Below are 56630 nucleotides of genomic sequence, written 5' to 3'. Positions count from 1 at the left end.
TCGCGCCGTCGAATTTGCCGGCAAGTACAATGTCCCGCTGCGCGTGCTGTCCAGTTTCCAGGATGGCCCCGGCACCCTGATCGTTGCAGACTCTGACCAAGACGAGGATTCCATGGAAGAACCGCTGATCTCCGGTATCGCCTTCACCGCCAACGAAGCCAAGCTGACGCTGCTCAACACCCCCGACGTGCCGGGGGTGGCGTCGCGCATCCTGGGGCCGATCGCCGATGCCAACATCGAGGTCGACATGATCGTCCAGAACGTGGCGCCGGCCGGTGACTACACCGATTTCACCTTCACGGTAGCCAAGGGCGACTACAAGCAGACCATGAAGATTCTCCAGGAGCAGGTCATCCCTGACCTGGGCGGTGGCGAGCTGCGCGGCGACGACAATATCGCCAAGGTCTCGCTGGTGGGGGTCGGTATGCGCTCCCATGCCGGGGTGGCCTCAAAGTTCTTCCGCGTGCTCGCCGACGAGAACATCAACATCCGCATGGTTTCTACCTCCGAGATCAAGATTTCCGTGGTGATCGACGAGAAGCGCATGGAGCTGGCGGTCAAGGCGCTGCACAAGGCGTTTGGTCTCGACAAGAGCGATATCGAGGCCGAATAAGCCTCCCTCGGGGCGACGACACCTTCTACGCTTGTAGGGAAGGCCGCGACACCCGTGCCATAGCCCTTCCTTTCAACGTGGTGCGGGCGTCTCATGGGCGGCGAAATTGGTCAGGGACGGCGACTTGTCGCACAATGTCATTCCGTCGTCCCTGCCGGCGAGCATCCCGTAGCCATAAGTCTGAGAAGGAGATCAGTCATGCTCATCCTGACCCGCCGTGTCGGCGAAACCCTGATGATCGGTGACGACATCACCGTGACCGTCCTTGGCGTCAAGGGCAATCAGGTGCGCATCGGCGTCAATGCCCCCAAGGATGTCGCCGTGCATCGCGAGGAAATCTACCAGCGCATCCAGCGCGAGAAGGCCGATTCCGGCCTCGATCGCGATGAGTAGTCCGTGGCGTGTGGTTCAGCGGGAGCGCTCTCGCCGGGCGAAGGTGAAAAATTGCCGAGTCCGCTGGACAATGGCCTTCTAAAACGGTAGGATACGCACCGTGTCGATGAGGAGAGGTGGCCGAGTGGCTGAAGGCGCTCCCCTGCTAAGGGAGTAAGGGGTTTATAGCCTCTTCGAGGGTTCGAATCCCTCCCTCTCCGCCATTGTCGTCACGCGTAGATCAAGCGCCCGTAGCTCAGCTGGATAGAGTACCTGACTACGAATCAGGTGGTCGGAGGTTCGAATCCTCCCGGGCGCGCCATCTTCGTATTAGATGTTACTGTTAGCCATGCCTTACGGTTCGTCTCTGCAACAATCTCGCTTGTTGCCTTCCGCGCCCGTAGCTCAGCTGGATAGAGTACCTGACTACGAATCAGGTGGTCGGAGGTTCGAATCCTCCCGGGCGCGCCAGATCCCGACCCGTCCTCCTTGCGAGGGCGGGTCTTCTGCTTTGCGGGCCCTGACGTCGAGATACCATCGGTGTCACGGGCTTTAGTGTCCTGCTAGCCGGGTCGGCGGTAATCGCGTGCCGGCCCTGCGATCGTTTGAGGCGCCGTCGCTATGCGACGAGCGCCTCTTTTTTGCGTGTCCATCCGCCTGGCGGCGATCGGTCCCTCTTTCAGGCCATCTCTGCCCGATGATCGAGAGGAGCATGGCGACGGGGGTCGAGCCTTTCTAGCAGGTCGTCCAGGGTGCGTAAGCGTTTTACGGCTCGGAAGCGGCGGGCCGCCTCCTCGTCACGCTGGCGCATATGGTTGAGCCATTGCTTGATCAAGGCAGTGACGACACGCTCCGGAAGTGTGCTACGCTGCAATGCAGCAAAGTCGGCGAGGATCGTCGCTCGAGTCTGCCAGGATGTGTCGGGCAGTCGCTCCCCCGTCTTCTGCCAGTGGCGAATACGCGACGCCAGTCCCGGGTCAGCCAGGGCGCCGCGGCCGAGCATCACGTCTCGGCAGCCCGAGAGGGTGCGGGCCTTCCAGTAGTCCTCCAGGGTCCAGATGTCGCCATTGGCGACCACCGGGATCGAGAGGCGCTGACGGATGCGGCCGATCCACTCCCAGTGGGCGGGAGGTCGATAACCCTCGTCGCGGGTGCGGCCGTGAACCACCAGCTGGCAGGCACCGGCATTCTGGGCGGCCAGCGCGCAGGCCAGGGCCAGGCGGCGGTCCGAGAAGCCCAGGCGGACCTTGGCGGTGACCGGGATTGCATCCCCTACGGCCCGGGCGACCGCTGACACGGCGGCGTGGACCCGTCGCGGGTCGCGGAGTAGCGAGGCGCCGCCATCGTGACGGTTGACCAGCTTGGCCGGGCAGCCGAAATTGAGATCCAGGCCGGTGGCGCCCAGGTGCAGGGCCTGGCGGGCATTGGCGGCGAGGGCGTCGGGGTCGGAGCCCAGCAGCTGCAGCTGCACGGAAACCCCGCTCGGCGTGGTGACGCCGGGTCGCGCCAGTTCCGGGCAGTGGCGGTGGAACACGCGGGGTGGCAGGCTCGTGTCTATTACGCGCACGAACTCGGTGACCCCCCAGTCGAAGCCGGGGGTGCGGGTCAGGAGGTCGCGGGTCACCGCATCGATGACCCCTTCCATGGGCGCTAGGCCGATCCGCCCTTTATGTAGTAAATTAACAACGCTGACTTCCACCATGACGCCATTGCAATCTATCGGGGATGTGGCAGGTTATAGCATCCTAAAAAATGCGCAAGCCGGGTTTTCTCGTTAGATCGCGGCCAAGTATGCGCAAGAAACAGGAGAATTCGCATGCAGGATACGCAGCTGCTTAACGAGGGGCTTGCCCTGATGGGCCTCGGCATGGGCTTTGTCTTTGTTTTTCTTACCGTGCTGGTCATCGTCACCACGCTGATGTCCAAGACCATCGGTCGTTTCTTTCCCGAGCCGCCCGCCCCTGTCGCGACCGGCGCTCGTCGTCGGCCGCCGCCTGGTCAGGACGATGATGTGATGGTCGCCATCACCGCCGCGGTGCATCGCTATCGTCACCGCCACCGCCGCTGAGGTGGCCGCTCTCCGTTTTTCCCTTCATTACTCACGACAAGGTCACGACCATGACTGACAAGACACGCCCGCTTGGCATCACCGATGTCGTCCTGCGCGATGCCCACCAGTCGCTGTTTGCCACCCGCATGCGCCTTGACGACATGCTGCCCATCGCCGAGAAGCTCGATCGCGTCGGCTTCTGGTCGCTCGAATCGTGGGGCGGCGCCACCTTCGACGCCTGTATCCGCTACCTCGGCGAGGATCCGTGGGAGCGGATACGGGCGTTGAAGGCCGCCATGCCCAATACCCCCCAGCAGATGCTGCTGCGCGGTCAGAACCTGCTTGGCTACCGCCACTACGCCGATGACGTGGTGGACAAGTTCGTCGAGCGCGCCAGGACCAACGGTGTCGACGTCTTCCGCGTCTTCGACGCCATGAACGACCCGCGCAACCTGGAGCGTGCCATCCAGGCGGTACGCCAGGTCGAGGGCCATGCTCAGGGTACGCTCTCCTATACGGTGAGTTCGGTGCACACCCTGGACGGCTGGGTCGAGCTCGGCAAGACCATCGCCGACATGGGCGCCGACTCCCTGGCAATCAAGGACATGGCCGGTCTGCTCAAGCCTTACGATGCCTATGAGCTGGTCACCAAGCTCAAGAAGGCGGTGGATATCCCCATCCACATGCAGTGCCACGCCACTACCGGCATGTCGACCGCCACCGCCCTCAAGGCCGCCGAGGCCGGTATCGACAACGTCGATACCGCCATCTCCTCGATGTCCATGACCTATGGCCACAGTCCCACCGAGTCGGTGGTGGCCATTCTCCAGGGGACCGAGCGTGACACCGGCCTGGACCTCGAGCTGCTCGAGGAAATCGCCGCTTACTTCCGCGAAGTGCGCAAGAAGTATGCCGCTTTCGAGGGCTCGCTGAAGGGTATCGATTCGCGCATCCTGATCGCCCAGGTGCCGGGTGGCATGCTGACCAACATGGAAGGCCAGCTCAAGGAGCAGGGCGCGGGCGACAAGCTCGACGACGTCCTCCAGGAGATCCCGCGCGTGCGCGAGGACCTGGGCTTCATTCCGCTGGTGACGCCGACCTCGCAGATCGTCGGCACTCAGGCAGTGATGAACGTGATGATGGGCGAGCGCTACAAGTCGATCTCCAAGGAGGTCCAGGCGCTGCTCAAGGGCGAGTATGGCGCCGCCCCGGCGCCCTTCAACGAGGAACTGCAGGCGCGCGTGCTGGAGGGTGGCGAGCCGATCACCTGCCGCCCGGCGGACCGGCTCGAGCCGGAGGTGGAGCGGCTGAGCGCCGAACTCAAGGAGAAGGCCAAGGCCGAGGGCATCCGCCTGGCCGAGGGTGAGCGCGAGATCGACGACGTGCTGACTTATGCCCTCTTCCCGCAGATCGGCCTGAAGTTTCTCAAGAATCGCGACAACCCCGAGGCTTTCGAGCCCGCACCCCAGGCCCCCGACACCAGCGCCACGCTGCCGGCGAAGGCCGAGGCCAAGGCGCCGGCAGTTCAGGCCGCGGCGCCGGCCGGCCCCGAGACCTATACCGTCAAGGTCAACGGCAAGGCCTATGTGGTCGAGGTCGCCGAAGGCGGCGAGATCGGCGAGGTCAAGGAGCAGGGAGGTGGCGCCCAGCCGGCTCCCGCCGAGGCGGCACCGTCTAGCGGCGAAGCGATTACCGCGCCGCTCGCCGGCAACATCTTCAAGGTCAACGTGCGCGAAGGCGACAGCGTCGAGGAGGGCGATGTGGTGATCATCCTCGAGGCCATGAAGATGGAGACCGAAGTGCGCGCCAGCGGTGCCGGCACGGTCTCCGCCGTCAAGGTCAGCGAGGGCGACAGCGTCGCCGTCGGTGATACCCTCATCGAGCTCTAAGGACGATTCTCATGACGGAGAAGCTACTGACGCTCTGGTACGGCTCGGGGCTCTACAACCTGAGCCTCGGCCAGGCGGTTATGGTGCTGGTCGGCCTGGGGCTGCTCTACCTGGCCATCGCCAAGAAGTTCGAGCCGCTGTTGCTGGTGCCGATCGGTTTTGGCGGCATCCTGGCCAATATCCCCGAGGCCGGTCTGGCCTTGTCTGCGGCCGAGCAGGCGGCGCACCTGGCGCGGCCGGCGCTGCTCGAACAGATGGCTGCGACGCTGCAGCTCGGCCTCGACCCGGCCGCCGGTGTCGAGGCCTGGCGCCACACCGTGTCCGAGGCTCTGCATGGTGATCTCTCGCCGGCGCTGCTGCGGGCCGCCAACGACCTGGCCATGGATAGCGGCTTCGCCCACGGCATGCTCTATCAGTTCTATAGCGTTGCCATCGCCTCGGGCATTGCCCCGCTGGTGATCTTCATGGGCGTGGGGGCGATGACCGACTTTGGCCCGCTGCTGGCCAATCCGCGCACCCTGTTCCTGGGGGCGGCGGCGCAGTTCGGTATCTTCGCCACCCTGCTCGGCGCGGTGGGCATGTCGGCCATGGGCTGGATGGACTTCTCGCTCAACCAGGCCGCCGCCATCGGCATCATCGGCGGTGCCGACGGCCCCACCTCGATCTATGTGTCGAGCATCCTGGCGCCGGAGCTGCTGGGTGCCATCGCCGTGGCCTCCTACTCCTACATGGCGCTGGTGCCGCTGATCCAGCCGCCGATCATGAAGGCGCTGACCAGCAAACGGGAGCGCGAGATCACCATGACGCAGCTGCGTCCTGTGTCGAAGCTGGAGAAGATCGTCTTCCCGCTCAGCCTGCTGATCCTGGTGGTGCTCTTCCTGCCCGACGCAGCGCCGCTCCTGGGGATGTTCTGCTTCGGCAACCTGATGCGCGAGAGCGGCGTGGTGGAGCGGCTCTCCGACACCACCCAGAATGCCCTGATCAACATCGTGACCATCTTCCTGGGGCTGTCGGTGGGCTCCAAGCTGATCGCCGAGCGTTTCCTGGCGGTGGAGACGCTGGGCATCCTGGCGCTGGGCATGGTGGCCTTCGCCATCGGCACCGCCTGCGGCATCCTGATGGCCAAGCTGATGAATACGGTGAGTCGCATGCCGATCAATCCGCTGATCGGCTCCGCCGGCGTCTCGGCGGTGCCCATGGCGGCGCGGGTCTCCAACAAGGTGGGGCTCGAGTCCAACCCCCACAACTTCCTGCTGATGCACGCCATGGGGCCCAACGTGGCCGGGGTGATCGGCTCGGCGGTGGCCGCCGGGGTGATGATCAAGTACCTCGGCTAAGCTCGGGGCACGGCCATGAAAACGGAGCCTTCGGGCGCCGTTTTTCATGGTGGGTCGTCGGGCAGTGGGGCAGGGCGATCAGTTGTCCTGCAGCAGGGCGAGGCGGCCGCGCAGGCGTGTCTCGAGGGCGCTCAGGTTGGCGGGAACGTCGCTGGGCCAGCCCACTGTGAGGACCACCCCCTCGGCGCCATAGTCGGCCTGCGCGACCGGTACCTCCTGCTCGGCCAGCCAGGCGCGGGCCTCGGCCTCGCCGGCGAACTCGACCCGCAGGCGCAGCGGTGTGCGCTCGACCACCGTGCGGCGCGGTAGCGCCTCCAGGCCCTCGGCGACGGCGCGAGAGTAGGCGCGTGCCAGACCGCCGGTGCCGAGCTTGGTGCCGCCGAAGTAGCGCGTGACCACGCAGCCTACCTGGCCGAGGCCGGCGCCCTCCAGCACCTGAAACATGGGTCGCCCGGCGGTGCCGCCTGGCTCGCCGTCGTCGGAGAAGCCGATGGCGGTCTGCTCGCCGGGCGGGCCGGCGATGAAGGCGCTGCAGTGGTGGCTGGCGCCGGGATGAGTGCGGCGCGCCTCGGCCAGAATTGCCTCGAAGGCGGCGTTATCCGGCGCATGGCAGAGCCAGGTAATGAAGCGGCTCTTCTCCACCTCCAGGCTGCTCTCCTGCCAGCGGCCCGCAGGGATGTCAGGGACGTTATAGCGCATCAGGCGGCCAGTTCGGCCTGTCGCACCACGCCCATCACCAGGCCGATCACCTGGATGTCGTCGTTGCGCAGGTAGATGGGCGCCATGCGCTCGTTGGCCGGCTGCAGGCGTACGCCGGACTTCTCGATGTAGAGCTTCTTCAGGGTGACCTCCTGGTCGTTGATCATCACCACCGCGGTCTCGCCGTTCTCGGCACTCTCGCGACGCTCGATGATGATCACATCGCCGTCGAAGATGTTGCAATCGACCATGGAGTCGCCGCATACCCGCAGGGCATAGGTGTTGCGGCGCACCATGCGCGTGGGCACCTGAATGCTGCCCACCTCGGGACAGGCCTCGATAGGCATTCCCGCCGAGACGCGGCCGAGCAGCGGGATCTCGGTCAGGTCGTCGGCCGTGATGGGTTGCCAAGCCTGGGCCAGTGGCTGGTTGAGGCGGCGCTCCAGGTACTGCAGTGTGACGTTGGGCATGCGGTGTCTCCCCGGTCGTCGAGAACTGTCAATTCGTACAGTGTTTCACGAGCATAGCAGCGGGCCGGAATCTGGCAAGGGAAGACAGTCCACGCAGAGCTTGATCCAGGGCAACTGCGACCGGCGGACGCAGCCGGCTCGACTGGTAGCCAGGGCCCTTTCCGTGTAGAGTTCCGGGCGAAATTACCCATGCCGGGAGAGTGCCTTGAGCCTGCGTCTGCAAGCCCGAAAGCTGGCCTGTGAGCGGGATGATCGCTGGCTGTTCCGGGACCTTGACCTTGACATTCATGCCGGCGAGATCGTGCGTGTGGAAGGCCCCAACGGCAGCGGCAAGACCACCCTGCTGAAGATCCTTTCCGGGCAGCTGGCGGACTTCCAGGGCGAGCTCTACTGGAACGACCATCCCATGCGGCGCACGCGCCAGGACTTCCTGGCCAATCTGCTCTACCTGGGCCATGCGCCGGGGGTCAAGGCAGCGCTGACGCCGCTCGAGAATCTGGCCTGGTACCAGGCCCTCGCAGGCGAGCCCGATGACGAGCCCGCGCGCTTCGCCGCCCTGGCGTCCGTGGGGCTGGTTGGCTTCGAGGACCTGCCCGCCGGCCAGCTCTCCGCCGGCCAGCAGCGCCGGGTGGCCCTGGCCCGGCTGGAGCTGATCCCGCGTCCGCTTTGGGTGCTCGACGAGCCCTTCACCGCCATCGACCGCGACGGCGTGGCGGCCCTCGAAGGGCGCCTGGCGGCCCATGCCCGGCGCGGCGGCTGCGTGCTGGTCACCACCCACCACGAGCTGGCCGACTCTCCGGCACTGCGGCGCATCCGGTTGGGACAGGGGGGCGACGATGCCGCACTCTGACTCACGCCTGGCGCAGGAGCCGGAGGACATGCCGCTGTTCCGGGAACCCGAGGGCAGCGCCGGGGTCGCAATTCGTGCGACGCTCAAGCGTGACCTGGTGCTGATGATGCGCCGGCGCAGCGAGGTGCTCAATCCGCTGGTGTTCTTCGCTCTGGTAATCACCCTGTTTCCGATCGGCATCTCGCCGGACCCGGAGCTGCTGGCGGCCATTGCCCCGGGCCTGCTGTGGGTCGCGGCGCTGCTGGCGGCACTGCTCTCCCTGGACAGTCTGTTTCGCAGCGACTACGACGACGGCTCCCTGGAGCAGCTGCTGCTCTCGCCTCAGCCGCTGCCGGCACTGGCGCTGGCCAAGGTGGCGGTGCACTGGCTGTTGACCGGCCTGCCGCTGGCGCTGATGGCACCGCTGCTGGGCATCATGCTGTCGCTGCCGGCGGGCAGCTATGCGGTGTTGGCGCTATCGCTGGCGCTGGGCAGTGCCAGCCTGAGCCTGATCGGCGCCATCGGAGCAGCGTTGACCGTGGGGCTCTCGCGGGGTGGCGTGCTGCTGTCGCTGCTGGTGCTGCCCCTCTACATCCCGGTGCTGATTTTCGGTGCCGGGGCCGTGCAGGCAGCCATCCTCGGCGATGGCGTCTCCGCGCACCTGGCCATCCTCGGTGCGCTCCTGGCAGTGGCGCTGAGCCTCGCCCCCTGGGCGATCGCTGCATCGCTGCGCATCAGTATCAACGGTTGAGGACGACAATCGGCATGTGGGCCTTCATACATAAGCTCGGCTCCCCCAAATGGTTCTACGCCATCAGCGCGCGCCTGCAGCCCTGGTTCTGGGTGGCGGCGGCAGTGCTGATCGTGATTGGCAGCGCCTGGGGGCTGGCCTTTGCCCCGGCGGACTATCAGCAGGGCAACAGCTTCCGCATCATTTACGTGCATGTGCCGGCGGCCTTCCTGGCTCAGTCGATCTTCGTCAGCATGGCGGTGGCCGGTTTCATCTTCATGGTCTGGAAGATCAAGGTCGCCGACATGGCGGCGGCCATGATGGCTCCGCTGGGCGCTGCCATGACCTTCGTGGCGCTGTTCTCCGGCGCGGTGTGGGGCGTGCCGACCTGGGGCACCTGGTGGATGTGGGATGCTCGCCTCACCTCGATGCTCATCCTGCTGTTTCTCTACTTCGGCGTGATCGCGTTGCGCGGTGCCTTCACCAGTCGCGACAGCGCCTCCCGGGCCGCCTCGGTGCTGGCCATGGTCGGGGTGATCAACATCCCCATCATCAAGTACTCGGTGGACTGGTGGTACACCCTGCACCAGCCGGCGACCTTCAGCGTCACCTCGCGTCCGGCCATGCCGATGGAGATGTGGGCGCCGTTGCTGATCATGGTGCTGGGCTTCTACAGCTTCTTCATCGCACTGACCCTGATGCGTACCCGTAGCGAGATCCTGCGACGCGAAGCCAACAAGCGCTGGGTGCGTGAACTGGCCGGGGAGGTGAGCTGATGGCATTCGATTCCCTGTCGGCCTTCCTGGCCATGGGTGGCCACGGCGTCTACGTCTGGGCGGCCTGGGGCGTCACCGGGCTGCTGCTGGTGGGCACGGTCATTCATGCCCGTGCCGAGCGTCGCGCGCTGCTGCGCGACCTGCGTCGCCGGGCACGTCGTGCACAGCACCACGGCGCCTCAAGCGACGTCGCGACTTCGGTTTCACATCAAGAGGGCCATGCCCGTGAGAGCTAAACGCAAGCAGAAGCTGTTCGTGATTTTGGGGCTGGTCTCGCTGGCCGCCATCGCCGTGGGCCTGACCCTCTACGCCCTGCGCAGCAACATCAACCTCTTCTTCAGCCCGGTGCAGATCGCCGCCGGCGATGCCCCCCTGGAACGCCAGATTCGTGCCGGTGGCATGGTCAGGGAGGGCACGGTGAATCGCGACAAGGAGAGTCTCGAGGTGACCTTCACCGTCACCGACTATGCCGACGATGTCGAGGTGCGCTACAGCGGCATCCTGCCCGACCTGTTCCGCGAGGGGCAGGGCGTGGTGGTGGTCGGCCAGCTCCAGCAGGGCGGCTGGCTGCGGGCCGACCAGGTGCTGGCGCGTCACGACGAGAACTACATGCCCCCCGAGGTGGCTCAGGCCCTGGAGGAGGCCGGCTACTCGCCGGAGGACTACCAGGCCAAGGCCGCCGAGGTGGGCAAGCGGCTGGACGCCCAGGGCGACGCCACCAGCCAGAACTGATCCGGAGTGCCCATGCAGACCTTAATGATCCCCGAAATCGGCCACTATGCCCTGATCATTGCGCTGCTGATGGCGCTGGTCCAGGGAGTGATGCCGCTCGCCGGGGCGGCCACGCGCCGCCCGCTGTGGATGGCCTATGCACGCCCCATGGCCACCGGCCAGTTCCTCTTCCTGGCCATCGCCTATGCCTGCCTGACCGCCAGCTACCTGCTGGACGACTTCAGTGTGGCCAACGTGGCCAACAACTCCAACTCGATGCTGCCCTGGTACTACAAGGCCAGTGCCGTATGGGGCAACCACGAGGGGTCAGTGCTGCTGTGGAGCCTGATCCTGGCCGCCTGGGGCTTCGCGGTGAGCCGCTTCTCGCGGGAATTGCCCCGCGACATGCTGGCCCGGGTGATGGGCGTCATGGGACTGGTTAGCCTGGGCTTTTTGGCCTTCGTGCTGATTACCTCCAACCCCTTCGAACGGCTGCTGCCCAATGTTCCCCAGGATGGCGCCGACCTCAATCCGCTGCTCCAGGACTTCGGCCTGATCGTTCACCCGCCGATGCTCTACATGGGCTACGTGGGCTTCTCGGTGGTCTTTGCCTTTGCCATCGCCGCCCTGCTGGGCGGTCGTCTGGACGCGGCCTGGACACGCTGGGCCCGGCCCTGGACCAACATCGCCTGGGCCTTTCTCACCGTGGGCATCGCCCTGGGCAGCTGGTGGGCCTACTACGAGCTGGGCTGGGGCGGCTGGTGGTTCTGGGATCCGGTCGAGAACGCCTCGCTGCTGCCCTGGCTGGCCGGTACCGCGCTGATCCACTCCCTGGCGGTGACCGAGAAACGCGGTGCCTTCAAGAGCTGGACGGTGCTGCTGGCGATCTCCACCTTCTCGCTGTCGCTGATGGGCACCTTCTTGGTGCGCTCGGGCGTACTCACCTCGGTGCACGCCTTCGCCAACGACCCGTCCCGCGGGCTCTTCATCCTGGTGCTGCTGGGCATCACGGTGGGGCTGTCACTGCTGTTGTTCGCCCTGCGTGCGCCACGCGTCAGCAATCAAGTGGGCTTCAGCTGGCTGTCGCGTGATGCCCTGCTGCTGATCAACAACATCCTGCTGGTGATCATGACCGTCACGGTGCTGCTCGGCACGGTCTACCCGCTGCTGCTCGATGCCTTGAACCTGGGCAAGATCAGTGTGGGCCCGCCCTATTTTAATGCGCTCTTCGTGCCGCTCACCGTGATTCTCTGCCTGTTCATGGGGCTGGGCCCCCTGTCGCGCTGGAAGCATACCCCGGCCCGCGACCTCTTCCAGCGTAGCTGGCACGCCGGCCTGGCGGCCCTGGTGATCGGTGCCGTCGCACCGCTGCTCTACCGTGGCGAGTGGAACCTCAAGGTCAGTCTTGGGGTAGTGATCGCGCTGTGGATCGTGCTGCCCATGGCCCGCGACCTCTGGGTAAAGTCCCGCCACTCCGCTGGCCGCGTGGCCGGCCTCAGGCGCCTGTCGCTGGCCTACTGGGGGATGATCCTCGGCCACCTGGGGATCGCGGTGACCATCATCGGCGTCACCGTGGTCTCCAACTACGCCATCGAGCGCAACGTGCGCATGGGCGTGGGCGACAGTGTCGAGGTGGCCGGCTACACCTTCACCATGACCGAGCTGGCCAATCGCCGCGGGCCGAACTACCTGGCGGATGCCGCCGAGATCGAGGTGCAGCGCGGCGACAGCCGGCGCAGCTTTACCATGACCCCGGAGAAGCGCCTCTATATTGCCCGCGGCATGCCGATGACCCAGGTCGCCCTGCGTCCCGGCCTGTTCCGTGACCTCTATGTGGCGATGGGCGAGGACCTCGAGGACGGCAGCTGGGCCATGCGCATCCAGCACAAGCCGTTCGTGCGCTGGCTGTGGCTGGGGGCGCTGCTGATGGCCGCCGGCGGAGTGCTGGCCGTGGCGGATCGCCGCTATCGCCGCACCGTCACGGCGCGCGATCCTGAGCGCGCCGCGGCCGTCGAGCCTCGGGAGGCCACCGCATGACGCGTCGCCTGCTGCTGTTGCTGCCGCTGGTCGGCTTCCTGGTGCTCGGTGCTTTCCTGTTCATGGGGCTGTCGATCAACCCCTTCGAGCGCGACTCGGCGCTGATGGCCCGGGAGTTCCCGGCCTTTGAGCTCACTACCCTCGAGGACGCCGAGCGGGTGGTGGACGCGTCGCTGCTCGAGGGCGAGGTCACCCTGGTCAACGTCTGGGGCGAATGGTGCCCGACCTGCAAGCAGGAGATGCCCCAGCTGCTGGATCTTGCCGAGCGCGGCGTGCGCCTGGTGGGGGTCGACTACAAGGACACCCGCGAGAAGGGGCGCGAGTTTCTTGCTGAGTTCGGCAATCCCTTCGAGGTCAATATCTTCGACCCCGAGGGCAGCCTAGGCTTCGATCTGGGCGTCTACGGCGCCCCGGAGACCTTTCTGGTCGATCGTGACGGCATCATTCGCTATCACCATACCGGCTATATTCGGCCGGAGGACGTGCACGAGACGATACTGCCGGAGGTGGAAAAATGGCGTTGATCATCCGACTGCTGCTGTGCGCCTGTCTGCTTTGGCCCTTGCTGGGGCTGGCAGCAGTGGAGGTGCGTGAGTTCGATAATCCGGTCACCGAACAGCGCTATCGCGACCTTACCGCGACTCTGCGCTGCCCCAAGTGCGAGAATCAGGCGATCGATGACTCCGAGTCGCCGATTGCCGGCGACATGCGGGAACGCGTCTACGCCCAGCTCCAGGACGGCCGTTCCGACAAGGAGATTCTCGACTTCATGGTCAGCCGCTTCGGCGACTATGTGCTCTACAATCCGCGTCTCGAGGGACGCACCCTGCTGCTGTGGGGGCTGCCCGCGGGCCTGGTGCTGCTGGGCGCCCTGGTGGTGGTGCTCATGGTGCGTGCCCGTCGACGTACCTCGGCCCGCGACCTGAGCGCCGAGGAGCGTGCGCGCCTGGAGGCCCTGACCAAACGCGAGAGGACCGAATGACCCTGCTATGGATTGCCCTTGCCGTCCTGTTGCTGCCCGCCCTGTGGCTGCTGGTGGCTCCCCTGCGACGAGCGGCGGCCGTGAGCGCCGCTCAACGCGACTATGAGGCCAACGATCGCACCACCGATCAGAACCTGGCCATCTACCGCCGCCGCCTGGCGTCGCTGGAAGCCGCCCGCGAGCGGGGCGACATCGACGCCTCGCGTTTCAACGAGGATCGCCTCGAGCTCGAGCGAAGCCTGCTCGAGGATACCGAGCGGCTGGAGCGCGCGCCGCTGAAGTCGACGGCGTCCGGCAAGCTGGCCGTGCCCCTGGTGATGGTGGCGGTCGTGCTGGTCAGTGCTCTCTGGTATGTCCAGCAGGGGGCCGAGGGGGATCTCACCCTTCACCTAGCGCAGCAGCAGGTGATGAACGACCCCGAGGCGACGCTGCCGAAACTGGTCGAGCGGCTCGAGCAGGAGGCCGCGCGTCAGCCCGACAACCCCAACGTCTGGCGGGCGCTGTTCCCGCTCTACCGCGACAGCGGCCGCATCGCCGATGCCTCTCGCGCCCTGGAGCGGCTGGTCGAGCTCGAAGGACGTCAGCCCTGGCTGTTGGCCGAACTCGCCCAGATTCGCTACTTCGCTGCCGGGCGCGAGATGACCGACGAGGTCCAGGCGCTGGTCGACGAGGTGCTGGCGATGGATTCCAGCCAGCCCACGGTGCTCGGCATGCTCGGCATCAATGCCTTCGATAATGGCGACTATGAGACCGCCATCGACCAGTGGCGGCGGGCGATCGCCGGCATGGATGACCCCGACACCGCCGACGCGCTGCGCCAGGGAATCCGCGTGGCCCAGCAGCGGCTGGGATTTGAACCGGAAGAAGCCGACCAGGAGGCCGACGGGCCCGGCATTACCGTCAAGGTTCGTCTGGCAGACGACCTCGCCGGCCGGCTCGACGCGGATGCCACCGTCTTCGTGGTGGCGCGGGACCTCGAGGGGGAACTGCCGCCGCTGGCCGTGGCGCAGGCCCGGCTGGGCGAGCTGCCGACCACCGTGGTGCTCGATGACAGCCGTTCCATGTCGCCCCGTGCCCGTATCTCCCAGGTGGAGGAGGCGCGGCTGATGGTGCGTGTCTCCGAGAGCGGCCAGGCCATGCCTCAGCCCGGCGACCTGCTCGGCACTCTCGAGGGGGTGACGGTAGGCGATACCGGCGGGGAGCCCGTCGAAGTGGTGGTCGACCGGGTCGTCGAGTAAGCCGATGCGTCTTACCTCGATCCGCCTGGTGGGGTTCAAGTCCTTCGTCGACCCGGTCACGGTGCCCTTCGACGGCAACATGACCGCCATCGTGGGCCCCAACGGCTGCGGCAAGTCCAATATCATCGATGCGGTGCGCTGGGTGATGGGCGAGTCCTCGGCCAAGACCCTGCGCGGCGAGTCGATGACCGACGTCATCTTCAACGGCTCCACCGGCCGCAAGCCGGTGGGGCTCGCCTCCATCGAGCTGCTCTTCGACAACCGTGACGGCGCCATGGGCGGCGCCTATGCCCAGTACGCCGAGATCGCCGTCAAGCGCCAGGTCACCCGCGACGCCCAGTCCAGCTACTTCTTCAACGGCCAGAAGTGCCGTCGCCGCGATATCGCTGACCTCTTCCTGGGCACCGGCCTGGGGCCGCGCTCCTACGCCATCATCGGCCAGGGCATGATCTCGCGGCTGATCGAGGCACGCCCCGAGGAGCTTCGCGCCACCCTCGAGGAGGCCGCCGGCATCTCCAAGTACAAGGAGCGTCGCCGCGAGACCGAGAACCGCATGCGGCGCACCCAGGAGAACCTGGAGCGCCTGGAGGACATCCGCGAGGAGCTCGACAAGCAGCTCGAGCGGCTCAAGCGTCAGGCCGAGGCCGCGCGTCGCTACCAGACCCTCAAGCAGGAAGAGCACCGCCTCAAGGGCGAGCTGGCGCTGCTGCGCGGCCGCGCCCTGCGCGCCAGCCAGACCGAGGAGGAGACCCGCGTCCGCGAGCTGGAAACTGCCGTGGAGCGCGAGGTGCTTGGCATGCGCCAAGCCGAGAGCCGCCTGGAGGAGGCCCGAGCCGAGCATGACCGCCTGGCCACCGAGCTCGACGGCCGGCAGTCGCGCTTCTTCGAGACCACCACCGCCATCGCTCGCCTGGAGCAGGACCTGGAGCACACCCGTGCAAGGGACCAGCAGCTGGCCCGGGACCTCGAGGCCGCCAGGCGCGAGCTCGCCGAGCTCGCCCGCCTCGGCGACGACGATGGCGAACGCCTGGCCCGCCTGGACGAGCGCCTCGAGACATTGGGGCCCGAACAGGAAGAGGTCGCGGAACAGCTCGCCGAGCTGGAGGCCGCCCTGGAGGAAGCCGAGCCTCGGGCCGAGGAGGCTGACGCCGAATGGGAGAGCTTCGGCGAGCGCTGGCAGGCGCAGAGCCGCGAGGCGGAACGCGCCCAGGACCGGCTGCGCGAGCTGGAGAGTCGCCTCGAGCGGCTGGCTGCCGACGAGCGCCGCCGTCGCCAGCAGCACGAGGAGCTGCCCGATATCGCCGGCCTGGGCGAGCAGCGCCGTGAGCTGGCCGAACGCCACGCCGAACTCGAGGAGCGCCTGGCCGAGCTCGAGGCCCAGCGCGGCGAGCACCAGGCCAGCCGCGATGGCGCCCGGGAGCAGGTGCGGGAGGCCGAGGCGGCCCGCGAGGCCGACCGCCAGCGTCGCAGCACCCTGCAGGGTGAGCTGGCCTCGCTGGAGGCTCTGATCCAGGCGGCCCTGGCCGACCACGACGAGGCGCTGGATGCCCACCTGGCCGCGCATGGCCTGGGCCAGCAGCCCCGCCTCGGTGAGGCCCTCGAGGTCGAGCCCGGCTGGGAGGAGGCGGTCTCCTGGGTGCTGGCGCCCTGGCTGCGGGCGCGACTGGTGTCGCTGCCCGGCGCCCGCGAGGCGCTGGCCACGCCGCCGGACGCCGAGCTCGGCCTGCTCGAGGCCGAGGCCTCGCCTGCCCCGGCCGACAGCCTGGCGGCCCGGGTGCGCGGCGCCGGCGCGGCCGGCCAGTGGTTGGCCGGCATCCGCTGCGTCGAGGACCGCGAGGCGGCCTGGGTGGCCCGCGAGGGCCTGGCGGCCGGCGAGAGCCTGATCAGCCCCGACGGCCTCTGGCTGGGCCCCGGCTGGGTGCGCCATCGTGGCGCAGGCAACGGTCCGGATGCCCTACTGGTCAGCCGGCGCCGCGAGGCGGAGGTGCGCGAGGCGCTGGCCGACGTGGAAGCCCGCCTCGCTGACCAGGACCGCCACCTCGAGCAAGCCGCGGCCCGGACGGAGCAGGCCGAGACGGACCTGGAGCAGGCGCGACTCGAGGAGCGCGAGCTCGAGCAGCAGCGCCAGCAGCTGGCCGTGCACGAGAGCGGGCTGGCCAGCCGCCTCGAGCACCTGGAGGGGCGCGCCGCCGAACTCGTCGAGGAGCTCGAGGGCCTGGCCGAATCCCGCGAGGAGGCTCTGCTGGGCCTGGAGGAGGCGCGTGAGCAGTGGCAGGTGGCGATGGCGCGGCTGGAGGAGGGCGCCGAGACGCGCGAACGGCTCGAGCGGGAACGTCGCGAGGCCCGCGAGGCGCTGGCCTCACTGCGCGCACGGCAGCGTCCTCTGGTCGAGCAGGCACAGCGCCTGGCCCTGGAGCAGGAGCGCACCGTGACCGAACGCAACGGGCTGGCCGAACAACTTGGCCGCGCCGGCGAGTCGCGGGAGCGCCTCGCGTTGCGCTGCGCCGAGCTCGAGGAGGCGCGGGAGGGGCTCCATGAGCCCGACGAGGAGCGTCGCGAGCGGCTCGACGAGCTGCTGGAGCGCCGCGAGCGCGAGGAGCGGGTGCTCAACGAGACCCGTGCCCGCGCCGCCGAACTGGTCGAGCGGCTGCGTGAAGACGAACAGGCGCGTCAGGGCCATGAGCGTAGCCTCGAGGGCATCCGCGAGCGCCTCCAGGAGTCGCGCATGCAGGTCCAGGCGCTGTCCCTCAAGGCCGAGGCCCAGGACGAACAGCTCGCCGAACTGAACCACGACGCCGCGAGTTTACATGATTCCCTGGACCCCAACGCCACGGAGTCCGCCTGGCAGGCCAGGCTGGAGGATGTGGTGGAGCGCGTACGGCGGCTGGGAGCCATCAACCTGGCAGCCATCGAGGAGTACGACCAGCAGGCCGAGCGGCGCGACTATCTGGAGGCCCAGCATGTCGAGCTGTCCGAGGCGCTGGAGACCCTGGACCGGGCGATCCGGCGCATCGACCAGGAAACCCGGACGCGTTTTCGCGACACCTTCGAGCGAGTCAATGCCGGCCTGCAGGCACTTTTCCCGCGGGTGTTCGGCGGGGGAACCGCATGGTTGACCCTGACCGGCGAGGATTTGCTGGAAACCGGGGTGGCCATCATGGCGCGCCCTCCCGGAAAGAAGAACACCACCATTCATCTGCTTTCCGGTGGCGAAAAGGCGCTCACCGCCCTGTCGATGGTATTCGCCATCTTCCAGCTCAATCCGGCTCCCTTCTGTATGCTCGACGAAGTGGATGCCCCGCTGGATGATGCCAATGTGGGTCGCTACGCAAAGCTGGTGAAAGAGATGTCCGAGACCGTCCAGTTCATCTACATCACCCATAACAAGATCGCCATGGAGGCGTCTGAACGGCTGATGGGGGTGACCATGCAGGAGCCCGGAGTGTCACGTCTGGTATCGGTCGGTGTCGAGGAAGCCGCGGCCCTTGCCGAGGCATGACGGGCTTGAACGTGAACGGTAAACGGGTTAACAAGGAAGACAATGAATACTGCATTGCACGGAAGCACGGGGAACCTGAAGGGCGATTGCGATGGGCCCGGTCGAGTTGCGGCAGGAAAATGCCGAGCTTGACAAACAAAAAAAGTGGCCCTTTTTTTGGCAATCGCGCTATGCTGTTGACGGACAACCATCAGGCATGGCGCCTTAGCAAAAGGCATGACGACCCATGGAACTAAGAGAGTGGCTGATCTTACTAGGGCTGGCGCTGGTGACACTCATCGTCATCGATGGTGTGCGTCGCCTGCAGCGTCAGCGTCGCGTTCCACGTCTCGACCAGGTCTCGGACCGGGACGAGGGTGGCCCCGCAGGGAGCGACGAGGACCCAGAAGCCGCGGCCCGCGCGGCCGAAATCAACTGGGAGCTGCCCAATGGAGGGGCGCGGGTCGTCAGGCCGGCGGATGCCCGGGGCGTACAACCCAAGCCCAAGTTGCAGCGCCAGGAACATCCTGGCCCTTCGCGTGTGCTGTCGGAGTTTCGACGCCATGCCCAGGCAGGGAGCGACGATCCGGCAGTTGGCCGTGGTCTATCCGCGGACGACGACCGTGGGGCGGGGGGCGCGCCTGATGCTGCGGCGGCCAAGTCCCGAGGTGCCGGCAGCTCGGCAAGTGGTGAGCCCGAGTTTCGTGCGCATCACGATCCTGCCCCGGTACGTTCCCGCCATGAACCTCCTTCTCGGGATCGGGCAACGCAGCAGGGGCCAGTCGGGCCCCTTAGTGATACCGAGGAGCGCCGCGAACCGGGGCTCTCGAGCCTGGATGGCCTGGACGACGAGGCACCTGCGGACACCGCGGCAGCTACTGAGCGTCCTGAGCCCCGCCTGGCAGCCGACCCCGAGGATCACCATGACGCCTACACCGACGAGGAGCAGTACCGCCTGGTGGACCTGGACGGCATGGGCGATTCACTGAAGAGCGGCTCTAAACGGATGGGTTCTTCCATGCAGCGCTTCGGCGCTTCTCTGCAGAAGGGCCTGGCCGAGCGACGCGAGCACAAGCGTAGCGAGAAGATCCGCCGCGAGCAGGCACGCGCCGAGAAAGCCGCTCGCGAGGCGTCGCGTCGTCAGCAGGCCGAGGACGAAAGGGCCGCCCGAGACGTCGAGGCGCGTCGCCTGGACGCCGAGGCGATGCCCACCGCCGAGGAGGATGCGTACTTTTCCTCCTCCCACGGTGGGTCGCCCTGGCCCGAGGACATGCCTGTCGAAGACATGCCTGGCCAGGAGGCGAGGGATGACACGCCACAGCGCGACGATGTGGTTCGCACCCACCCGGTGCTGGAGCGGGCCCTGCGCCACGATGTCAACGCCGAGCATGCCCGCGAGACCCTGAGCCAGGCCGACGAGATCATCGTCATCAGCGTCATGGCCCGCGACGAAGAAGGCTTCTCCGGCACGGCACTGCTTGATCTGATGCTGGCCTGCGGATTGCGCTACGCCCGCGACATGGGCATTTTCCATCGCTTCGAGACCGAAGACCCGGAAAGCCGCCTGCAGTTCTCCATGGTCAACGTGGTCAAGCCGGGGACGTTCCCCATCGAGGCCATGGACGACTTCCAGACTCAGGGCATCACGCTGCTGATGCCGCTGCCCGGCGCCCGCGATACCGCGGCCGCCTTCGAGGCAATGGTCGAGACCGCCATGGTCATCGTCCGTCATCTCGGCGGCGAGCTGAAGGATGAGAACCAGAGCGTGATGACCGCCCAGACGGTAGAGTTCGCTCGCCAGCGGGTTCAGGAGTTTGAACGGCGCAACCGTCTGAATCGCTTTCAGGTCAACTAGCCGCGACGTCACTGTCGTCAGCCGAACGAAATAACCCCATGATTTCATGGGGTTATTTCATTATGGGCAGCCGAAAAGCGGGTGTGCGAGAATAGCCGTGCCTTCGAGATACCAGACCAGGGACATCATGACCCAAGCCGACCCGCAGATCCTCGACGAGGTGGCGCGCCTGCGTGCCGAGCTCGATGACGCCAACTATCGCTACTATGTGCTCGACGAGCCGCAGCTTACCGACGCCGACTATGACCGCCGCCTGCGGCGCCTGCAGGAGCTCGAGGACGCCTATCCCGAGCTGGTAACCCCCGATTCGCCGACTCAGCGGGTGGGTGCCGCGCCGGATGCCGGTTTTCCCGAGGTCGAGCATGCGGTGCCGATGTTGTCCCTGGACAACGCCTTCAACGAAGAGGAGATAAAGGCGTTTGTCCGGCGTGTCGCCGACCGTCTCGAGGATCATGGTGAGCCGCTGGCCTTCTGCTGTGAACCCAAGCTTGATGGTGCCGCCGTGTCGCTGGTCTTCGAGCAGGGCATGCTGGTCAGTGGTGCCACTCGCGGCGACGGTCGCACCGGCGAAGGCATCACCTCCAACCTGCGCACCCTGCGTTCCATCCCGCTGAAATTGCGTGGCGACGACCCTCCCGAGCTGCTGGAGGTTCGCGGCGAGGTGATCATGAGCCATGCGGGCTTCGAGATGTTGAACGAGCGCGGTCGCGAGTCCGACGGCAAGGTCTTCGCCAATCCCCGCAACGCCGCGGCGGGCAGTCTGCGCCAGCTCGACCCCCGGGTCACCGCGCGGCGCCCGCTGGAGTTCAGTGCCTATCAGGTGGCGCGCCTTGAGCCGGCGAGTGACGACGTCAGTCACAGCCAGCTGATGGCAAGGCTAGGCGACTACGGCTTTCGCACCAGCCAGGAATTGGCGGTGGTCGAGGGGGCCGAGGGGGTCATCGATTACTGTCGGCGGCTCGGCGAGAAACGCGATGACCTCGATTACGACATCGACGGCGTGGTGATCAAAGTGGATGATCTGCGCCTTCAGCGTGAGCTCGGCTTCGTGGCGCGCGCCCCGCGCTGGGCCATCGCCTACAAGTTTCCCGCCCAGGAGGAGACCACGCGGCTCAACGACGTGGAGTTCCAGGTCGGCCGCACCGGGGCGATCACGCCGGTGGCCCGACTCGAGCCGGTCTCGGTGGCCGGGGTCACCGTCTCCAATGCCACCCTGCACAACGCCGACGAGATCGACCGGCTCGGCGTGATGATCGGCGATAGCGTGGTGATCCGCCGGGCCGGCGACGTCATTCCCCAGATCGTGCGGGTAATGGAAGAGCGCCGTCCGGCCGATGCGCAACCGATCGTCTTTCCCACGCACTGTCCGGCCTGTGGCTCGGAGATCGAGCATCTGGAGGGCGAGGTCGTGGCGCGCTGCTCCGGCGGGCTTTACTGCCCCGCTCAGCGCAAGGAGGCCCTCAAGCACTTCTCCTCGCGCCGTGCCCTGGACATCGATGGCCTGGGCGAGAAACTCATCGACCAGCTGGTCGAGCGCGACTGGGTCACCACGCCGGCGGACCTCTTCCGGCTCGAGGCCCAGCGCCTCGCAGAGCTGCCGCGCATGGGCCGCAAGTCCTCGGAGAATCTGGTCACCTCGCTGGAGAAGGCAAAGCACACGACCCTGGCTCGCTTCATCTACGCGCTCGGGATTCGCGAGGTGGGCGAGGCCACGGCCGCCAACCTGGCGCGCCACTTTGGCACGCTCAAGGCGCTGATGGAGGCCGACCAGGAGACGCTGGAGGGGGTGGAGGACGTCGGCCCCGTCGTCGCCGCCCATGTGTATACCTTCTTTCGCCAGCCCCATAACCGCGAGACCATCGACGACCTGATCGCCTGCGGGCTGAGCTGGGAGGAGGAAGAGGTCGGCGAGCGTCCTCAGCCGCTGGCGGGGCAGAGCTGGGTGCTCACCGGCACCCTGGAGAGCATGACCCGCGACGAGGGCAAGGCGCGACTCCAGGCGTTGGGCGCCAAGGTGGCGGGCAGCGTCTCTCGCAAGACCGCCTGCGTGGTGGCCGGCGAGGCAGCGGGCAGCAAGCTGGAGAAGGCCGAGCAGATGGGAGTCGAGGTTATTGACGAGTCCACCTTTCTCGCCCGCCTGGAGCGCTGGGAGAGGGGAGACGCACAGACGCAACAGGAGGAGGCGTGATGAACGGCGACCGCTTTATCGAAGTGCCGTCCCGCATGCTGCCGGGCGACACCCTCGACGCCCTGCTGGAGGCCTTCGTCACCCGCCAGGGTTACGATACCACCGACACCCAGGAGGGCATGCGCGGCTGGGTGGCCCAGCTGAAGCGCCAGCTTGAGTGCGGTGAGCTGCTGATCGCCCATGACCTCAAGACCGAGTCTACCGAGGTGATGACCCTGGCCCAGTGGCGCGCCTTCGGCCGCGACCTGGCCGACGACGAGGAAGAGGGGTAGCGTCGAGGTTTCCCAACCACCGGCTCGGCAGCCCTTGGAGCCCCCGTGGGTCAGACCCCGGCGGAGGGTGCCCTCGCCGGCGAAGGTGCACCATGAGGGGGCCTGGTGCCAGGGCTGGGGTTTGACCCGAGGGGCGGCCGGCAGCGCTTATCAGCATGGGCTCCGGGTCCTGTGGGTCATTTTCCCCTCACCAGGTCGCGGATCAGCCGTCGCCCAGGATGGAGGTGGTCCACCAGCGGCTGCTCCAGCGGCAGCGGTTCGTCGCAGATCCGTGATGCGAGAAGCTCCGCGCACAATGGCGCGCTGGCCAATCCCCGTGAGCCATGGGCGGCGCTGATCCACAGCCCCGCATGATGCCGGCCGGGCGCCTCTGGCACGCGAGTGGCATCCTTGGCTAGGCCCGCATAGTCGGCCTGCCAGGCCTCGGCATCGGGCACCGGGCCGGCATAGGGCGACTTGTCGGGACTGGCGGCGCGCACTGCTGCCCTGCCCTCCAGGTGATCGGGGTCGAGCCGGGCCCCCGCGTCGCGCAGGGCATCCACGAAGGCCGGCAGGGTGCTCTCGAGTTCTGCCAGGTTGGCGGCGTGGTCGGCCTCACGCACATCGGCTTCCGTCTCGCGAGGCGCGAAGGTGGCGCCGAAGGTGAGTGTGCCGTCCAGCGCCGGCGACACATAGCCGCCCGCGCAGATGACCCGCTCCAGCGCAGGCGCCCCCGGTGGCAACGTGAGCCGGCTGACCTGGCCGCGCACCGGCTGCAGCGGCAGGCTGGCGGTCTGCGTGAAACCGTTGGCCAGCGACGCGCTGGCGACCACCACCTGGTCGGCGGCCAGCTGCTCGCCGTCGGCCAGCGTCAGCGACCAGCCCTCCGCGGCCGGGGTCATATCGAGCACCTCCGCGCGTCGCAGCGTGATGCCCGGCCTGTCGGCGAGGCGGGCGCAGAGGGCGGCCGGGCGTACCCAGCCTGCCTGGGGATACTCCAGCCCCGCGTGGTCGATCGGCGTGCCGGCCAGTCGCGAGGCCTGGTCCGCCGTCACGCCCCGCACCACGCTTTCCGGCAGGGGATGATGGGCCAGGAAGCGCGCCTGGCGAGCCTGCTCCTTGGCGCTGGTGGCCAGTTGCAGCACGCCGCAGGGCGCCCAGAGTTCGCGCTGCGGGTCGAGGGCCTCGAGCCAGCGGCAGCTGTGCAGCAGGCCGGCGAGGTAGGTCCGGCTCTGGAAGTTGGTGTCGGCGGCGAGCTTGACGTAGAGCGCCCCCTGGGCGTTGCCGGACCCACCGCTGCCGGCTCCCTCGCGGTCGATCAGCGTCACCGTCACGCCGCGCCTTGCCAGGGCGGCGGCGGTGCTGGCGCCGGCGATCCCGGCGCCGATCACCGCGACATGGCGGGCACGGGACGGCGCGGGGGGCGAGAACCAGGGCGTGCGCTCGCGTCGGCGATCCGCGGCGGGTTCGTCGATCTCGCCGGCCAGCATCTCGCGCTTGCGCCCGAAGCCCGGCACCTTGCGCCAGGAAAAGCCGGCGGCGGCGAGGCCGCGCTTGACCACCCCGGCGCAGGTGAAGGTTGCCAGGGTCGCCCCGGGACGCGAGCGGGCCGCCATGGCGGCGAACAGCGCGGGCTGCCACATCTCGGGGTTCTTGGCGGGGGCGAAGCCGTCGAGGAACCAGGCGTCCACCCGGCCGTCGAGCAGCGCCAGCCGCTCGCTGGTGTCGCCGAAATGCAGGTCCAGGGTGACGCGCGCGTCGAGCCACAGCCGGTGCACGCCGGCCACCGGCTCGGGCCACTGGGCGACCAGGCGCGCGGCCCGCTCGGCCAGGTCCGGCCAGGCGGACAGCGCGCGTGCCAGATCGTCGCGGCGGAGCGGGAATTTCTCGGTGGAGACCAGGTGGAGTCGGGCGGCCGGCGGTGCATGGGTATCGAAGCAGGCCCAGGCACAGAGCATGTTGAGCCCGGTGCCGAAGCCGGTCTCGCCGATCACGAAGGGGCGCGACGCCTGCCAGCCGGCAAATCGCTCGGGCAGCCGGTTGGCGGCGATAAACACATGCTCGGTCTCGGCACGGCCGTCGTGGCGCGAGAAGTAGACATCGTCGAAGGTCGTGGAGTGGGGTGCCTCCTCGCCATCCCCCTCCTGGCGCCACGCCAGGTGGGCGCTCTCCAGGCGGCACAGCGGGGGAAGGGCATCGGCGGAAGCGGTCACGGCGGGGCTCAGGGCATGACTTTCTTGAAGGGCTTTACCACCACCTTGGCGTAGACGCCGGCGATCATGTAAGGGTCGGCATCGGCCCAGGCCTGGGCACTCTCCAGATCCTCGAACTCGGCAACCACCAGGCTGCCGGTGAAGCCGGCTTCGCCCGGGTCTTCGCTGTCGATGGCGGGGTGGGGGCCGACCAGCACCAGGCGGCCCTCGTCGCGCAGTGCCTCGAGGCGAGCCAGGTGGTCGGGACGGGCGGCCAGACGCCGCTCCAGGCTGTTATTCACATCTTCACTGATGATGGCGTAGAGCATCTCGGGACTTCCTCCATGGTGGGCGGTCCGCGCCGCGAGTGCGGCCGGCATCCGGCATTGACCGTCATGGGTCGGACACGCAACATGAACGGGTATTCTGACAAAGTCACCTGCCGGCGTCATGCCCATGCCAGCACTTCCCGTGCGCTTCGAGGGCGAGCCCCTCACCATCGACCTGCACATGCATTCCACCGCCTCCGACGGCGCCCTGCCGCCAACCGAGGTGGTGACGTTATGCTGTGCCCGGGGGCTGACCCACATGGCACTGACCGACCATGACACCATGGACGGCATCGCTGAGGCACAGGCGGCCGCGAGCCGCGTGGGGATCCAGCTGATCCCCGGTACCGAACTCTCCACGCAATGGCGTGGTATCAACATTCACGTGGTGGGATTGCTGCCCGAGGGTCCCCGGGGCGACCTGGTGGCCGGGCTCGCCGCCCAGGCCCAGGCTCGGGAGTGCCGCTCGCTGAAGATCGCCGAGCGCATGGAGAAGGTCGGGCTCGTCGATGCCCTGGCACGCGCTCGCGAGCAGGCCGGATCCGCCCGCCCGCTGGGCCGGCCGGACTTCGCCAGGGCGCTGGTGGAAGCGGGGCTGGTGCCCGATATCGGCACCGCCTTCAAGAAGCATCTGGGTAACGGCAAGGCCGGCGACATCAAGGCCCACTGGCCGTTCCTTTCCACGGCCGTGGGCTGGATCCTCGATGCCGGCGGGGTGGCGGTGCTGGCCCACCCGCTGCGCCACGGCCTGACCCGACGCAAGCGCGGCCTGCTGCTTGACGAGTTCGCCGCGGCCGGGGGGCAGGCCGCCGAGCTGGTCAGCGGTTTCCAGAATGCCGATGTGACCCGCGACCTGGCGCGCCAGCTCCAGGAGCGCGACCTCTACGGCTCGGTGGGCAGCGACTTCCACTTCCCCGGCGGCCACCTGGCGCCGGGTAGCATGAGCCCGGTGCCGCGCACTGCCACGCCGCCGGTCTGGACCCATCCGCGCCTGGCCGATATCGCCGCCCAGGCGGCCGACTGAGGCGGTGGTGAGAGGTCGCGACGCGCTATAGTGACAGATACCTTTTACCGGCCACCGAACAGGGAGCTCTCATGAGCCAGTTCTTCCAGATCCACCCCGACAACCCTCAAAAGCGTCTGATCGATCAGGCCACCCAGATCATCCGCGGCGGCGGTGTGGTCGCCTATCCGACGGATTCCGGCTACGCGCTGGGTTGCCACCTGGGCGACAAGAAGGCCATCGAGAAGATCAAGTGGCTGCGTTCGCTGGATGACAAGCACAACTTCACCCTGGTCTGCTCCGATCTCTCCGAGATCGGCACCTACGCCAAGGTGGATAACGACGTCTTCCGGTTGCTCAAGGCTCATACGCCGGGGGCCTATACCTTCATCCTGGATGCCACCACCGAGGTGCCGCGGCTGCTTCTGCATCCCAAGCGGCGTTCCATCGGCGTGCGCGTGCCGGACCATGCCATCACCCGGGCGCTGCTGGCCGCGCTGGGCGAGCCGCTGATGAGCGTCACCCTGATTCCGGTCGGCGAGGAACTGCCGATGACCGATGCCGAGGAGATCCGCGAGCGTTTCGGCGCGCACCTCGACCTGATCATTGACGGCGGCGCCTGCCACCTGGAGCCCACCAGCGTGATCGACCTGCGCGACCTGCCGCCGAAGATCCTTCGCGAGGGTCGTGGCGACGTCACTCCCTTTCAGGCCTGACCCCTGCTCGCCGCCGGTTCAGCGGGCCGGCGGTGAATCCGACTCGTCCGTGTTCCCACCGCCATCATGCTCGCGCCACCAGGCTTCCTGTTCCTCCTCGGAGAGCCTCGGGTCGGGGGTGTCTTCATTGAGCCAGGTGCCGCACAGCAGGCAGTACTTGGCGCGCTGCTCGTGGCGGTCGTGTCCGCAGCCCGGGCAGGCCTCATCGGAGTAGCGATCGGCGCGAATCGAGCGTATCACCTCCGCAGAGAAGACCCCGGTGGGCACCGCGATGATCGAGTAGCCGATCAGCATCACCATCACCGAGATCGCCTGGCCCAGTGGGGTCACCGGCACGATATCGCCATAGCCCACCGTGGTTAGGGTGACGATGGCCCAGTAGATCGCCGTGGGGATGCTGGTGAAGCCGGCCTCCCGGGGCTCGATCAGGTAGACGATCGAGGCGAAGATCGACACCAGCATGAACACGGTGAACAGGAACAGGAAGATCTGGTGGCTGCTGCGCTTGAGCGCCCCTATCAGCAGCCGGCCCTCACCGACGAACTCCATCAGGCGCAGCACCCGGAAGATGCGCAGGGTGCGCAGCAGGCGCACCATCACCAGGGTTTGGGCCCCGGGCAGGATCAGCGTCAGCCAGGTGGGCAGGATGGCGATCACGTCGACGATCCCGTAGAAGCTCTTCAGGTATTGCAGCGGGCGCTTGAGACAGTAGAGACGCAGTGCCAGCTCGAGGGTGAAAACGAGGGTGAAGCCCCACTCCAGCCAGAAGAATAGGCTGCCGTAGTCGGCGCGCAGGCTCTCGATGCTCTCCAGCATCACCACCAGAACGCTGGTGAGGATTGCCACGATCAGGGCGATATCGAAGCCCTTGGCCAGCGGGGTATCGGACTCGAAGATGATCTGGAAGACCCGCGTGCGCAGGCCTTCACCGCCGGGCTTGGGGATATGGTTCACGGAAGGCGTCCTTGTGGTGGCTGCGGCCGGTCAGGCCAGGTCGACGTCGCCGGGCAGCCGGCGGGCCAGCCGCAGCATCCGTCGGCCGAAGGCCGGGGTCAGCCAGGGCTCGCCGCCTCCTAGTGCCTCGGCAAGCCGGCGGGCGTCGTCGCGCAGCGTCTCGTCGTCGAGGGCATCATCGCCCGGTTCGGCCAGGCGTTGGAAGGCCTGGCGCGCCTCGTCGCGCCAGGCATCCCGGCCGGTATCGGCCAGGGCATCCAGCGCCACCGCGGCGCGATGCAGCCAGCCCGCGGGGCTGCGGGCCTCGGGCAGCGTCCACCCCCTGTCGAGCAGCGCCCCGCCACGGGCCGCCTTGCTGGTGTCCGAGGGGCGCAGTGCCACCTCGTCGGCCAGTGCGTCGGCCAATGCCCACAGCGCTGCCGGCTCACCCGCCTTGAGCTCCAGTTCCAGTTCGCGGATGGCCACGCTGCGTCCCTCGGCGCGGATCTCACCCAGGTCCAGGGCCAGTTCCACGGTCAGGCCGTCCTCTTCCAGCCACCAGGTCTCGCGCTCGAAGTCGGTGGCGAAGCGCGGCACCAGGCGTTCGAGCCACTGCGGGTCGCGTTCAGCCATGGGAGGCAGGGTGGCCAGGCCGGCGAGGTCGAGATCCGGACCCGGCACGTCCCATTCCCATTCGCCACGGGTCGACAGGCCGCCACCCCCCTGTCCCCGGGTCTTGAGGGTTTGCAGCAGGCGATCATCGGCTCGGCGCAGGCGCAGTGCCATGCGCGCCCGCTCCAGGTCGCCCTCGGGCGTGTCGTAGTAGGTATTGCCTAGCCGGGTGAGCGAAGGGGTGAGGCCTGCCAGGCGGGGATGGTGGCGCAGCGTGTCGGGTGCCTCGGCCCCCAGGGCCAGTTTGAGCTCGATCTCATCTGCCATTGAAGCGCCACCTCGTTTTGATGAATTTTGGATGATTTTTTCATGACGGTGGCGGTGTCAGTCACTATACTGATGCCGCCATTTTTCAGGTTCACAGATGCCCCATGGTGACATCCAATCCCTTCTCCGCGATGTTCGGTCGCTCGCCATTCCATCCGTTGCTGGCGCATATCGTCAAGGCCAGCGAGTGTGCCGACGAGCTGCTGCCCTTCTTCGAGGCCTCCCTCGTGGGTGACTGGGACACCGCCGCCCAGCATCGCGAGACCATCACACGTCTCGAGCACGAAGCCGACGAGCTCAAGACCGAGCTGCGTCTCAATCTGCCCAATACCATGTTCCTGCCGGTGTCGCGCTCCGACCTGCTCGATCTGATCAGTGTCCAGGACAAGATTGCCAACAAGGTCCGGGATATCACCGGCATCATGCTGGGTCGCAAGATGCAGACGCCCCAGGAGTTGGCTCAGCCGATGCGCGACTACATGCGCACGGCGGTGGCCTGCGTGGCCCAGGCCCGTCACGCGCTGGAAGAGCTCAAGGACCTGCTCGAATCCGGTTTCGGTCGCAACGTCTCCGACGTGATGCAGAAGCTGATCCGCGAGCTGCATGTGCTCGAGCAGCAGGCCGACAGTCAGCAGGTGGCGATTCGTCGCCAGCTCTTCGAGCTCGAGGATCGCCTGCCCCCGGTGGATGTGATGTTTCTCTACAAGATCATCGACTGGGTGGGCGAGCTCTCCGACCGCGCCGAGCGCGTCGGCAGCCGCCTGCAGATCATGACGGCCAACTGACCCCAGCGGCCCCGGCGATCCCGGGGCCGTGTCATATCGACCTTCTTCCGACCGCAACAAGGGAACCCTCCCTATGTCGATCATTGCGCAGCACGGTGAGATCTTCATCATCCTCGCCTGTCTCTTCGGCTTCTTCATGGCCTGGGGCGTCGGGGCTAACGATGTCGCCAATGCCATGGGCACCTCGGTGGGCTCGCGGGCCATCACCATCAAGCAGGCGATCATCATCGCCGTGATCTTCGAATTCCTCGGCGCCTGGCTGGCCGGGGGCGAGGTTACCAATACCATCCGCAAGGGCATCATCGACCCCGAGCTACTGCAGGAAGACCCGCAGCTGCTGGTCTATGGCATGCTCGCGGCGCTGCTGGCGGCGGCGACCTGGCTGCTGGTCGCCTCCATGAAGGGCTGGCCGGTGTCGACCACGCACTCCATTGTCGGCGCCATCGTCGGCTTCGCGGTGGCCGGCCTGGGAGCGGGGGCGGTGGACTGGGGGGCGGTGGGCACCATCGCTGCAAGCTGGGTGGTCTCGCCGCTGCTCGCCGGCACCATCGCCTTCACCCTCTTCAAGTCGGTGCAACACCTGATCTTCGAGGCGCGTGATCCCTTCGCCGCGGCCAAGCGCTATGTGCCCATGTACGTGTTCCTGGTTGGCTTCGCGGTGACCATGGTAACCCTCACCAAGGGCCTCAAGCACGTCGGCCTGGACTTGGGCTTCGGCGTCAGCCTGCTGTTCTCCATCCTCGCCGGATTGGGGGTAGCGGCGCTGGGCGTGGCGATGGAGCGCCGCGTCAAGGCGTCCAACCGCCAGACCGACCAGTTCGGCTTTACCGGCGTCGAGCGGGTGTTTGGCGTGCTGATGATCTTCACCGCCTGTGCCATGGCCTTTGCTCACGGCTCCAACGACGTGGCCAACGCCGTGGGGCCGCTGGCGGCGGTGATCAGCGTGGTGCAGAGTGGTGGCGAGATCGGGGGCGCTGCGCTGGTGCCCTGGTGGGTGCTGGTGCTGGGCGGCGGCGGTATCGTCGTCGGCCTGGTCACCTACGGCCACAAGGTTATCGCCACCGTGGGTACCGGCATCACCGAGCTCACCCCGAGCCGCGGCTTCGCTGCCACCCTGGCTGCCGCGGTGACCGTGGTGCTGGCCTCGGGTACCGGCCTGCCGATCTCCACCACCCAGACTCTGGTCGGGGCGGTGCTCGGCGTGGGCCTGGCCCGCGGCATGGCGGCGCTCAACCTGCGGGTCATCGGCACCATCGCCATGTCGTGGCTGATCACCCTGCCGGCCGGCGCGGGGCTGGCGATTCTGTTCTTCTTCACCTTCAAGGGCATGTTCGGCTAGACGCGAGCTACGAGCTACGAGCTATGTGCTACAAGGAAACCCGAAAGCCTCGGCCTTCGGGTTTTCTTTTGCGGCGGCGGATTCCATGCTGACGGGCAGCTTGCCGGTGCCGCCGTTTTCGTCGCTCTGATATAGTGGTGTTCGACTCCCCCTTCGCTCACCTGCTGCCGGAGTGCGGCCTTGGATACTCGTTTCCCCTTCGTCGACTGGTTCCGCAATTCCTCTCCTTACATCAATGCCCACCGCGGGCGTACCTTCGTGATCCTGATCGAGGGCGAGGCCATGGCCAGCGGGCGAGGAGAGCAGTTGATCCAGGACCTGGCGCTGCTGCACACCCTGGGCGTGCGGCTGGTGGTGGTGTTCGGCATTCGTCCCCGGGTGCAGCAGGCGCTGGATGAGGCAGGCATCGTCCCTCGGCGCCATCGGGGACGCTGGGTGGCCGACGAGGCGATCATGGCACAGGTCGAACGCATCGCCGCCGAGCAGCGACTGTGGCTGGAGGCGCGGCTCTCGCCGGGTCTGCCCAATACGCCGCTGCACGGCATCGAGATGACGGTGGTCTCCGGCAACCTGATGATGGCCAAGCCGCTGGGCGTGCGCGAAGGGATCGACTTTGACCATAGCGGCGAGGTGCGCCGGGTGCGCGCGCAGGCCATCGAGGGCCTGCTCGAGCGCGGCTCGCTGGTGGTGCTGCCACCACTGGGCTTCTCCAGCACCGGCGAGGTCTTCGACCTGGATGCCGCCGAGGTGGCCCGCCATGCGGCCACGGCGCTCGGTGCCGACAAGCTGATCCTGCTCGGCGAGGCCAGCGGGCTGTTCGACCGCAGCGGCCAACTGCAGCGCCAGCTGACCCCGGCCGAAGCCGAGCCGCCACTCCAGCAGGCCGACCCGTCGAGCGAACTGGCCCGGCATCTCGGCGCCGCCTGTGTCGCCGCGCGACACGGCGTGGCGCGCACCCACCTGCTCTCCTGGCACGACCATGACGCTCTGCTCGGTGAACTTTTCACCCGTGACGGGGTGGGCACCATGATCACCGAACATCGCTACGAGCAGCTGCGTCTGGCGGAACTGGGCGATATCGGCGGCCTGCTCGAGCTGCTCGAGCCGCTCGAGCGCCGGGGCATGCTGGTGCCGCGCTCTCGCGAGCGGCTGGAGTACGAGATCGATGACTACCTGGTGATCGAGCGCGACGGCATGATCATCGGCTGTGCCGCCCTGCACACCTTCGGCGACGCCAAGATGGGAGAGCTGGCCTGCGTGGCAGTCCACGATGACTACCGGGGTGGCGCGCGGGGCGAGCTGCTGCTCGCCGAGATCGAGCGGCGGGCTCGCCGCCTGAGCCTCTCGGCGCTGTTCGCGCTGACCACCCACACCACCCACTGGTTCTTCGAGCACGGCTTTCGCCTGGCCGATATCGAGGCGTTGCCACCGCTGCGCCGCGACACCTACAACCACGCGCGCAAGTCCAAGATCCTGGTCAAGGCCCTCACCTGAGCATCGTGATGTCGCCCGGAGGCGTCGCCGGATGATTCGGTGTCGCCATTCGGGAACGCGCCAACCATCTGAAAATAAAGGCTATTCAAGAAGCTCCTCGAAGAGCGTCGCCGCATGGCGACGTAAATCCCGCCGTTTTCCCCGTTCGCTGGCCATTCGTCGGACCATTTCTCCTCCTGCTCTCTTCTCCTTAATCTCAAGTCATTGATTTTAATATGCTAGATGGGTTTATGGCACACCATTAGCAGGTGTCTGGTCGAGCAAGGGAAAACGGATCATTCGGTTCGAAACCGTTTTCCGGTCGCCGAGGGAGGCGGGCCATCACTGCCCTGTGCGCCCGCTGACCGATGCGGCCAGTGTCTGCTCAAAGCGATGTGTAACACCAGGTTGCGATGAGACGGTACCGCCGAGAGGCAAGGATCGGTATCGAGAGGGCAAGGATGCCCTGGCATGGATGCCTCTCCCCCGCTCAGGGGGATCGAATCGCGCAGCATCGCCATCGGCCAACGTCGAGGCGGTGGTGCCAGGAACGGAGCAGGGCGGCGCGCCACGTGGTGGCTTGCCACCCGCATGAGGATGACCAGCCCCTGGTGGCAGATGGCACTTCATGGCTTCGGGGCCTTTCCGGCCCATGGACATTCGGGCAACAGACGGACCAGGTCGTCGCTTGATCGAATGCCCAGACCCTTCAGTTCCCTGCGTATTGGGCCGGCTCTGCCGGCCTTTTTTTTCTCGCAGCCCTTTCCCGCGGGTCGGCGCCGATTGGCCGCGGGGTGATCGCCTGAACTCTGATATCCTTGGGAGTGGACGTGGTGGTTTCCGTTACCCTCCTGCAAAGAACGCTGTTCATGACCTCTGCCGTTACGCGTCGCTGGCGGCCGCGCTCGCTGTTGCAGCTGGTGCTGCTGGCCTTTCTGGTAGTGATGCTGCCGCTGGCCGTATTGATGATCCAGGCCGGCCAGGCCCTTTCCGAACTGTCGCGCCTGGCCGACGTCAGTGCCCGCCAGGCGGTGGAGGAAACGCGTCGCGCCCGCTCGCTGGGGGCGCTGGCGCTGGAGATGGAGCGCAGCGCCCGCCAGTATGCCGTGGTCGAGCAGGAGAGCCTGCTGGAGATCTTCGACGAGCGTCTTGAGGAGTACAGGGCGCTGTTGTCCCAGCAGCGCGAATTGCTGCCCGATGATCCTGACGTGGCGGCGTTGGAAGCGGAACTCGACGAACTCGCCGAGTTGCCCAACCTGCCGCTCGAGGCCTTCACCGCCCGGCTCTCCGACTTCCAGTCATTCGCCCAGCACACCGAGGCGATGCGTCGCGCGACCAATCAGCGCATCGACGAGCGCATAGAAGGCATCCGCACTCGCGCCGAGGCCGTTCGGGTGCGTCTGTGGTGGCAGACCGCGGCACTGGTCTCGGCGAGCCTGGTACTGATGCTGCTGTTCACCCGACTGATCATCCACCCGATCCGCCAGCTCGAACGGCGCATCCTGGGGATCGGCAGCGTGGGCGGCGACACGGGGCGCAAGCTCCGGCCCCTCAAGGGGCCGGCGGAACTGGTCGCCCTCGACGAGCGGCTGGACTGGCTGGCCTCGCGGCTCGATGAACTGGAGGCCCAGAAGCAGCAGTTCCTGCGCCACATGTCCCACGAGCTCAAGACGCCACTGGCCAGCGTTCGCGAGGGCTCGTCGCTGCTCGCCGATGGGGTGGCCGGTGAGGTCACCCCGCGCCAGCGCGAGATCCTCGAGCTGATCGATGCCAGCGGGCATGAGTTGCAGCAGCTGATCGAGCAGCTGATCGACTACAACCTGCTCCAGCACAACCGTCAGCTGGACATCGAGCGGCTGGATGTGGCCACCGTGGCCAAGGAAGTGCTGGCCAAGCACCGCCTGGCCCTCGATAACAAGCAGATGCGCGTCAGCTGCTTCGACGGTCCGCTGACCTGGGCGCTCGATCGCACCGCCACGGCCCGCATACTCGACAACCTGATCTCCAATGCCGTCGCCTACGGCGAGGACGGCGGTGATCTGGAGATCCGCGCCCGACGCTACCGCGATCGCCTGGTGATCGACGTGGCCAACAGCGGCGAACCGATCGCCGAACAGGATCGCGCTCGGCTCTTCGAGGCCTTCTTCCAGGGCAGTGTTCGCCGCAAGGGGCCACTCAAGGGCTCCGGCATCGGCCTGTCGGTGGCTGCCGACTGTGCCCGGCTTCAGCACGGCCGCCTGGCGCTGGTGGACAATGACCGACTGGCGGTGTGCTTTCGCCTGACCCTGCCGCACCAGGTCACGACCCCCCAGGCGGACCACGACGCGGACCACGAACATCCAGCGCCCGCCCTGGCGGGCGCCCATGCGAGGAACGACACCCCATGAACGCGCGTCCCTGGCTTCTTTGCCTGGCCATGGCCTTGCTCGCCGGCTGCCAGTACCTGCCCGAGCGACTGCAGTCCCTCTCGGGTCAGTCTCCCCTCGAGGGCGCTTCCGGCGGGGCGACGACCTGCCATGCCGAGCTGCCGGATTTCGACAACGTGCCCTGCCTGCTCGACGACTGGGTGGCCTTCGGCCTGGCCTCACAACGCGGTGACCGGGTGTGGCGAGAGGCGACCCTCACACGCCTCGGCGGCGAGAGGCCCGAGCGTCGCCTGGCGCGGGCCGTCCTGCTCGCCTGGGGCAGTGAGCGGCAGTGGGATCGTGCTGCGGCGCTCTATAAGGCCGATCTGCACGCCGCGCCCCCCGAGCTGCAGCCGTTGCTGCGCTACTGGCTCAATGAGCTGGAGGGGCGTCGTCGCCTGGCCGGCCAGTTGGCCGAGAGCCGGGCCGAACACCGCGCCGCCACGGAGGAGAACGAGGCCCTCAGCGAGGAGCTCGAGAGCATGACCGAGAAGCTCGAGCAGCTCACCGAGATCGAACAGAGCATCAACCTGCGTCAGCAGAATGAATGAACCGGGAGAGACGACATGAAGCAGACCGGACGCCTGCCCACTGCCGGTGGACCCGGCGCTCACATCCTGCTGGTGGATGACGATGTCAGCCTGTTGAAGCTGCTGGGCATGCGGCTCGAGAGCCGCGGCTATCGTGTTACCACCGCAGAGAGCGGCCGTGAGGCCCTCAAGCGGCTGGACGTGGCGCGTCCCGACCTGGTGCTGTCGGATCTGCGCATGGACGAGATGGATGGCCTGGCGCTGTTTCAGGAGCTTCAGCGCCGGATGCCGGGCCTGCCAGTGATCCTGCTCACCGCCCATGGCTCGATCCCCGATGCCGTGAGCGCCACCCGCCAGGGGGTATTCGGCTTCCTCACCAAGCCGGTGGATCGTGACGAGCTCTTCTCCGCCATCGATGACGCCCTGGCCCAGCGCTCCACGTCGGGCAGCGAGGGCAATGAGCACTGGCGCGAGGCGATCATCACCCGTAGCCCCGAGATGGAGCGCGTCCTCGAGCAGGCCCGCATGGTGGCCGCCTCCGACGTCAGCGTGCTGATCACCGGCGCGTCGGGGTCGGGCAAGGAGCTGCTGGCCGGCGCCATTCACAAGGCCAGCCCGCGGGCCGACAAGCCCTTCGTGGCGATCAACTGCGGCGCGCTGCCCGAGCAGCTGCTGGAGAGCGAGCTGTTCGGCCATGCCCGTGGCGCCTTCACCGGCGCGGTGAGCGAGCACCGCGGCCTCTTCCAGGCGGCCGACGGCGGCACCCTGTTCCTCGACGAGATCGGCGACATGCCGTTGACGCTGCAGGTCAAGCTGCTGCGCGCCCTGCAGGAGCGCCATATCCGCCCGCTGGGCTCCACCACCTCGGTGCCGGTCGATGTGCGCATCATCTCGGCCACCCACCGCGACCTGGACCGCGCCATGCGCGAGGGGGAGTTTCGCGAGGACCTCTACTACCGCCTCAACGTGGTGAACCTGCGACTGCCGCCGCTCAAGGAGCGCGCCGAGGATGTACCACTGCTGGCCAAGCATCTGGTCGCTCAGGCCGCCGCCCGGCACAAGCCCTTCGTCAAGGGCTTCTCACCGGAAGCGCTCAACCTGCTGGCCGCCTCGGCCTGGCCGGGCAACGTGCGCCAGCTGGTCAACGTGGTGGAGCAGTGCGTGGCGCTGACCACCTCGCCGATGATTCCCGAGGGGCTGGTGGCCCAGGCGCTGGCGGTGGAGGACAACGCCTTGCCGACCTTCAACGATGCCCGCGCCGGCTTCGAGCGCAGCTACCTGGTCAAGGTGCTCAAGATCACCGAGGGCAACGTTACCCAGGCAGCGCGCATCGCCGGGCGCAACCGCACCGACTTCTACAAGCTACTGGCCCGCCATCAGCTCGAGCCCGGCGCCTTCAAGCCGTCCGCCCGCCAGCCTGAGCATCACTGATAGGCGCCGCATCGCCGTCGCCACCTCGCCAACGCAAGCTCCCTGCCAACGCAAGACCCCCTGCCAACGCAAGACCCCCTGCCAACGCAAGACCCCCTGCCGAGGCAGGGGGTCCTGGTCACGCGAGCTGATTCGCGTTGTTACTTGGGCAGCTTGGCCCGGCGCAGGTAGGGGAAGATGGTCTCGTACTCGCCGAACTTGGCCTTGGCGTCCTCGTCGGAGACCGTCGGCGGGATGATCACGTCCTCGCCAGTGTTCCAGTCGGCCGGCGTGGCCACACCCTTGCCGTTGGCGGTCTGCAGGGCATCCAGGGCGCGCAGCACCTCGGCGAAGTTGCGGCCGACGTTCATCGGATAGGTCATCGACAGCTTGAGCTGCTTGTCCGGGCCAATGATGAACACCGAGCGCACGGTAGCGCTGTCGGCCGGTGTGCGGCCATCCGGCAGGTAGGCATCGGCCGGCAGCATGTCGAACAGCTTGGCGACCTTGAGGTCCTGGTCGGCAATGATCGGGAAGCCGACATCGCAGCTGGCGAAGCTGGAGATGTCATTGATCCACTTCTTGTGATCCTCGACGCCGTCCACCGAGACGCCGATCACCTTGGTGCCACGCTTGTTCCACTCATCGTTGAGCTTGGCCACGGCACCGAACTCGGTGGTGCAGACCGGGGTGAAGTCCTTGGGGTGGGAGAACAGGATCGCCCAGCTGTCGCCAATCCACTCGTGGAAGCGGATCGGGCCTTGGCTGGTATCGGCCTCGAAGTCGGGTACAACGTCATTGATGCGCAGTGACATGGTGTTACTCCCTGGTTGGTGGGGGTTGTGTCCCCGAGCGACCAGCGGTCGGGCACGGGGAGTACTCGGGTCCCTTGACGGTTAGGCATTGGCCGGTCGGCGTCAAGGACATCGTTGGCACAAGTCTAAATAGTATTATTTCGAATAACTATATTCCAAAACCTATCACTCCGATGGCTTTCCGTCATCGGTTCTAGTGTCGCAGGCATCCGCGCGGGTCACCGTCAGGTCGAGGCGGCCCTCGCCCAGGCGTGCGGTAAGGCGTTGACCGGGGGCGGTGTCCGCCGCCCGGCGCACCACGCGGCCCTGCGTGTCCTCGAGGATCGCGTAGCCGCGTCCCAGCACCGCCAGCGGGCTGACGGCCTGCAGTTCGCGCGCCAGCCCACCCAGCCGTTCGCGATGGCGGGCCAAAGCCCGCGGCATGGCCTGGTGCAGCCGTCCGCGGGCGCGCATGAGTCGCTGCCCGGCCTGTTCCAGCAGCCGCTCCGGCGAGCGCAGGCTGAGGCGCTGTCGCAGGTGGTGCGCGCTGCGCCGCTCACTGACGAGCCTGGTTCGCATGGCCTGCTGCAGACGTCCCTCCAGCTGCGCCAGCTGCTTGCGACGCGCGGCCAGCACCTCGCCGGGGTGGCGCAGCCGGGCGCGCAGGTGGTCGAGGCGCTGGGCCTCGGTCTCGAGCTGGGCATGTTGCCCCCGGCGGAGCCGCTCGGCCAGCCCTTCGATGCGGTGGTATCGCTCACGGCGGTCGGGGACCAGCTGCTCGGCGGCGGCCGAGGGGGTGGGCGCCCGCACGTCGGCGGCGAAGTCGGCCAGGGTGACATCCACCTCGTGACCGACCGCCGACATTACCGGCAGCCGCGAGTGGAAGATCGCGCGCGCCAGGTGCTCGTCATTGAAGGCCCAGAGATCCTCCAGGCTGCCGCCGCCGCGGGTAATCAGGATGGCGTCGCGGGTCGGGTCCAGCGCCGGCTGGCGATTGAGCAGGCCCAGCGCCGAGATCAGCGCCGGGGCGGCCTCGCGCCCCTGCACCGGCACCGGGATCAGCGTTACCTGGCTAAGCGGCCAACGCGCCGCGAGCACCGCCAGCACGTCGCGGATGGCCGCCCCGGTGGGCGAGGTGAGCACCAGCAGGTGGCGAGGCGGATAGGGCAGGGGACGCGCATTGGCGAACACGCCTTCGGTGTCGAGGCGGGTCTTGAGCCGCTCGAAGGCCGCCAGCAGCTCGCCCACGCCGGCCGCCTGCACCGCCTCGACGATCAGCTGATAGTCGCCGCGGGGCTCGAACAGCGACACCTGGCCGCGCACCTTGACCCGGTCGCCGTCGCGCATCGGCGCAGCGACAAAGCGCGCCCGGGTGCGGAACAGCGCGCAGCGCAGCTGGGCCCGATCATCCTTGAGGGTGAAGTAGATATGCCCCGAGCCCGGCCGTGACACGCCGGAGAGCTCGCCTTCCACCCACACCTCGCCGACATCCTGCTCCAGCGCCTGACGGGCGCGGCGGTTGAGCTCGCTGACGGAAAGCGGGGCATCCTCGGGGTGGGGCATGGCACGGTCATCGCTGGCGAGTGAAGGCGGATACCCTACCATGCGCTGCTGCCCCGGTGGCACTGCCCCCGGATAGCGGGCAGAGGGGCCGCCACTTCGATTGCCGGCCCCCGGCTCGGGTCGCTATAATGGGGGATTAACTTCACTCCCTCCCACCAGTTCACTGGGTGTTGCCGCATATGCTACGTATGGCCCAAGAAGCTCTTACGTTCGATGACGTATTACTCCTGCCCGGGTATTCCGACGTTCTGCCCAACGACGTCAGCCTCAGGACCCGCCTGACCCGCGACCTCTTCCTGAACATCCCGCTCGTCTCCGCCGCCATGGATACCGTCACCGAAGCGCGACTGGCCATCGCCATGGCCCAGGAAGGCGGCATCGGCATCATCCACAAGAGCATGACCATCGCTCACCAGGCGGCCGAGGTGCGCAAGGTCAAGAAGCACGAGAGCGTGATCGTCAAGGATCCCGTCACCGTGGGGCCCAAGGCCAAGCTGGCGGACCTGCTGGCGATGGCCGACGAGCACGGTTTTTCCGGCTTCCCGGTGGTGGAGGGTGAGACCCTGGTGGGCCTGGTGACTCAGCGCGACATGCGCTTCCAGCCCAACCACGGCGACAGCGTGGCCGACATCATGACCCCCGGCGAGAAGCTCGTCACCGTGCCGGTGGGCACCAGCCTCGAGATCATCAAGGGCAAGATGCAGGAACACCGTATCGAGAAGATGCTGGTGGTGGATGACGACTTCCGCCTGCGCGGCCTGGTGACCTTCCAGGACATCGAGAAGGCTCGCACCTTTCCCCTGGCGGCCAAGGACGCCGATGGCCGCCTGCTGGTCGGTGCCGCTGTGGGCACCGGCCCCGAGACCCCTGACCGCGTGGCGGCGCTGGCCGAGGCCGGTGTCGACGTGGTGGTGGTCGATACCGCCCACGGCCACTCCAAGGGCGTGATCGAGCGGGTGCGCTGGGTGAAGGAGCACTTCCCGCAGATCCAGGTGATCGGCGGCAACATCGCCACCGCCGACGCGGCGAAAGCGCTCGCGGAAGCGGGTGCCGATGCCGTCAAGGTGGGCATCGGCCCCGGCTCCATCTGCACTACCCGCGTGGTGGCCGGCGTGGGCGTGCCGCAGATCACCGCCGTCTCCAATGTCGCCGCGGCGCTGGAGCCCTACGACATCCCGCTGGTGGCCGACGGCGGCGTGCGTTTCTCCGGCGACCTGGCCAAGGCCGTGGCGGCCGGTGCCAGCACGGTGATGGCCGGTGGACTGCTGGCCGGTACCGAGGAGTCGCCGGGCGAGATTGAGCTCTTCCAGGGCCGCACCTACAAGGCCTACCGCGGCATGGGCTCGATGGGCGCCATGTCCCAGACCCAGGGCAGCGCCGACCGCTACTTCCAGGACAAGAGCGAGGGCGCCGAGAAGCTGGTGCCGGAGGGCATCGAAGGCCGGGTGCCCTACAAGGGCATGATGAGCGCCATCGTCCACCAGCTGATGGGCGGCCTACGCGCCTCCATGGGCTACACCGGCTGCCGCGACATCCAGGAGATGCGCACCAAGCCGCAGTTCGTGCAGATCACCGGGGCCGGCTTCAACGAGTCCCACGTGCACGACGTGCAGATCACCAAGGAAGCCCCGAACTACCGCGCGGGTTGAACCACGCTTGACGCCGGAAGCTTGAAGCTGGAAGTGGCCGCGCCGCTTCCAGCTTTCGTGTTTCCGGGCCGTTCGTCTCTCAAAGGAAAGGCCAGATGACCGACATTCACGCCCACAAGATCCTGATCCTCGACTTCGGCTCCCAGTACACCCAGCTGATTGCCCGGCGGGTGCGCGAGATCGGCGTCTACTCCGAGGTGCGCGCCTTCGATATCACCGAGGCCGAGATTCGCGAGTACGCGCCCAACGGCATCATCCTCGCCGGCGGTCCGGAATCCGTCACCGAACTGGACTCGCCCCGCGCACCGCAGTGCGTGTTCGAGATGGATCTGCCGGTGCTGGGCATCTGCTACGGCATGCAGACCATGGCAGATCAGCTCGGCGGCGCCGTGGAGGGCTCGAAGGTTCACGAGTTCGGCTACGCGCAGATCCGCATCGACGAAGAGACCGCGCTGTTCCGCAACATCTCGGATCACATCGACCACGAGACCGGGCGCAACCTGCTCGATGTGTGGATGAGCCACGGCGACAAGGTCTCTCGGGTGCCGGACGCCTTCACCGTCACCGCTTCCACCCCGAGCTGCCCCATCGCCGCCATGGCCTGGGAGGAGAAGCGCTTCTATGGCGTGCAGTTCCACCCCGAGGTGACCCACACCCTGCAGGGCCTGCGTATCCTCGAGCACTTCGTGCTGGAGATCTGCGGCGCCGAGCGCCTGTGGACCCCGGCCCAGATCATCGAGGACCAGATCGAGCGCGTGCGCGAGCAGGTCGGTGATCGCCACGTGCTGCTCGGCCTCTCCGGCGGTGTGGACTCCTCGGTGGTGGCGGCGCTGCTGCATAAGGCGATCGGCGACCAGCTGACCTGCGTGTTCGTCGACAACGGCCTGCTGCGCAAGGACGAGGGCGAGCAGGTGATGGAGACCTTTGCCCGCCACATGGGCGTGAAGGTGATCCGCGTCAACGCCGAGCCGCTGTTTCTCTCCAAGCTTGAAGGCGAGGCCGACCCCGAGGCCAAGCGCAAGATCATCGGCAACACCTTCATCGAGGTGTTCGACGAGGAAGCTGCCAAGATCGAGGGCGTGGACTTCCTCGCCCAGGGCACCATCTACCCGGACGTGATCGAGTCCGCCGCCAGTAAGACCGGCAAGGCGCATGTGATCAAGTCGCACCACAACGTCGGCGGCCTGCCCGAGACCATGAAGCTCACGCTCGTCGAGCCGCTGCGTGAGCTGTTCAAGGACGAGGTGCGCAAGCTCGGCGTCGAGCTCGGCTTGCCCTACGACATGGTCTACCGCCACCCCTTCCCGGGGCCGGGCCTGGGCGTGCGCATCCTCGGCGAGGTGAAGAAGGAGTATGCCGACATCCTGCGTGAGGCCGACGCCATCTTCATCGAGGAGCTGCACAACGCCGGCTGGTACCACAAGACCAGCCAGGCCTTCGCCGTCTTCCTGCCGGTGCGCTCCGTCGGCGTGGTGGGCGACGCCCGCCGCTACGAATGGGTCATCGCCCTGCGCGCCGTGGAGACCATCGACTTCATGACCGCCCGCTGGGCGCACCTGCCCTATGAGCTGCTGGAGAAGGTCTCCAACCGCATCATCAACGAGATCACCGGGGTCTCCCGCGTGACCTACGACGTCAGCAGCAAGCCTCCCGCCACCATCGAGTGGGAATAAGGAAAGTTAACAAGTTATTTTTTTCGTAACGGGAGTGTCGGAAGATGCTCCCATTTTTAATGGTTGCTTATGTTTTATATATCACTGTTAGCTCTTGTTGTTTCGGTTCTAAGTTTTTTTATATCTTTTTTTGTTTTTTATAATGATAGGGCAAGGGTTGTGTCTTGGGTAGAGATGCGATTTCACTCCTTCAGCCGCGACACTCTTGGTCCTCCTTTCATAACTTTAAAGGTTTTGAATCAGGGGCGGAGGCCTGTTGTTATAACAAATTTGATAAAGGTGGTTGAGGGTAAGGAGTATTCTGAGGTTATTGCAGAGCCTGAAGGCGTTGGAGAAATGGTGACTATTAATAATTTAGAAGATCCGTTATCTTATTTTGCAGACCTTTTTTCAATGGAAAATACGAGTAAGATTCTCAAAGAAGCAGAGTATTTTGAAAGGTTTGTTGTTGAGCGTGGGGAAGTTCAGGATTTGGTGGTTGAGGTTAGTAGTGGCGATTATAGGTTTCCGGAAAAGCTTCTTGTTCAAGACATAAGAGGCCGTAAGTATAAGGTAAGAAAAAGTTCGGATGTGTTGAAGAAATTTAAGGCTTTTTCTTCTGCTTCTTAATTCTATGGGCTTCTGATAATATTTCCTTCAAGGCCTTGGTCAGCCTGCAGGACGGCATCTGACGATGTTCGGCCAGCCATGGCTTCGATATCGCCCACTAAGGATATGTGCACCTGCTGCCTGTGCAGCATAGTGCTCTAGAATTCCGGCAACAGTAAGGAGACGGTGGCCGCATGCCGTCATTTCCTTGAGTCGGGTCGCTACCAGCTGATCGCCGATGCCTTCGGCCGCGCCGTGCTGACTCCACGCCGGCTGTTGCGAAGGCTACAACCTGCGCGAACTGGCCAGGTCTGTGACGGGGCATACGTGGACGACCACGTTGAATCGTGAATCGGGGAAAGGCCCTCATTCTTGGCTCGAAAAAGCCACCGTCGCATAGGCTGAATTTGCTGATCCCTTGGCCCTGAATCTCGTCTGCCCGCTATGGTGATTGATAGGGTAAAGGCCGGGAGGGAATCGCGGTGGAACAGCGCGTAAGTCTGATCACCCTAGGCGTCGGCGATCTGGCGCGGGCGCGGCGCTTCTATGAGGGACTGCGCTGGCAGGCGGGCATGGCAGTGAATGACGAGGTGGTGTTCTTCCAGCTCAACGGGCTGATCCTGTCGCTTTATCCGCGCGCCGCCCTGGTTCGTGATGCCGGCGTGGGGGGCGCGGGCAGCCCTATGCGTCAACGTAGTTGTCACCTAAACGGATTGAGAGGTGATCAACGTGCGTTACCCCACAGAGCGTAAGGCCGAGCGCGCTGTCAGTACCGATGCTAAAAGTCCCCTGAGTACCGAAATAAGGTGTCCCACCACTCAAGCAGGGTACCTTCTGGTTGGGAAGCAGAACGATCAGGAGGTACCCGATGCTCAAGCAGGAGGACTTCCTCATGATAAGGCACAAGGCTCAACAGGGGGCATACCTCAAGGACATCGCCGCTGAACTTGGCATCCATCCCCGCACCGTGCGTCGCGCTCTTCAGCGCGGTAGTGCGCCCTCTCGGCGCCGACCAGGCGCCCGGCGCAGCAAGCTGGACCCGTTCAAGCCGCAGGTCGATGCCTTGCTCGCGCAAGGTGTCTGGAACGCCCAGGTGATCTTCACCGAGCTGCGCCGCAGCGGGTATGAGGGCGGCTATTCGATCCTCTGCGACTACATCCGCCCCAAGCGCTCGCTGCAGCCGTCAAAAGCCACGGTGCGCTTCGAGACGCGCCCCGGCTACCAACTGCAACATGACTGGGGCGAGCTGATGGTGGATCTCGATGGCCAGCCCACCCGCGTCAACATCGCCGTCAACGTGCTCGGTTACTCGCGGCAAATGCACGTCTACGCCGCGCCGGCCCAAGATGCCGAGCACACCTACGAGAGCCTGGTCAGGGCCTTCGAGGCATTCAGCGGCGCCCCGGCCGAAGTGCTGGTCGACAACCAGAAGGCCGCGGTCCTGAAGCGCGAGAACGGCCGTGTGGTCTTCAATCCGCGCTTCCTCGACCTGGCGGGCCACTACGGCTTCCAGCCGCGTGCCTGCCGGCCGTATCGGGCCCGAACCAAGGGCAAGACCGAGCGCATGGTCGGTTACCTGAAGGATTACTTCTTCGCTGGCCACCGGTCATTCCGGTCCTTCGCGGACCTCAACCATCAGCTGGAACAGTGGCTGGACGAGGAGGCCAACCGGCGCCGGCACCGGCACCGTACGCATGGCGAGATCGTCCGTGAGCGCTTTCAGTGCGATGAGCAGCCGACGCTGACAGAGCTGCCACGGCAGCGTTTCGATACCGCCTACCTCGACCACCGGCTGGTGGCCTGGGATGGCTACGTCGAAGTGCGCGGCAACCGCTACAGCGTGCCCGACACCCTGTGCGGCCAGTCCGTGCGGATCCGCGTTACCTTGCAGGACGAGCTGCAGGTCATCGACGCCCAGGAGCGCATCGTCGCCGAGCACCTGCTGGCCCTGCCGGATGCAGGCTGGCAGCGGCAGGCCGACCACCATCGCCGCCTGTGGCGGGAGGCGCTGCAGGTCGAGCAGCGCGGCCTGGATATCTACGAGGAGGTGGCGTCATGACCCTGGAACAGCTGCTGCAACAGCTCAAGTTCGATCATCTGGCCGACCAGCTGGAGACGGTCTGTGAGCAGGCGGCGAGCCGGGAGCTCGACTACCGCGAGTTTCTTTCCGAGGCGCTGCAGTGCGAGTGGGCCGGGCGTCACCGGCGTGGTATCGACTCACGAATCAAGCAGGCTCGCCTGCCGTGGCTAAAAACGCTGGAGCAGCTCGATTTCGACTTCCAGCCCTCGATTGACCGAAAGGTGGTCCGCCAGCTCAGTGGGCTGGCCTTCGTCGAACGGGCCGAGAACATCGTGCTGCTGGGCCCGCCGGGTGTCGGAAAAACGCACTTGGCCGTGGCGCTGGGAATGAAGGCCATCGAGAGCGGCCACCGGGTGCTGTTCATGACCGTGGACCAGCTGATGAGCCGGCTGCGCAAGGCCCGAGAAGAAAACCGGCTGGAGCGCATCCTGGCCCAACTCAGCTACCCCAAGGTGCTGATTCTGGACGAGATTGGCTATCTACCGCTCTCCCGGGACGAGGCCAATCTGTTCTTCCGCCTGGTCTCTCGGCGTTACGAGAAAGCCAGCCTGATCCTGACCTCCAACAAGTCCTTCACCGACTGGGGCGACGTGTTTGGCGATCCGGTACTGGCGACGGCGATCCTCGACCGGCTGCTGCACCACTCGACCACCATCAACATCAAGGGCGAGAGCTACCGGCTGAAGGAGAAGCGCAAGGCCGGCCTTCTCAACCAGCGCCCTCAGATGGAGACACAACCCACCGATGACCACCACGAGGAGACAGCCGAGGCCGAGAGCTGATCGGACTGGCCATCCACCGGTAATGACCGGACATCTTAGATCGGTAGAAAGCGGACAGTTCTAATCGGTATTGACACGCGCCGGCGGGCGGGTCGTCAAGCCGGCCAGCCTCGCGGCGTGGGGTGGGTACTCCGGCTATTTCGCCGACCCCGATGGCCACCTCTGGGAGGTGGCTCACAACCCGGGGTTCCCCATCGATGTCCACGGCAATACCCGGCTTGGCTGATCGATGGTAGAGGGTAATTGGGGAAGCCTCTCATTTACCCGAGTCGGCGCTTATTGGGTGGTGCCAAACTTTTCATGCTCGCCTTGGGTGGGCACTTCTCCTGCCGCGCCTTGGGTCTGGCGGTAGGCGCTCACCATCCTGCTGGTGTCCATGTCCCAGTGCTCCCCCTTGGTGACCTTGATTTCCAGCAGGCCGACGTTCGGTGAGTCCTTGCCTTGCGGGAACCACTCGGCAACAAAGGGGTTCCAGAGCGACTCGATGAGCGTCGTGTCCCGAATGACGCGGCCCACTCCCGTCATCGAGACATAGATGTGCTCGTGGGGGTCGGCAAAGCTGACGCATACGTCATTATCTTCCTCGAGCTCAAACACCTTCTCCGCGTCCAGGTCGGTGAAGAACCAGAGTGTTCCATCGTAGTCGTCCTGCACCAGATACATGGGCCGGGCACGCAGGTCGTTGTCATGCCGAGTGGCGAGCATGCCGATTTTCATGTCCTTGATGAGGTTCCATATCTTCATCTTGTGCTCTTGGCTGGACATAGCATCTCCTTGGCATTTCGCGAAGTGATGACGCAGACAACCTGCTTTTGGCGGATAGTTGCGTCTTACTTATACAGAGTGTAGTTCAGGTTATGGGTTTTGTACAACGAGGGGTGTGCCTGGCACCATTCAGCCCGAGTTCGAACAGGCGCAGGGCTGCCTGCCTGCGCAGGATCAGCAATCGGGGACAAACCCTCATTCGGACGGCACGCCGGAGTGGTCCGGGCTGGGGCCGGTATCGGTACTGCCGGCTTGGCAGGGCAGGGGCATCGGCTCTGCGCTGATGAAAGAGTGCCTGGCATATCTACGGGAGCGTGGCGCCCGGGGCTGTGTGCTGGTGGGCGAGTCCGGGTACTACCAGCGCTTTGGCTTCCGTTCTTTGCCGGGGCTCATCCTGCCCGGCGTACCGCCGGAATACTTCATGGCGCTGAGTTGGAGCGACATACGCCCCCGAGGCGAGGTGGCCTTCCATCCGGCCTTCGAGGCAACAGCCTGACACCAAGCCCCGCAGTAGCGACAAGCCCGGTAATCAGCGCAGTATCACCCCACTCAATGCGCCGTCAGCCGCTCGATCAGTCGGCCGCTGTGCCGCCAGGTGTGCCAGTAGAGCGGGACTTCCTGCGCTTGACCGGGGTCGATGCTGACCAGGTGCAGCCGGCGGGTGTGGTTGAGCAGCCCATGCACCGCCCCGGCCGGCGCGGTCAGTCCCAGAGGCTGGGGTATTGCGCGAAGTCGAAGGGCGGCAGCTGCCTGAGATCCTGACGGGAATAGGGCAGCTCGTAGTGCATGGCGCCGGGGTTCCAGTCATCTGGGTGGCTGTAGAAGGGATAGGCGTAGGGCCCCGGGCCCCACTCGGGATCGGCAGACTTGACGATGACCGCCTGCATCACGCCGTTTCGGGTCAAGAGCGCATCCGTGATGTAGCCCAGGCCCGTCTCCCGGTCGAGGCTGGCAAAGTCATCGATCAGATCGGTGAGCTTCCAGATGCGCGGCCCGGTCATGACATCGCCTTCCACTTCGGTGACGCGCTGCGTGCCGCCCTTGAAGAGGTAGGCATCGTCGACATAGGCGTCGTCGAAGAGGTCGTACTCCTCGACGTTGTCCTGGTGCACCGGCACGCGCACGCCCTCGCGGGTCAGTGCCACCTCGTCCCAGGGAATGGAGACGTGGCGGTCGCCGCTGTCCCACATTCCGCCGACCTCGGCGATCAGGGTCACGATCTGGTTCTCGCTGTCGAGGATGGCATTCTCGACCGTGCCGACGGGGTCGCCGTCTGCGCCGACTGCCTGGGCCTCCAGCAGCGAAGTGGCCCGGATGCCGCCGGTTTCGTAGAGGGGCTGGTAGTTCCAGTCATCCAGGGGACGCGTGGCGGGCTTCTCGGCCTGGGCCTGGAGCGCAAAGGCCAGGGGGATGGCGCCGAAGAGGGAAAGGCAGAGCAGAGAGGTCACGCTGGGTTGCGGTTTCATGGGCACCTCCTCGCTTGTGTGCTTGTCACCCTAGTCAAGGGAGAGACACATCTCAAACAGGGTACACTGGGGTCCTTCGTGGCCTGAATGGGATCGCCTGGTGAAACCCCTTATCTCTCCCACCGCCTGTCCCTGCGGCAGTGGCCGGCTGCTGGCCCAATGTTGCGGCCGCCATCACGTCGGCGAGCCGGCGCCGACACCGGAGGCGCTGATGCGCTCGCGCTACAGCGCCTTCGCCCTGGGCCTTACCGACTATCTTCTGGCCACCTGGCACCCAAGCACCCGCCCGGCACAACTGCCGGCGGATGACGCCACCGAGTGGAAACGCCTCGAGGTACTCGATAGCGGGGAGGAGGGCGATCGTGGCCGCGTGCATTTTCGCGCCACCTTTCGCGAGGGCGGGCGCTGGGCGCTGCTTGAGGAACACTCGCGCTTCGTGCACGAGGACGGACAGTGGTGGTATCTCGATGGCGACTCCGCCGTCCATCGACTCAAGCCCGGCCGCAATGCCCCCTGCCCCTGCGGCAGCGGGCGCAAGTTCAAGGCATGCTGCGGTCCGGTCTGAAGGCTTAGGCCGCGGTGACTGGAAGTATGCGGCGGGTGAGTCGGAAGGGGCAGCAGGTTCACAGCGTAGGCTGCAGGGATTATCGTCAGGGTAACCCCTCTCTCGTCCGGTGGGCGTCCGTGAGGTGCCGGCGTCGGGCGAAGGTCACGTCATTTGTATCCAGGAGGTTGCATGAGCCAGGAAAACGCCTACGTTCCCCCCAGAGTGTGGACATGGGAAAGAGCCAGCGGCGGAACATTTTCCAGTATCAATCGGCCGGTGGCCGGGCCCACCCACGAGAAGGCGCTGCCGGTGGGCAAGCACCCCTTCCAGCTCTACTCCATGGGCACGCCCAATGGCGTCAAGGCCACGGTAATGTTCGAGGAGTTGCTGGCACGTGGCCACACGGGCGCCGAGTACGATGCCTGGCTGATTCGCATCGGCGAGGGCGACCAGTTCGGCAGCGGCTTCGTCGAGATCAATCCCAACTCCAAGATCCCGGCGATGGTCGATCGCAGTTCGTCTGAGCCGATTCGAGTCTTCGAGTCGGGAGCGATCCTGCTCTATCTGGCGGAGAAGTTCGGCGAGTTCCTGCCGGCGGATCCGGCCGGTCGCACGGAGGCCCTCAACTGGCTGTTCTGGCAGATGGGCAGCGCGCCTTTCCTGGGTGGCGGCTTCGGCCACTTCTACGCCTATGCGCCGGAGAAGCTTGAGTACCCCATCGACCGCTACGCCATGGAGACCAAGCGCCAGCTCGACGTGCTCGACCGCCGCCTGGCACAAACGCGCTACCTGGCGGGCGACACCTACACCATCGCCGATATCGCCAGCTGGCCCTGGTACGGCCAGCTGGCGCTGGACCGGCTCTACGGCGCCGGCGAGTTCCTCCAGGTGCAGGAGTACCAGAACGTGCAGCGCTGGGCCCGAGAGATCGACGCCCGCGAGGCGGTGCAGCGTGGGCGCATGGTCAACCGCACCTTCGGCGAGCCGGAGATGCAGCTTCACGAGCGCCATGACGCCAGCGATTTCACATTGCGCACCGAGGACGTGGTGGCGGGGGAGAAGGGCCACGCCTGACACCCTCGGCGTGGAGAGAGGCGCCTCCAGCGGCCCGACCGCTGCGACGATGCCTTGCTACGCTTTCCATATCGTGTTCAACGACCGATCACCGAGGAGGATGCCGCCATGGGCCACCACGGTAAGTCCGATGAAGACCTTCAGAGCGCGCGCGAGCAGCACCACGAAGGGCATCTCGAGACCACCTACAAGACCTTCATCAACGATCTCTGCCTGCCCGGTGATCTGCGCCAGGACGAGGCGGAGTGCGCGGCCGTCGCGGTGCTATGTACCTTGGAGAGCCGCATCCAGCCCCAGGAATCGCGAGACCTGGAAGCCCAGCTACCCGAGAAGCTGCAGGAGCTGTTGACCCATTGCCGCCACGGCAAGCAGGAGGCGCCGCAGCGGTTCGACAAGGAATCTTTCCTCGAGCGAATCGCGGCGGATCTCGATGTCACGCCCGAGCAGGCGGAGTCGCTGGCGCGCCGGGTCTTCGCCACGGTGCGCGACCAGATCAGCGACGGCGAGAGCCAGGACGTCGAGGGTCAGCTTCCCCCCGATATCGCCGACCTGTGGCGCGCCCCGCCGGTATGAACCATGCACCGTAGCCAGGCGTCATCCGTGCCGATGACGCCCGGCTCTCTTTTCTCCTCTCCCCCTCCCGCTTGCTGTGACCTCGTGAGCCTTGGCTTGCGCGGATGTCAGCGCTCCTTGATTTTATAGACGAGCGGTCTATATTGGTGGGCATGACCCCTTCATCGCCCGAAACCCGTCGCCGTCGTGGGCGTCCGCCCAAGCTGGGGCGCGATGCCCCGGACACCCGCGCCGCGCTGATCCGCGCCGGCACCGAAGTGCTCACCGAGCAGGGCTTCACCGCCTCCGGCATCGACGGCATCCTCAAGCGGGTCGGAGTGCCCAAGGGCTCCTTCTACTACTATTTTGATAGCAAGGAGGCCTTCGGGCGCGCCGTGATGGCGCACTACGGCGCCTATTTCGCCGGCAAGCTGGATCGCCACCTGCTCGACACCACCTTGACCCCCTTGGCGCGCCTGGCGGCCTTCGTCGAGGACGCCAAGGCGGGCATGGCCAAGCACGACTTCCGCCGGGGCTGCCTGGTGGGCAACCTCGGCCAGGAGGCTCCCGGCCTGCCGGCGAGCTATCGTGACTGGCTGCTGGAGACCCTGGCGGACTGGCAGCGACGACTGGCGCGCTGTTTGCGGGAGGCGCAGTCGGTGGGCGAACTGGCCGCCGACGCGGATTGCGACACCCTGGCCGAGGCGTTCTGGATCGGCTGGGAAGGCGCGGTGATGCGCGCACGCCTGGCGGGCCGAGTCGACCCGCTGGACACCTTCATCACGACCTACCTGCAGGGATTGCCGCGCTGAGTTGAGGCGGTCGCCTCGCGCCGCGGCGGTTTCTCAGGTTTTTTGGTAGACGATCGGTCTAAAAAAGGAGAACCATCATGTTCAACGCCATTCTGATCGAGAAAGACGACGACGGGCAGCAGCACGTCGCGGTGAAGCAACTGGATGAGTCACAGCTGCCAGAAGGCGACGTCACTGTCGCCGTCGACGCCAGCACCCTGAACTACAAGGACGCCCTGGCCATCACCGGCAAGGGGCCGGTAGTGCGCAAGTTCCCGATGGTGCCGGGCATCGACCTGGCCGGTACCGTCGAACACTCCTCCAGTGAGCGCTACCGCGAGGGCGATCGCGTGCTGCTCAACGGCTGGGGCGTGGGTGAGGGTCATTGGGGCGGCCTGGCCGAGAAGGCGCGCCTCTCGAGCGACTGGCTGATTCCGCAGCCGTCTGCTTTCACCGCGCAGCAGGCCATGGCCATCGGCACTGCCGGCTACACGGCGATGCTGTCGGTGATGGCGCTGGAGCGCCATGGCGTGACGCCGGACAAGGGCGAGGTGCTGGTAACCGGCGCCAGCGGCGGGGTGGGCAGTGTCGCCATCAGCCTGCTGGCGAGGCTGGGCTACACGGTGGTCGCCTCGACGGGGCGCCTCGAGGAGCGGGCCTATCTCGAGGAACTGGGTGCCAGCGAGGTCATCGACCGAAGCACACTGTCCGAACCCGGCCGGCCGCTGGCCAAGGAGCGCTGGGCGGGGGCCGTCGATGCCGCCGGCAGCCATACCCTGGCCAATGTCTGCGCCAGCACCCGCTATGGCGGCACGGTGACGGCCTGCGGCCTGGCCCAGGGCATGGACCTGCCCGCTAGCGTGGCCCCCTTCATCCTGCGTGGCGTTACCCTGGCCGGCATCGACAGCGTGATGCGCCCCTACGACGATCGCGTCGAGGCGTGGCGGCGCCTGGGCGAGCTGCTGCCGCCCGAGCGGCTGGAGGCGATCACCCGCAGTATCTCGCTGGAAGAGGCGATCCCCGTCGCCGGCGATCTGCTTCAGGGCAAGGTTCGGGGGCGGGTCGTGGTCGACCTGTCGCGCCAGGGGTGATTTGCTGGTTGCCCGGCGCGACATCCGGCGGTGGGGGCGCCTGTGTCAGCAGTGACGTCATGCGACCCTATCGCTGCTCCGCATCAGGCCTGCTGAGCTAGCCAGGCCTCGAAGACGCCGGGCAGCAGCGGCTTGGCCAGCAGGTAGCCCTGTACCTCGTTGCAGCCTAGCTGGCCCAGGCAGGCGAGGGCGGCCTCGTCTTCCACCCCCTCGGCGACAACGCTGTACCCCAGCTCATGGGCCATGCCGATCATCGATCCGACCAGGGTCCGGGTACGAGCATGCTCCCCGAGGTGGGTAATGAAACGCCGGTCGATCTTGACGATATTTGCCGGAATCTCATGCAGGTAGGAGAGGCTGCTGTAGCCGGTGCCGAAGTCGTCGATGGCGATCAGGATACCCGCCGCGATCAAGGCCTCGAGCTGAGACGCCGCTGCCCGCCCCTTGCCGATCAGGGCGCTCTCGGTCACTTCCAGCTCGATGGCCGCGGCGGGCAGGCGAGCCTGGCGCAGCGCTTCGAGCACTCGCTGGGCGAAGTCGGCCTCCTCCAGATTGGTCGCCGAGACATTGATCGAGATCCGCAGGTCTCGCCCCTGCCTGTGCCAGAGCGCCGCCTGGTGGATCGCGTGTCGCATCACCCAGTCCGTCAGGGAGCGGGCCATGGGGGTATTCTCGATCAGCGGAATGAATTCCGCCGGGGAGACCTCGCCCAGCACCGGGTGTCGCCAGCGCAGCAGGGCCTCGGCCCCTTGGCAGACGCCGCTCGCCACGGCAACGCGTGGCTGGAAGACGAGATACAGTTCGTCATCACTTTCCAAGGCTCGGTCGATGTCGGAGAGCAGCATGTTGCGCCGCTGGAACCGCTCTTCCAGCTCCTTGGAGAACACGCCGGCACCCCGGCCTATCTGGCGCGCGTCGAGGGTCGCCGCGTGGGCGCTGCGCAGCACGTCTGACGGCGTTGTGGCGCCGAGATGGAAGGCCGCGATGCCCACCACCGGCTGCACCAGCACGGGCACTTCCCGGGCCGATTCGAGCGCCATCAGATCCTCGCGAAGGCGCAGCGCATGCTCGATGAGCGCGTCTTCGCTCGCCGCTGCCACCAGGTGCACGAACTGGCAACCGCCGAGATAGTAGAGCCGCGACTCCTTTCCGAGCGCTTGCTGCAGGCACCGGGCGGAGACCTGGGCGAGCTCGTCCAGGAAGGCGGGGCCCATGGTACGGTGCAGCGCGCTCAGCTGGCTGGGTTCGACCACTTCGATGAAGAAGGCGGCTCGCCGCGTGTCGGGCGCATCGAGGGCCAGATCCTGGACGTCCTCCTCGAACTGGCCGCGATTCGCCATGCCCGTCAGCGGATCGACCCTGCCGAAGGCGTGTTGCAGCTCAATCTGGGCCATGGCCATGGCGGCCAGGTCGACCAGTGTCGCCCTTTCCTGCTCGGTGATCTCGCGCGGCTCCGTGCCCAGCACACACATGGCCCCCAGGGTATGCCCCTCGCGGGTCGTCAGTGGCGCACCGGCGTAGAAGCGAATCCCCGAATTGGCCAGGTGACTTTCCCGGTAACAGCTCGAGGCCAGCATGTCGGGGATGATAACGACCTCGGAGGAGGCGGAAACACTGGCACAGGGCGCCTTCTCACGGGGGATCTCCCAGTGATCCACGCCAACGCGAGACTTGAACCACTGGCGATCGGCGTCCGTCAACGACACCGCCGAGATCGGCAAGCCGAACAGCTGGCTGGCCAAGCGGGTGAGGCGGTCGAAGCTTTCGCTGGGTGGGGTGTCAAGGAGGTTGAGCTGCTCAAGGGCGAAGAGACGGGCGCGTTCGAGGTGGTTCATCGACGAAAAATGGCCTCAGGGAGGAAGATACCAGGGAAAATACCACCAGCAAGCTGGGGCACCCAATAAATCCGGTCTATCAGCCTTCTGAAACTTGGTGTACTTGCCGCGTGAGTTACCAGCGAACCGCCACGCGGTTTCTGCCCGCGTGCTTTGCCTGGTACATGGCGGCATCGGCCCGCTGAGTGACGGCCTCGATGCTTCTATCGGTGGGCTTGAAGCAGGTGACGCCGATGCTCACCGTGAAGTGGAAGGGCAACTCCTCTGCCTCGATGGTGGCCTCGGCGATCTGGCGCAGCAGGCGCCAGGCGGTGGCTTCGGCCTGCTCGGGGAGCATGCCGGGCATGATGACCATGAACTCCTCCCCGCCGGTTCGGCAGGGCAGATCTCGCTCGCGCAGGTTGTGGCGCAGAGTGTCCGCCAGCAGGCGCAGGCCCTTGTCGCCCTCGGCGTGGCCCAGGGTATCGTTGATGGCCTTGAAGCGGTCGATGTCGATCATCAACAGGGCGGCCGGAATCGCCTCTTCCCCGACCGATCTGGCGAGCCGTCGGGCGGACTCGTCGAAGGAGCGGCGGTTGGCCAGGCCGGTCAAGGGATCGGTGCTGGCCTTGCGGGCCCAGTCGGCTTCCTGATGCCGCTGTCGGGTGATGTCGCGATAGACCCAGAGGTGTCCATGGTACTCATCGGCGACAAACAGGGGTGTATAGGCGCGCTCCAGGAAGCGGCCATCCACCATGGTCAGCAGATCGCGGCTCTGCTTGCGCCTTGACGCCAGGAGGTCCTCGATCCTGTCCACGAAGCCTTCCGGTTCGGTGAAGTGCCCCTTGGCGGACTGGGCGGCCTCACGGCAGTCCATGCCGACCAGATTCTCGGGCGGGGCCTCAATGCCGAAGAGATCGCAAAACGCCTGATTGACGACGATGACCCGGCGCTGTTCGTCTTCGAGGAGCAGGCCTACGTCCAGGCCCTCGATGACCACCTCCAACTGGCGCTTGGAGACCAGTTGGGCCGTCTCCAGCGTCTTGCGCGACGTGATGTCGAACTCGCCCATCACGATCATCGGAAGCCCGGTCTTGGGGTCAGTCGCGCGGCAGAGATCGACGTGATGCCAGCGCTCGCTGTCGTCGACCCGCATGATCGCCTCCAGGGAGCACCTCGGCGCATCCTCGAGCTGTTGGATGAGCCGCTCGGCCACCTCGTGTTCCGCGAAGCAGGCGTCGAGGGAAGTCAGGGTCCGGCGGGCCGCAAGGGCAGCCGCGTTGCGAACCAGCAGGCGTCCCTGGCCGTCGAAGACCGAGACCATCATGGGGGTGTGGCGCACGGCTTCCAGGGCGCGCAGGCTGGAGGCATCCAGCGAGATATCGCTTTCCAGGCCCTCCACCAGCATGCCGGGGCGGCCGTCATCCATGACACAAGGGCTGCAGCGGCAGTGCAGCGAGATGGCCTGGCCGCCGGGGTAGAAGCTCCAGTGCTCATCGATGACCTCGCCCCGCGCCAGCCGCGGCAGGTAGTCTGCCAGGCGTTGCCGAGAGGTCTCGCTCATCGTCGAGGAGAAGTCACGTGCGTAGAGCTCCTGGGGCGTTTCGGCCGCCCAGAGTCTCACGGCGGCGGCATTGACATAGTGCATCCGCTCTCGCTCGATATCGAAGATCCAGATCGGGGTCTGGAGCTTATCGAGAAGCGTTGCCTGGTGGTGGATGAACGGCTCGGAAGCGCTATGGAAGGAGGTCATGAAAGCGGAAGGGTCCGTGGGGTTGCCATGGGTCGTTACCATCTCCGGTCACGCATCGCGGATTCTCGTCGATATCTCGCCTTGACCCTATCACTGAATGATAGCGGCATCAGCCTTGCCTGCCGTTGACGTCGATCACCGCGACACCGCGTGATGGCCGGTCTCTCGGGTAGCGGTCGGGACGATGCCGGGCCGATGTCACATTCGCCGTCTAGGCTGTCGGAAAGGCGAGAAAATGGAGGAGGTGACGATGCTCAAGGCGGTACTGCTCGATATCAGTGGCGTGTTGACCGAGGATGGCGAGGCCCTCCCCGGTGCCCTGGAGGCGGTGGCTCGGTTGCAGGAGCGCGACCTGACGCTGCGCTTTCTCACCAATACGTCGCGCAGGACGTCGGCCAAGGTCTGCGAGGACCTGCAGGCGTTGGGCTTCGACGTGGCGCCGGCGCAGGTATTCACCGCCCCGGGCGCGATCCGGCGCTATCTGGCGCGGCATCGGCTCTGTCCCTACCTGCTGATCCATGAGCGGCTCGAGCCGGAGTTTGCCGACCTGCCCAGCGGACAGCCCGACGCCGTGGTGCTCGGCGATGCCGAGCAGCGCCTGGACTATGCCCACCTCGACGAGGCCTTCCGGCTGCTGCTGGATGGCGCACCGCTGCTCGCCGTAGGCACCAATCGCTACTTCCGCCAGGCGGGGACCCTGCACCTGGATGCGGGGCCCTTCGTGCGTGCCCTGGAGTACGCCGCCGGCGTCGAGGCGCACGTGCTGGGCAAGCCGGCAGGCGATTTCTTCCATGCCGTGCTCGAGGAGGCCGGCGTGGCGCCCGACGAGGCACTGATGGTGGGTGATGACGTGGAGTGCGATGTGGTCGCCGCCATGGACGTCGGCCTGCAGGCTTGCCTGGTGCGCTCCGGGAAATATTGCGCCGGCGATGAGGATAAGGCGCCCGAGGCGCGCTGCGAGGCGAGCCTGGCCGACCTGGTCGAGGCACTGCTGGCAACCCGATAGTCGCGGGCGCGATGACCGACAGCCCATCCTGCCGTCTGGTGTCCTCCTGCGCGGCGCCATATGCTGGAGCAGCGCACCGGGCC

Annotated in this window: 54 protein-coding genes and 3 tRNA genes (1 of these 57 running past the window's edge); 43 read left to right on the top strand and 14 right to left on the bottom strand. The window is 66.4% G+C overall.

Annotation, left to right across the window (positions count from 1 at the left end; genetic code table 11):
* From FHR95_RS06645 to FHR95_RS06625, 5 genes are all read left to right on the top strand, one after another.
* Positions 1–613 carry the 3' end of an aspartate kinase gene (locus FHR95_RS06645; RefSeq protein ID WP_040185164.1) on the top strand. It extends 638 nt beyond the left edge of the window, so 613 of the gene's 1251 nt are visible here — the last part of the coding sequence; its start codon lies beyond the left edge, outside the window; its stop codon occupies positions 611–613.
* 198 nt (positions 614–811) lie between these two features.
* A complete protein-coding gene (csrA, locus tag FHR95_RS06640; protein ID WP_040185166.1) occupies positions 812–1006 on the top strand; it encodes a carbon storage regulator CsrA in 195 nt (64 codons plus the stop codon).
* Positions 1007–1116: 110 nt separating this feature from the next.
* Positions 1117–1209 (top strand) — tRNA-Ser (locus FHR95_RS06635).
* 21 nt (positions 1210–1230) lie between these two features.
* Positions 1231–1307 (top strand) — tRNA-Arg (locus tag FHR95_RS06630).
* Between the two features lie 72 nt (positions 1308–1379).
* Positions 1380–1456: transfer RNA gene (locus FHR95_RS06625), tRNA-Arg, on the top strand.
* A gap of 208 nt (positions 1457–1664) precedes the next feature.
* Here the strand turns inward: FHR95_RS06625 and FHR95_RS06620 are convergent.
* Complete coding sequence (locus FHR95_RS06620; protein WP_183313831.1) at positions 1665–2630, bottom strand: tRNA-dihydrouridine synthase; 966 nt, start codon at positions 2628–2630, stop codon at positions 1665–1667.
* 171 nt (positions 2631–2801) lie between these two features.
* Between FHR95_RS06620 and FHR95_RS06615 the strand changes: the two genes are divergently transcribed.
* Genes FHR95_RS06615 through FHR95_RS06605 form a run of 3 tightly spaced genes read left to right on the top strand, consistent with a single transcriptional unit; the run spans position 2802 to position 6261 of the window.
* Positions 2802–3053 (top strand): OadG family protein, encoded by a 252-nt coding sequence (locus FHR95_RS06615; RefSeq protein ID WP_040185170.1) that lies wholly within the window; start codon positions 2802–2804, stop codon positions 3051–3053.
* 50 nt (positions 3054–3103) lie between these two features.
* Positions 3104–4924 carry a sodium-extruding oxaloacetate decarboxylase subunit alpha gene (oadA, locus tag FHR95_RS06610; protein WP_183313830.1) on the top strand — a complete coding sequence of 607 codons (1821 nt, stop codon included), beginning with the start codon at positions 3104–3106 and terminating at the stop codon, positions 4922–4924.
* Between the two features lie 11 nt (positions 4925–4935).
* Complete coding sequence (locus FHR95_RS06605) at positions 4936–6261, top strand: sodium ion-translocating decarboxylase subunit beta (RefSeq protein WP_040185172.1); 1326 nt, start codon at positions 4936–4938, stop codon at positions 6259–6261.
* A 78-nt stretch (positions 6262–6339) separates the two neighbouring features.
* Here the strand turns inward: FHR95_RS06605 and FHR95_RS06600 are convergent, their stop codons facing one another.
* Positions 6340–6960 carry an IMPACT family protein gene (locus FHR95_RS06600; RefSeq protein ID WP_183313829.1) on the bottom strand — a complete coding sequence of 207 codons (621 nt, stop codon included), beginning with the start codon at positions 6958–6960 and terminating at the stop codon, positions 6340–6342.
* A complete protein-coding gene (gene lexA, locus FHR95_RS06595; RefSeq protein ID WP_183313828.1) occupies positions 6960–7430 on the bottom strand; it encodes a transcriptional repressor LexA in 471 nt (156 codons plus the stop codon). Before lexA ends, FHR95_RS06600 begins: the two co-directional genes overlap by 1 nt.
* 205 nt (positions 7431–7635) lie before the next feature.
* On the opposite strand from lexA, the gene ccmA reads away from it, so the two are divergent.
* The 13 genes from ccmA to FHR95_RS06530 all read left to right on the top strand — a co-directional run bounded on the left by ccmA (position 7636) and on the right by FHR95_RS06530 (position 22526).
* A complete protein-coding gene (ccmA, locus tag FHR95_RS06590; protein ID WP_183313827.1) occupies positions 7636–8280 on the top strand; it encodes a cytochrome c biogenesis heme-transporting ATPase CcmA in 645 nt (214 codons plus the stop codon).
* Between the two features lie 28 nt (positions 8281–8308).
* The gene (ccmB, locus tag FHR95_RS06585; RefSeq protein WP_246378430.1) at positions 8309–9010 is read left to right on the top strand and encodes a heme exporter protein CcmB; all 702 of its coding nucleotides are present in this window, start codon (positions 8309–8311) and stop codon (positions 9008–9010) included.
* Positions 9011–9024: 14 nt separating this feature from the next.
* Positions 9025–9765 carry a heme ABC transporter permease gene (locus FHR95_RS06580; protein ID WP_040185184.1) on the top strand — a complete coding sequence of 247 codons (741 nt, stop codon included), beginning with the start codon at positions 9025–9027 and terminating at the stop codon, positions 9763–9765.
* The gene (gene ccmD / locus FHR95_RS06575) at positions 9765–10001 is read left to right on the top strand and encodes a heme exporter protein CcmD (protein WP_183313825.1); all 237 of its coding nucleotides are present in this window, start codon (positions 9765–9767) and stop codon (positions 9999–10001) included. The genes FHR95_RS06580 and ccmD overlap by 1 nt, the downstream gene beginning before the upstream one ends.
* Complete coding sequence (gene ccmE / locus FHR95_RS06570) at positions 9991–10497, top strand: cytochrome c maturation protein CcmE (protein ID WP_183313824.1); 507 nt, start codon at positions 9991–9993, stop codon at positions 10495–10497. Before ccmD ends, ccmE begins: the two co-directional genes overlap by 11 nt.
* A gap of 24 nt (positions 10498–10521) precedes the next feature.
* Entirely contained in the window at positions 10522–12513 is a 1992-nt protein-coding gene (locus FHR95_RS06565) for a heme lyase CcmF/NrfE family subunit (protein ID WP_183313925.1), read from the top strand.
* Positions 12510–13037: a DsbE family thiol:disulfide interchange protein gene (locus FHR95_RS06560; protein WP_183313823.1), complete on the top strand. Its 528-nt coding sequence runs from the start codon at positions 12510–12512 to the stop codon at positions 13035–13037. Before FHR95_RS06565 ends, FHR95_RS06560 begins: the two co-directional genes overlap by 4 nt.
* Complete coding sequence (locus tag FHR95_RS06555; protein ID WP_040185190.1) at positions 13028–13495, top strand: cytochrome c-type biogenesis protein; 468 nt, start codon at positions 13028–13030, stop codon at positions 13493–13495. Before FHR95_RS06560 ends, FHR95_RS06555 begins: the two co-directional genes overlap by 10 nt.
* Positions 13492–14733 (top strand): c-type cytochrome biogenesis protein CcmI, encoded by a 1242-nt coding sequence (gene ccmI / locus FHR95_RS06550; protein WP_183313822.1) that lies wholly within the window; start codon positions 13492–13494, stop codon positions 14731–14733. The genes FHR95_RS06555 and ccmI overlap by 4 nt, the downstream gene beginning before the upstream one ends.
* A 4-nt stretch (positions 14734–14737) precedes the next feature.
* A complete protein-coding gene (gene smc, locus FHR95_RS06545; RefSeq protein WP_183313821.1) occupies positions 14738–18232 on the top strand; it encodes a chromosome segregation protein SMC in 3495 nt (1164 codons plus the stop codon).
* Positions 18233–18458: 226 nt separating this feature from the next.
* Positions 18459–20066 carry a cell division protein ZipA gene (gene zipA, locus FHR95_RS06540; protein ID WP_183313820.1) on the top strand — a complete coding sequence of 536 codons (1608 nt, stop codon included), beginning with the start codon at positions 18459–18461 and terminating at the stop codon, positions 20064–20066.
* Between the two features lie 127 nt (positions 20067–20193).
* Positions 20194–22254 carry an NAD-dependent DNA ligase LigA gene (gene ligA / locus FHR95_RS06535; protein ID WP_040185194.1) on the top strand — a complete coding sequence of 687 codons (2061 nt, stop codon included), beginning with the start codon at positions 20194–20196 and terminating at the stop codon, positions 22252–22254.
* Positions 22254–22526 carry a YheU family protein gene (locus FHR95_RS06530; protein ID WP_040185195.1) on the top strand — a complete coding sequence of 91 codons (273 nt, stop codon included), beginning with the start codon at positions 22254–22256 and terminating at the stop codon, positions 22524–22526. The genes ligA and FHR95_RS06530 overlap by 1 nt, the downstream gene beginning before the upstream one ends.
* 176 nt (positions 22527–22702) lie before the next feature.
* Here FHR95_RS06530 and mnmC read toward each other — a convergent pair whose 3' ends face one another.
* Both mnmC and FHR95_RS06520 read right to left on the bottom strand, forming a co-directional pair.
* Positions 22703–24718, bottom strand: coding sequence for a bifunctional tRNA (5-methylaminomethyl-2-thiouridine)(34)-methyltransferase MnmC2/FAD-dependent 5-carboxymethylaminomethyl-2-thiouridine(34) oxidoreductase MnmC1 (gene mnmC / locus FHR95_RS06525; RefSeq protein ID WP_183313819.1), 2016 nt, complete (start codon positions 24716–24718; stop codon positions 22703–22705).
* Positions 24719–24726: 8 nt separating this feature from the next.
* Entirely contained in the window at positions 24727–25026 is a 300-nt protein-coding gene (locus tag FHR95_RS06520) for a YciI family protein (protein ID WP_040185206.1), read from the bottom strand.
* A gap of 121 nt (positions 25027–25147) precedes the next feature.
* Between FHR95_RS06520 and FHR95_RS06515 the strand changes: the two genes are divergently transcribed.
* Both FHR95_RS06515 and FHR95_RS06510 read left to right on the top strand, forming a co-directional pair.
* A complete protein-coding gene (locus FHR95_RS06515; RefSeq protein WP_040185208.1) occupies positions 25148–26050 on the top strand; it encodes a PHP domain-containing protein in 903 nt (300 codons plus the stop codon).
* A gap of 71 nt (positions 26051–26121) precedes the next feature.
* On the top strand, positions 26122–26745 hold the full coding sequence (locus tag FHR95_RS06510) for an L-threonylcarbamoyladenylate synthase (RefSeq protein ID WP_040185210.1): 624 nt from the start codon (positions 26122–26124) through the stop codon (positions 26743–26745).
* An 18-nt stretch (positions 26746–26763) separates the two neighbouring features.
* Here the strand turns inward: FHR95_RS06510 and FHR95_RS06505 are convergent, their stop codons facing one another.
* Both FHR95_RS06505 and FHR95_RS06500 read right to left on the bottom strand, forming a co-directional pair.
* Entirely contained in the window at positions 26764–27699 is a 936-nt protein-coding gene (locus FHR95_RS06505; protein ID WP_040185212.1) for an ion transporter, read from the bottom strand.
* 30 nt (positions 27700–27729) lie between these two features.
* Positions 27730–28617 (bottom strand): CYTH domain-containing protein, encoded by an 888-nt coding sequence (locus FHR95_RS06500; protein WP_183313818.1) that lies wholly within the window; start codon positions 28615–28617, stop codon positions 27730–27732.
* 104 nt (positions 28618–28721) lie between these two features.
* Here FHR95_RS06500 and FHR95_RS06495 point away from each other — a divergent pair, with 104 nt between their 5' ends.
* The 6 genes from FHR95_RS06495 to glrR all read left to right on the top strand — a co-directional run bounded on the left by FHR95_RS06495 (position 28722) and on the right by glrR (position 36580).
* Positions 28722–29402 (top strand): TIGR00153 family protein, encoded by a 681-nt coding sequence (locus FHR95_RS06495; protein WP_040185216.1) that lies wholly within the window; start codon positions 28722–28724, stop codon positions 29400–29402.
* Between the two features lie 73 nt (positions 29403–29475).
* Positions 29476–30741 carry an inorganic phosphate transporter gene (locus FHR95_RS06490; RefSeq protein ID WP_183313817.1) on the top strand — a complete coding sequence of 422 codons (1266 nt, stop codon included), beginning with the start codon at positions 29476–29478 and terminating at the stop codon, positions 30739–30741.
* Between the two features lie 180 nt (positions 30742–30921).
* Positions 30922–32235 carry an amino-acid N-acetyltransferase gene (gene argA, locus FHR95_RS06485; protein WP_183313816.1) on the top strand — a complete coding sequence of 438 codons (1314 nt, stop codon included), beginning with the start codon at positions 30922–30924 and terminating at the stop codon, positions 32233–32235.
* Between the two features lie 848 nt (positions 32236–33083).
* On the top strand, positions 33084–34601 hold the full coding sequence (locus tag FHR95_RS06480) for a sensor histidine kinase (RefSeq protein ID WP_183313815.1): 1518 nt from the start codon (positions 33084–33086) through the stop codon (positions 34599–34601).
* Complete coding sequence (locus tag FHR95_RS06475) at positions 34598–35170, top strand: hypothetical protein (RefSeq protein ID WP_183313814.1); 573 nt, start codon at positions 34598–34600, stop codon at positions 35168–35170. The genes FHR95_RS06480 and FHR95_RS06475 overlap by 4 nt, the downstream gene beginning before the upstream one ends.
* A gap of 15 nt (positions 35171–35185) precedes the next feature.
* The gene (glrR, locus tag FHR95_RS06470) at positions 35186–36580 is read left to right on the top strand and encodes a two-component system response regulator GlrR (protein WP_183313813.1); all 1395 of its coding nucleotides are present in this window, start codon (positions 35186–35188) and stop codon (positions 36578–36580) included.
* A 140-nt stretch (positions 36581–36720) separates the two neighbouring features.
* Here the strand turns inward: glrR and FHR95_RS06465 are convergent, their stop codons facing one another.
* Both FHR95_RS06465 and xseA read right to left on the bottom strand, forming a co-directional pair.
* Positions 36721–37374, bottom strand: a complete 654-nt coding sequence (locus FHR95_RS06465) for a peroxiredoxin (protein ID WP_040185224.1) — start codon at positions 37372–37374, stop codon at positions 36721–36723.
* A gap of 165 nt (positions 37375–37539) precedes the next feature.
* A complete protein-coding gene (xseA, locus tag FHR95_RS06460) occupies positions 37540–38916 on the bottom strand; it encodes an exodeoxyribonuclease VII large subunit (protein ID WP_183313812.1) in 1377 nt (458 codons plus the stop codon).
* Positions 38917–39095: 179 nt separating this feature from the next.
* Here xseA and guaB point away from each other — a divergent pair, with 179 nt between their 5' ends.
* From guaB to FHR95_RS06425, 7 genes are all read left to right on the top strand, one after another.
* The gene (guaB, locus tag FHR95_RS06455; protein ID WP_183313811.1) at positions 39096–40565 is read left to right on the top strand and encodes an IMP dehydrogenase; all 1470 of its coding nucleotides are present in this window, start codon (positions 39096–39098) and stop codon (positions 40563–40565) included.
* A gap of 95 nt (positions 40566–40660) precedes the next feature.
* Positions 40661–42238, top strand: coding sequence for a glutamine-hydrolyzing GMP synthase (gene guaA, locus FHR95_RS06450; protein WP_183313810.1), 1578 nt, complete (start codon positions 40661–40663; stop codon positions 42236–42238).
* Between the two features lie 174 nt (positions 42239–42412).
* Entirely contained in the window at positions 42413–42847 is a 435-nt protein-coding gene (locus tag FHR95_RS06445) for a hypothetical protein (RefSeq protein ID WP_183313809.1), read from the top strand.
* A 461-nt stretch (positions 42848–43308) separates the two neighbouring features.
* The gene (locus FHR95_RS06440; protein ID WP_183313808.1) at positions 43309–43578 is read left to right on the top strand and encodes a VOC family protein; all 270 of its coding nucleotides are present in this window, start codon (positions 43309–43311) and stop codon (positions 43576–43578) included.
* Positions 43579–43694: 116 nt separating this feature from the next.
* Positions 43695–44885, top strand: a complete 1191-nt coding sequence (gene istA / locus FHR95_RS06435) for an IS21 family transposase (protein WP_183313807.1) — start codon at positions 43695–43697, stop codon at positions 44883–44885.
* On the top strand, positions 44882–45688 hold the full coding sequence (gene istB / locus FHR95_RS06430; protein WP_183313806.1) for an IS21-like element helper ATPase IstB: 807 nt from the start codon (positions 44882–44884) through the stop codon (positions 45686–45688). The genes istA and istB overlap by 4 nt, the downstream gene beginning before the upstream one ends.
* Before the next feature lie 70 nt (positions 45689–45758).
* A complete protein-coding gene (locus FHR95_RS06425; RefSeq protein ID WP_425485270.1) occupies positions 45759–45914 on the top strand; it encodes a VOC family protein in 156 nt (51 codons plus the stop codon).
* Between the two features lie 50 nt (positions 45915–45964).
* On the opposite strand, the gene FHR95_RS06420 is transcribed toward FHR95_RS06425, so the two are convergent.
* Entirely contained in the window at positions 45965–46453 is a 489-nt protein-coding gene (locus FHR95_RS06420) for a pyridoxamine 5'-phosphate oxidase family protein (protein ID WP_183313805.1), read from the bottom strand.
* Positions 46454–46568: 115 nt separating this feature from the next.
* On the opposite strand from FHR95_RS06420, the gene FHR95_RS06415 reads away from it, so the two are divergent.
* A complete protein-coding gene (locus FHR95_RS06415) occupies positions 46569–46949 on the top strand; it encodes a GNAT family N-acetyltransferase (protein WP_343065192.1) in 381 nt (126 codons plus the stop codon).
* Between the two features lie 53 nt (positions 46950–47002).
* Here the strand turns inward: FHR95_RS06415 and FHR95_RS17275 are convergent, their stop codons facing one another.
* The gene (locus tag FHR95_RS17275) at positions 47003–47137 is read right to left on the bottom strand and encodes a hypothetical protein (RefSeq protein ID WP_281380746.1); all 135 of its coding nucleotides are present in this window, start codon (positions 47135–47137) and stop codon (positions 47003–47005) included.
* A 17-nt stretch (positions 47138–47154) separates the two neighbouring features.
* Entirely contained in the window at positions 47155–47919 is a 765-nt protein-coding gene (locus FHR95_RS06410; RefSeq protein ID WP_183313803.1) for a PRC-barrel domain-containing protein, read from the bottom strand.
* 97 nt (positions 47920–48016) lie between these two features.
* Here FHR95_RS06410 and FHR95_RS06405 point away from each other — a divergent pair, with 97 nt between their 5' ends.
* The 5 genes from FHR95_RS06405 (at position 48017) to acuI (ending at position 51974) form a co-directional block, all read left to right on the top strand.
* Positions 48017–48484, top strand: coding sequence for a YchJ family protein (locus FHR95_RS06405; RefSeq protein WP_221199248.1), 468 nt, complete (start codon positions 48017–48019; stop codon positions 48482–48484).
* Between the two features lie 171 nt (positions 48485–48655).
* On the top strand, positions 48656–49540 hold the full coding sequence (gene yghU / locus FHR95_RS06400) for a glutathione-dependent disulfide-bond oxidoreductase (protein ID WP_183313802.1): 885 nt from the start codon (positions 48656–48658) through the stop codon (positions 49538–49540).
* Positions 49541–49648: 108 nt separating this feature from the next.
* Positions 49649–50113 (top strand): DUF2267 domain-containing protein, encoded by a 465-nt coding sequence (locus FHR95_RS06395; protein WP_183313801.1) that lies wholly within the window; start codon positions 49649–49651, stop codon positions 50111–50113.
* 152 nt (positions 50114–50265) lie between these two features.
* Positions 50266–50904, top strand: coding sequence for an acrylate utilization transcriptional regulator AcuR (gene acuR, locus FHR95_RS06390; protein WP_183313800.1), 639 nt, complete (start codon positions 50266–50268; stop codon positions 50902–50904).
* Between the two features lie 77 nt (positions 50905–50981).
* Positions 50982–51974 (top strand): acrylyl-CoA reductase (NADPH), encoded by a 993-nt coding sequence (gene acuI, locus FHR95_RS06385; protein WP_183313799.1) that lies wholly within the window; start codon positions 50982–50984, stop codon positions 51972–51974.
* An 83-nt stretch (positions 51975–52057) separates the two neighbouring features.
* On the opposite strand, the gene FHR95_RS06380 is transcribed toward acuI, so the two are convergent.
* Positions 52058–53809 carry a sensor domain-containing phosphodiesterase gene (locus FHR95_RS06380; RefSeq protein ID WP_183313798.1) on the bottom strand — a complete coding sequence of 584 codons (1752 nt, stop codon included), beginning with the start codon at positions 53807–53809 and terminating at the stop codon, positions 52058–52060.
* Between the two features lie 115 nt (positions 53810–53924).
* Complete coding sequence (locus FHR95_RS06375) at positions 53925–55583, bottom strand: sensor domain-containing diguanylate cyclase (protein WP_183313797.1); 1659 nt, start codon at positions 55581–55583, stop codon at positions 53925–53927.
* Positions 55584–55776: 193 nt separating this feature from the next.
* Here FHR95_RS06375 and FHR95_RS06370 point away from each other — a divergent pair, with 193 nt between their 5' ends.
* Positions 55777–56547, top strand: coding sequence for a TIGR01458 family HAD-type hydrolase (locus FHR95_RS06370; protein ID WP_183313796.1), 771 nt, complete (start codon positions 55777–55779; stop codon positions 56545–56547).
* Positions 56548–56630 lie beyond the last annotated feature (83 nt).

This window comes from Halomonas fontilapidosi (assembly GCF_014192285.1).
GTDB lineage: Bacteria > Pseudomonadota > Gammaproteobacteria > Pseudomonadales > Halomonadaceae > Halomonas > Halomonas fontilapidosi.
Note: the sequence above shows the minus strand (reverse complement) of the source record. Positions and strands in the feature narration are given on the sequence as shown.

Bases quoted from the DNA above. Each gene is read 5' to 3' on its own strand.
- csrA (WP_040185166.1), top strand. From the start codon at position 812: ATGCTCATCCTGACCCGCCGTGTCGGCGAAACCCTGATGATCGGTGAC.
- FHR95_RS06620 (WP_183313831.1), bottom strand. From the start codon at position 2,630: ATGGAAGGGGTCATCGATGCGGTGACCCGCGACCTCCTGACCCGCACC.
- FHR95_RS06615 (WP_040185170.1), top strand. From the start codon at position 2,802: ATGCAGGATACGCAGCTGCTTAACGAGGGGCTTGCCCTGATGGGCCTC.
- oadA (WP_183313830.1), top strand. From the start codon at position 3,104: ATGACTGACAAGACACGCCCGCTTGGCATCACCGATGTCGTCCTGCGC.
- FHR95_RS06605 (WP_040185172.1), top strand. From the start codon at position 4,936: ATGACGGAGAAGCTACTGACGCTCTGGTACGGCTCGGGGCTCTACAAC.
- FHR95_RS06600 (WP_183313829.1), bottom strand. From the start codon at position 6,960: ATGCGCTATAACGTCCCTGACATCCCTGCGGGCCGCTGGCAGGAGAGC.
- lexA (WP_183313828.1), bottom strand. From the start codon at position 7,430: ATGCCCAACGTCACACTGCAGTACCTGGAGCGCCGCCTCAACCAGCCA.
- ccmB (WP_246378430.1), top strand. From the start codon at position 8,309: ATGCCGCTGTTCCGGGAACCCGAGGGCAGCGCCGGGGTCGCAATTCGT.
- FHR95_RS06580 (WP_040185184.1), top strand. From the start codon at position 9,025: ATGTGGGCCTTCATACATAAGCTCGGCTCCCCCAAATGGTTCTACGCC.
- ccmD (WP_183313825.1), top strand. From the start codon at position 9,765: ATGGCATTCGATTCCCTGTCGGCCTTCCTGGCCATGGGTGGCCACGGC.
- FHR95_RS06565 (WP_183313925.1), top strand. From the start codon at position 10,522: ATGATCCCCGAAATCGGCCACTATGCCCTGATCATTGCGCTGCTGATG.
- FHR95_RS06560 (WP_183313823.1), top strand. From the start codon at position 12,510: ATGACGCGTCGCCTGCTGCTGTTGCTGCCGCTGGTCGGCTTCCTGGTG.
- FHR95_RS06555 (WP_040185190.1), top strand. From the start codon at position 13,028: ATGGCGTTGATCATCCGACTGCTGCTGTGCGCCTGTCTGCTTTGGCCC.
- ccmI (WP_183313822.1), top strand. From the start codon at position 13,492: ATGACCCTGCTATGGATTGCCCTTGCCGTCCTGTTGCTGCCCGCCCTG.
- smc (WP_183313821.1), top strand. From the start codon at position 14,738: ATGCGTCTTACCTCGATCCGCCTGGTGGGGTTCAAGTCCTTCGTCGAC.
- zipA (WP_183313820.1), top strand. From the start codon at position 18,459: ATGGAACTAAGAGAGTGGCTGATCTTACTAGGGCTGGCGCTGGTGACA.
- ligA (WP_040185194.1), top strand. From the start codon at position 20,194: ATGACCCAAGCCGACCCGCAGATCCTCGACGAGGTGGCGCGCCTGCGT.
- FHR95_RS06530 (WP_040185195.1), top strand. From the start codon at position 22,254: ATGAACGGCGACCGCTTTATCGAAGTGCCGTCCCGCATGCTGCCGGGC.
- FHR95_RS06520 (WP_040185206.1), bottom strand. From the start codon at position 25,026: ATGCTCTACGCCATCATCAGTGAAGATGTGAATAACAGCCTGGAGCGG.
- FHR95_RS06515 (WP_040185208.1), top strand. From the start codon at position 25,148: ATGCCCATGCCAGCACTTCCCGTGCGCTTCGAGGGCGAGCCCCTCACC.
- FHR95_RS06510 (WP_040185210.1), top strand. From the start codon at position 26,122: ATGAGCCAGTTCTTCCAGATCCACCCCGACAACCCTCAAAAGCGTCTG.
- FHR95_RS06500 (WP_183313818.1), bottom strand. From the start codon at position 28,617: ATGGCAGATGAGATCGAGCTCAAACTGGCCCTGGGGGCCGAGGCACCC.
- FHR95_RS06495 (WP_040185216.1), top strand. From the start codon at position 28,722: ATGGTGACATCCAATCCCTTCTCCGCGATGTTCGGTCGCTCGCCATTC.
- FHR95_RS06490 (WP_183313817.1), top strand. From the start codon at position 29,476: ATGTCGATCATTGCGCAGCACGGTGAGATCTTCATCATCCTCGCCTGT.
- FHR95_RS06480 (WP_183313815.1), top strand. From the start codon at position 33,084: ATGACCTCTGCCGTTACGCGTCGCTGGCGGCCGCGCTCGCTGTTGCAG.
- FHR95_RS06475 (WP_183313814.1), top strand. From the start codon at position 34,598: ATGAACGCGCGTCCCTGGCTTCTTTGCCTGGCCATGGCCTTGCTCGCC.
- glrR (WP_183313813.1), top strand. From the start codon at position 35,186: ATGAAGCAGACCGGACGCCTGCCCACTGCCGGTGGACCCGGCGCTCAC.
- FHR95_RS06465 (WP_040185224.1), bottom strand. From the start codon at position 37,374: ATGTCACTGCGCATCAATGACGTTGTACCCGACTTCGAGGCCGATACC.
- xseA (WP_183313812.1), bottom strand. From the start codon at position 38,916: ATGCCCCACCCCGAGGATGCCCCGCTTTCCGTCAGCGAGCTCAACCGC.
- guaB (WP_183313811.1), top strand. From the start codon at position 39,096: ATGCTACGTATGGCCCAAGAAGCTCTTACGTTCGATGACGTATTACTC.
- guaA (WP_183313810.1), top strand. From the start codon at position 40,661: ATGACCGACATTCACGCCCACAAGATCCTGATCCTCGACTTCGGCTCC.
- FHR95_RS06445 (WP_183313809.1), top strand. From the start codon at position 42,413: ATGCGATTTCACTCCTTCAGCCGCGACACTCTTGGTCCTCCTTTCATA.
- istA (WP_183313807.1), top strand. From the start codon at position 43,695: ATGCTCAAGCAGGAGGACTTCCTCATGATAAGGCACAAGGCTCAACAG.
- istB (WP_183313806.1), top strand. From the start codon at position 44,882: ATGACCCTGGAACAGCTGCTGCAACAGCTCAAGTTCGATCATCTGGCC.
- FHR95_RS06420 (WP_183313805.1), bottom strand. From the start codon at position 46,453: ATGTCCAGCCAAGAGCACAAGATGAAGATATGGAACCTCATCAAGGAC.
- FHR95_RS06410 (WP_183313803.1), bottom strand. From the start codon at position 47,919: ATGAAACCGCAACCCAGCGTGACCTCTCTGCTCTGCCTTTCCCTCTTC.
- yghU (WP_183313802.1), top strand. From the start codon at position 48,656: ATGAGCCAGGAAAACGCCTACGTTCCCCCCAGAGTGTGGACATGGGAA.
- FHR95_RS06395 (WP_183313801.1), top strand. From the start codon at position 49,649: ATGGGCCACCACGGTAAGTCCGATGAAGACCTTCAGAGCGCGCGCGAG.
- acuR (WP_183313800.1), top strand. From the start codon at position 50,266: ATGACCCCTTCATCGCCCGAAACCCGTCGCCGTCGTGGGCGTCCGCCC.
- acuI (WP_183313799.1), top strand. From the start codon at position 50,982: ATGTTCAACGCCATTCTGATCGAGAAAGACGACGACGGGCAGCAGCAC.
- FHR95_RS06380 (WP_183313798.1), bottom strand. From the start codon at position 53,809: ATGAACCACCTCGAACGCGCCCGTCTCTTCGCCCTTGAGCAGCTCAAC.
- FHR95_RS06375 (WP_183313797.1), bottom strand. From the start codon at position 55,583: ATGGTAACGACCCATGGCAACCCCACGGACCCTTCCGCTTTCATGACC.
- FHR95_RS06370 (WP_183313796.1), top strand. From the start codon at position 55,777: ATGGAGGAGGTGACGATGCTCAAGGCGGTACTGCTCGATATCAGTGGC.